The sequence below is a fragment of the Altererythrobacter chaiwopuensis genome (assembly GCF_054957735.1).
The window spans coordinates 1656481-1712971 of record NZ_JBTXJF010000001.1 but is presented as its reverse complement, the minus strand read 5'-3'; the positions used below and the strand labels follow the sequence as shown (position 1 = coordinate 1712971).

General features: G+C 60.3%; 52 protein-coding genes and 1 tRNA gene (2 of these 53 running past the window's edge). 17 read left to right on the top strand and 36 right to left on the bottom strand.

Annotation, left to right across the window (positions count from 1 at the left end; translation table 11 throughout):
* The 11 genes from ACX3VQ_RS08325 to ACX3VQ_RS08275 all read right to left on the bottom strand — a co-directional run.
* Positions 1 to 25: the 5' portion of a hypothetical protein gene (locus ACX3VQ_RS08325; protein ID WP_462570494.1), read on the bottom strand. It extends 419 nt beyond the left edge of the window; 25 of the gene's 444 nt are visible here — the first part of the coding sequence; the start codon lies at positions 23 to 25; its stop codon lies beyond the left edge, outside the window.
* Positions 26 to 127: 102 nt separating this feature from the next.
* Positions 128 to 2281 (bottom strand): FAD-dependent oxidoreductase, encoded by a 2154-nt coding sequence (locus ACX3VQ_RS08320; RefSeq protein ID WP_462580391.1) that lies wholly within the window; start codon positions 2279 to 2281, stop codon positions 128 to 130.
* Positions 2282 to 2337: 56 nt separating this feature from the next.
* Positions 2338 to 2526, bottom strand: coding sequence for a zf-HC2 domain-containing protein (locus tag ACX3VQ_RS08315; RefSeq protein WP_462570497.1), 189 nt, complete (start codon positions 2524 to 2526; stop codon positions 2338 to 2340).
* Positions 2523 to 3134, bottom strand: a complete 612-nt coding sequence (locus ACX3VQ_RS08310; RefSeq protein WP_462580390.1) for a sigma-70 family RNA polymerase sigma factor — start codon at positions 3132 to 3134, stop codon at positions 2523 to 2525. The genes ACX3VQ_RS08315 and ACX3VQ_RS08310 overlap by 4 nt, the downstream gene beginning before the upstream one ends.
* Positions 3135 to 3554: 420 nt before the next feature.
* Complete coding sequence (locus ACX3VQ_RS08305) at positions 3555 to 4178, bottom strand: hypothetical protein (RefSeq protein WP_462580389.1); 624 nt, start codon at positions 4176 to 4178, stop codon at positions 3555 to 3557.
* A 5-nt stretch (positions 4179 to 4183) separates the two neighbouring features.
* Entirely contained in the window at positions 4184 to 4825 is a 642-nt protein-coding gene (locus tag ACX3VQ_RS08300) for a hypothetical protein (RefSeq protein WP_462580388.1), read from the bottom strand.
* Positions 4822 to 8118, bottom strand: a complete 3297-nt coding sequence (locus tag ACX3VQ_RS08295; protein WP_462580387.1) for a type ISP restriction/modification enzyme — start codon at positions 8116 to 8118, stop codon at positions 4822 to 4824. The genes ACX3VQ_RS08300 and ACX3VQ_RS08295 overlap by 4 nt, the downstream gene beginning before the upstream one ends.
* 201 nt (positions 8119 to 8319) lie before the next feature.
* On the bottom strand, positions 8320 to 8892 hold the full coding sequence (locus tag ACX3VQ_RS08290) for a rolling circle replication-associated protein (RefSeq protein WP_462580386.1): 573 nt from the start codon (positions 8890 to 8892) through the stop codon (positions 8320 to 8322).
* 388 nt (positions 8893 to 9280) lie between these two features.
* Positions 9281 to 9463, bottom strand: coding sequence for a helix-turn-helix domain-containing protein (locus ACX3VQ_RS08285; protein WP_462580385.1), 183 nt, complete (start codon positions 9461 to 9463; stop codon positions 9281 to 9283).
* A 184-nt stretch (positions 9464 to 9647) separates the two neighbouring features.
* Positions 9648 to 10886 carry a tyrosine-type recombinase/integrase gene (locus ACX3VQ_RS08280; RefSeq protein ID WP_462580735.1) on the bottom strand — a complete coding sequence of 413 codons (1239 nt, stop codon included), beginning with the start codon at positions 10884 to 10886 and terminating at the stop codon, positions 9648 to 9650.
* A 176-nt stretch (positions 10887 to 11062) separates the two neighbouring features.
* Positions 11063 to 11149, bottom strand: a tRNA-Leu gene (locus ACX3VQ_RS08275).
* A 178-nt stretch (positions 11150 to 11327) separates the two neighbouring features.
* On the opposite strand from ACX3VQ_RS08275, the gene ACX3VQ_RS08270 reads away from it, so the two are divergent.
* Positions 11328 to 12278: a complex I NDUFA9 subunit family protein gene (locus ACX3VQ_RS08270; protein WP_462580384.1), complete on the top strand. Its 951-nt coding sequence runs from the start codon at positions 11328 to 11330 to the stop codon at positions 12276 to 12278.
* A gap of 6 nt (positions 12279 to 12284) precedes the next feature.
* On the opposite strand, the gene ACX3VQ_RS08265 is transcribed toward ACX3VQ_RS08270, so the two are convergent.
* The 3 genes from ACX3VQ_RS08265 to ACX3VQ_RS08255 form a co-directional block, all read right to left on the bottom strand.
* Positions 12285 to 12776, bottom strand: coding sequence for an NfeD family protein (locus ACX3VQ_RS08265; protein ID WP_462580383.1), 492 nt, complete (start codon positions 12774 to 12776; stop codon positions 12285 to 12287).
* Positions 12776 to 13780 (bottom strand): SPFH domain-containing protein, encoded by a 1005-nt coding sequence (locus ACX3VQ_RS08260; RefSeq protein WP_462570501.1) that lies wholly within the window; start codon positions 13778 to 13780, stop codon positions 12776 to 12778. Before ACX3VQ_RS08260 ends, ACX3VQ_RS08265 begins: the two co-directional genes overlap by 1 nt.
* A gap of 135 nt (positions 13781 to 13915) precedes the next feature.
* The gene (locus ACX3VQ_RS08255) at positions 13916 to 14791 is read right to left on the bottom strand and encodes a dienelactone hydrolase family protein (RefSeq protein WP_462580382.1); all 876 of its coding nucleotides are present in this window, start codon (positions 14789 to 14791) and stop codon (positions 13916 to 13918) included.
* A 141-nt stretch (positions 14792 to 14932) separates the two neighbouring features.
* Here ACX3VQ_RS08255 and ACX3VQ_RS08250 point away from each other — a divergent pair, with 141 nt between their 5' ends.
* The gene (locus ACX3VQ_RS08250; protein ID WP_462580381.1) at positions 14933 to 17047 is read left to right on the top strand and encodes a PQQ-dependent dehydrogenase, methanol/ethanol family; all 2115 of its coding nucleotides are present in this window, start codon (positions 14933 to 14935) and stop codon (positions 17045 to 17047) included.
* A 20-nt stretch (positions 17048 to 17067) separates the two neighbouring features.
* On the opposite strand, the gene purU is transcribed toward ACX3VQ_RS08250, so the two are convergent.
* The 6 genes from purU to ACX3VQ_RS08220 all read right to left on the bottom strand — a co-directional run bounded on the left by purU (position 17068) and on the right by ACX3VQ_RS08220 (position 23471).
* Positions 17068 to 17922 carry a formyltetrahydrofolate deformylase gene (gene purU / locus ACX3VQ_RS08245; protein WP_462570504.1) on the bottom strand — a complete coding sequence of 285 codons (855 nt, stop codon included), beginning with the start codon at positions 17920 to 17922 and terminating at the stop codon, positions 17068 to 17070.
* A gap of 1 nt (position 17923) precedes the next feature.
* A complete protein-coding gene (locus ACX3VQ_RS08240) occupies positions 17924 to 18943 on the bottom strand; it encodes an NAD(P)H-dependent flavin oxidoreductase (protein WP_462580380.1) in 1020 nt (339 codons plus the stop codon).
* Between the two features lie 41 nt (positions 18944 to 18984).
* Complete coding sequence (purT, locus tag ACX3VQ_RS08235) at positions 18985 to 20166, bottom strand: formate-dependent phosphoribosylglycinamide formyltransferase (protein ID WP_462580379.1); 1182 nt, start codon at positions 20164 to 20166, stop codon at positions 18985 to 18987.
* Positions 20167 to 20213: 47 nt separating this feature from the next.
* Complete coding sequence (locus ACX3VQ_RS08230) at positions 20214 to 21059, bottom strand: GGDEF domain-containing protein (protein WP_462580377.1); 846 nt, start codon at positions 21057 to 21059, stop codon at positions 20214 to 20216.
* 315 nt (positions 21060 to 21374) lie between these two features.
* Complete coding sequence (locus tag ACX3VQ_RS08225) at positions 21375 to 21992, bottom strand: helix-turn-helix domain-containing protein (protein ID WP_462580734.1); 618 nt, start codon at positions 21990 to 21992, stop codon at positions 21375 to 21377.
* A 198-nt stretch (positions 21993 to 22190) separates the two neighbouring features.
* Positions 22191 to 23471 (bottom strand): aspartate kinase, encoded by a 1281-nt coding sequence (locus tag ACX3VQ_RS08220; RefSeq protein ID WP_462570508.1) that lies wholly within the window; start codon positions 23469 to 23471, stop codon positions 22191 to 22193.
* Positions 23472 to 23524: 53 nt separating this feature from the next.
* Between ACX3VQ_RS08220 and ubiG the strand changes: the two genes are divergently transcribed.
* On the top strand, positions 23525 to 24268 hold the full coding sequence (ubiG, locus tag ACX3VQ_RS08215) for a bifunctional 2-polyprenyl-6-hydroxyphenol methylase/3-demethylubiquinol 3-O-methyltransferase UbiG (protein WP_462580376.1): 744 nt from the start codon (positions 23525 to 23527) through the stop codon (positions 24266 to 24268).
* 111 nt (positions 24269 to 24379) lie between these two features.
* Entirely contained in the window at positions 24380 to 25531 is a 1152-nt protein-coding gene (locus ACX3VQ_RS08210; protein WP_462580375.1) for a serine hydrolase domain-containing protein, read from the top strand.
* A gap of 28 nt (positions 25532 to 25559) precedes the next feature.
* Here the strand turns inward: ACX3VQ_RS08210 and ACX3VQ_RS08205 are convergent, their stop codons facing one another.
* Positions 25560 to 26537, bottom strand: coding sequence for a glycerophosphodiester phosphodiesterase family protein (locus tag ACX3VQ_RS08205; RefSeq protein WP_462580374.1), 978 nt, complete (start codon positions 26535 to 26537; stop codon positions 25560 to 25562).
* Here ACX3VQ_RS08205 and ACX3VQ_RS08200 point away from each other — a divergent pair.
* Positions 26536 to 26832, top strand: coding sequence for a hypothetical protein (locus ACX3VQ_RS08200; protein ID WP_462580373.1), 297 nt, complete (start codon positions 26536 to 26538; stop codon positions 26830 to 26832). The genes ACX3VQ_RS08205 and ACX3VQ_RS08200 overlap by 2 nt on opposite strands.
* On the opposite strand, the gene ACX3VQ_RS08195 is transcribed toward ACX3VQ_RS08200, so the two are convergent.
* The 5 genes from ACX3VQ_RS08195 to ACX3VQ_RS08175 are packed head-to-tail and all read right to left on the bottom strand — an operon-like array spanning position 26829 to position 29061.
* Positions 26829 to 27173 carry an arsenate reductase gene (locus ACX3VQ_RS08195; protein ID WP_462580372.1) on the bottom strand — a complete coding sequence of 115 codons (345 nt, stop codon included), beginning with the start codon at positions 27171 to 27173 and terminating at the stop codon, positions 26829 to 26831. The two genes, ACX3VQ_RS08200 and ACX3VQ_RS08195, sit on opposite strands and share 4 nt — an antisense overlap.
* Positions 27170 to 27487 (bottom strand): antibiotic biosynthesis monooxygenase family protein, encoded by a 318-nt coding sequence (locus ACX3VQ_RS08190; protein ID WP_462580371.1) that lies wholly within the window; start codon positions 27485 to 27487, stop codon positions 27170 to 27172. Before ACX3VQ_RS08190 ends, ACX3VQ_RS08195 begins: the two co-directional genes overlap by 4 nt.
* The gene (gene ruvC, locus ACX3VQ_RS08185) at positions 27487 to 27960 is read right to left on the bottom strand and encodes a crossover junction endodeoxyribonuclease RuvC (protein WP_462580370.1); all 474 of its coding nucleotides are present in this window, start codon (positions 27958 to 27960) and stop codon (positions 27487 to 27489) included. The genes ACX3VQ_RS08190 and ruvC overlap by 1 nt, the downstream gene beginning before the upstream one ends.
* Before the next feature lie 7 nt (positions 27961 to 27967).
* Positions 27968 to 28318 (bottom strand): DUF3147 family protein, encoded by a 351-nt coding sequence (locus tag ACX3VQ_RS08180; protein WP_462570514.1) that lies wholly within the window; start codon positions 28316 to 28318, stop codon positions 27968 to 27970.
* Positions 28318 to 29061, bottom strand: coding sequence for a YebC/PmpR family DNA-binding transcriptional regulator (locus tag ACX3VQ_RS08175; RefSeq protein ID WP_462570515.1), 744 nt, complete (start codon positions 29059 to 29061; stop codon positions 28318 to 28320). The genes ACX3VQ_RS08180 and ACX3VQ_RS08175 overlap by 1 nt, the downstream gene beginning before the upstream one ends.
* 177 nt (positions 29062 to 29238) lie before the next feature.
* Here ACX3VQ_RS08175 and ACX3VQ_RS08170 point away from each other — a divergent pair, with 177 nt between their 5' ends.
* Complete coding sequence (locus ACX3VQ_RS08170) at positions 29239 to 29856, top strand: CPBP family glutamic-type intramembrane protease (protein WP_462580369.1); 618 nt, start codon at positions 29239 to 29241, stop codon at positions 29854 to 29856.
* Here ACX3VQ_RS08170 and ACX3VQ_RS08165 read toward each other — a convergent pair.
* From ACX3VQ_RS08165 to ACX3VQ_RS08150, 4 genes are all read right to left on the bottom strand, one after another.
* Positions 29853 to 30725: an alpha/beta fold hydrolase gene (locus ACX3VQ_RS08165; RefSeq protein ID WP_462580368.1), complete on the bottom strand. Its 873-nt coding sequence runs from the start codon at positions 30723 to 30725 to the stop codon at positions 29853 to 29855. The genes ACX3VQ_RS08170 and ACX3VQ_RS08165 overlap by 4 nt on opposite strands.
* Positions 30726 to 30838: 113 nt before the next feature.
* The gene (locus tag ACX3VQ_RS08160) at positions 30839 to 31186 is read right to left on the bottom strand and encodes a heavy metal-binding domain-containing protein (protein ID WP_462580367.1); all 348 of its coding nucleotides are present in this window, start codon (positions 31184 to 31186) and stop codon (positions 30839 to 30841) included.
* A gap of 13 nt (positions 31187 to 31199) precedes the next feature.
* Positions 31200 to 31436: a DUF2312 domain-containing protein gene (locus ACX3VQ_RS08155; protein WP_203111360.1), complete on the bottom strand. Its 237-nt coding sequence runs from the start codon at positions 31434 to 31436 to the stop codon at positions 31200 to 31202.
* Positions 31437 to 31537: 101 nt separating this feature from the next.
* Complete coding sequence (locus tag ACX3VQ_RS08150) at positions 31538 to 31858, bottom strand: DUF1244 domain-containing protein (protein ID WP_462580366.1); 321 nt, start codon at positions 31856 to 31858, stop codon at positions 31538 to 31540.
* A 48-nt stretch (positions 31859 to 31906) separates the two neighbouring features.
* Here ACX3VQ_RS08150 and pyk point away from each other — a divergent pair, with 48 nt between their 5' ends.
* The gene (gene pyk / locus ACX3VQ_RS08145) at positions 31907 to 33376 is read left to right on the top strand and encodes a pyruvate kinase (protein WP_462580365.1); all 1470 of its coding nucleotides are present in this window, start codon (positions 31907 to 31909) and stop codon (positions 33374 to 33376) included.
* 401 nt (positions 33377 to 33777) lie between these two features.
* On the opposite strand, the gene ACX3VQ_RS08140 is transcribed toward pyk, so the two are convergent.
* From ACX3VQ_RS08140 to rpoB, 4 genes are all read right to left on the bottom strand, one after another.
* A complete protein-coding gene (locus tag ACX3VQ_RS08140) occupies positions 33778 to 34077 on the bottom strand; it encodes a PilZ domain-containing protein (RefSeq protein ID WP_462570520.1) in 300 nt (99 codons plus the stop codon).
* 126 nt (positions 34078 to 34203) lie between these two features.
* The gene (locus ACX3VQ_RS08135) at positions 34204 to 35568 is read right to left on the bottom strand and encodes a glutamate--tRNA ligase (protein WP_462580364.1); all 1365 of its coding nucleotides are present in this window, start codon (positions 35566 to 35568) and stop codon (positions 34204 to 34206) included.
* A gap of 99 nt (positions 35569 to 35667) precedes the next feature.
* A complete protein-coding gene (rpoC, locus tag ACX3VQ_RS08130; RefSeq protein WP_462580363.1) occupies positions 35668 to 39969 on the bottom strand; it encodes a DNA-directed RNA polymerase subunit beta' in 4302 nt (1433 codons plus the stop codon).
* A 64-nt stretch (positions 39970 to 40033) separates the two neighbouring features.
* The gene (rpoB, locus tag ACX3VQ_RS08125) at positions 40034 to 44212 is read right to left on the bottom strand and encodes a DNA-directed RNA polymerase subunit beta (RefSeq protein WP_462580362.1); all 4179 of its coding nucleotides are present in this window, start codon (positions 44210 to 44212) and stop codon (positions 40034 to 40036) included.
* A 400-nt stretch (positions 44213 to 44612) separates the two neighbouring features.
* Here rpoB and ACX3VQ_RS08120 point away from each other — a divergent pair, with 400 nt between their 5' ends.
* The 8 genes from ACX3VQ_RS08120 (at position 44613) to groL (ending at position 50600) form a co-directional block, all read left to right on the top strand.
* Entirely contained in the window at positions 44613 to 44741 is a 129-nt protein-coding gene (locus tag ACX3VQ_RS08120) for a hypothetical protein (RefSeq protein WP_462570524.1), read from the top strand.
* A 28-nt stretch (positions 44742 to 44769) separates the two neighbouring features.
* Complete coding sequence (locus ACX3VQ_RS08115; protein WP_462570525.1) at positions 44770 to 45312, top strand: DUF2975 domain-containing protein; 543 nt, start codon at positions 44770 to 44772, stop codon at positions 45310 to 45312.
* Entirely contained in the window at positions 45312 to 45554 is a 243-nt protein-coding gene (locus ACX3VQ_RS08110; RefSeq protein ID WP_462570526.1) for a helix-turn-helix domain-containing protein, read from the top strand. Before ACX3VQ_RS08115 ends, ACX3VQ_RS08110 begins: the two co-directional genes overlap by 1 nt.
* Before the next feature lie 316 nt (positions 45555 to 45870).
* Positions 45871 to 46386: a 50S ribosomal protein L10 gene (gene rplJ, locus ACX3VQ_RS08105; RefSeq protein WP_462570528.1), complete on the top strand. Its 516-nt coding sequence runs from the start codon at positions 45871 to 45873 to the stop codon at positions 46384 to 46386.
* 80 nt (positions 46387 to 46466) lie between these two features.
* Positions 46467 to 46841 carry a ribosomal protein bL12 gene (rplL, locus tag ACX3VQ_RS08100; protein ID WP_462570529.1) on the top strand — a complete coding sequence of 125 codons (375 nt, stop codon included), beginning with the start codon at positions 46467 to 46469 and terminating at the stop codon, positions 46839 to 46841.
* Positions 46842 to 47053: 212 nt separating this feature from the next.
* Positions 47054 to 48460: an MATE family efflux transporter gene (locus ACX3VQ_RS08095; RefSeq protein WP_462580361.1), complete on the top strand. Its 1407-nt coding sequence runs from the start codon at positions 47054 to 47056 to the stop codon at positions 48458 to 48460.
* A 146-nt stretch (positions 48461 to 48606) separates the two neighbouring features.
* Positions 48607 to 48894, top strand: coding sequence for a co-chaperone GroES (groES, locus tag ACX3VQ_RS08090; protein ID WP_462570531.1), 288 nt, complete (start codon positions 48607 to 48609; stop codon positions 48892 to 48894).
* 53 nt (positions 48895 to 48947) lie between these two features.
* Positions 48948 to 50600: a chaperonin GroEL gene (gene groL / locus ACX3VQ_RS08085; protein WP_462570532.1), complete on the top strand. Its 1653-nt coding sequence runs from the start codon at positions 48948 to 48950 to the stop codon at positions 50598 to 50600.
* Between the two features lie 84 nt (positions 50601 to 50684).
* Here groL and ACX3VQ_RS08080 read toward each other — a convergent pair whose 3' ends face one another.
* Positions 50685 to 52961, bottom strand: coding sequence for a DUF305 domain-containing protein (locus ACX3VQ_RS08080; protein WP_462580360.1), 2277 nt, complete (start codon positions 52959 to 52961; stop codon positions 50685 to 50687).
* Between the two features lie 299 nt (positions 52962 to 53260).
* Between ACX3VQ_RS08080 and ACX3VQ_RS08075 the strand changes: the two genes are divergently transcribed.
* A complete protein-coding gene (locus tag ACX3VQ_RS08075) occupies positions 53261 to 54283 on the top strand; it encodes a serine hydrolase (protein ID WP_462580359.1) in 1023 nt (340 codons plus the stop codon).
* Between the two features lie 25 nt (positions 54284 to 54308).
* Here the strand turns inward: ACX3VQ_RS08075 and ACX3VQ_RS08070 are convergent, their stop codons facing one another.
* A complete protein-coding gene (locus ACX3VQ_RS08070; protein WP_462580358.1) occupies positions 54309 to 54629 on the bottom strand; it encodes a hypothetical protein in 321 nt (106 codons plus the stop codon).
* Between the two features lie 285 nt (positions 54630 to 54914).
* On the opposite strand from ACX3VQ_RS08070, the gene polA reads away from it, so the two are divergent.
* Positions 54915 to 56491, top strand: partial view of a DNA polymerase I gene (gene polA / locus ACX3VQ_RS08065; RefSeq protein ID WP_462580357.1) — the 5' portion only. It continues 1255 nt past the right edge of the window; 1577 of the gene's 2832 nt are visible here — the first part of the coding sequence; it begins with the start codon at positions 54915 to 54917; the stop codon falls past the right edge of the window.

Sequence of the window (56491 nt, the reverse complement as noted above, 5' to 3'; positions counted from 1 at the left end):
GGAACAGTAGGCTATAGGCTTTCATTTCTCTCTCCCCCTCGCCGGTCGCCAAAAAAACAGCGCGCGGCTTATCCATCAATATACATCACATTGCGCCAAAAAGTTACATCGTGCCTTCCCGATATGACTATCTTCGGCGCCAGGAATGATAGCGTGCGACCAGCCTGAGCAAGCCTTCGGGCGCATGTTTCTTCTTCCATTCCCCGGCCGCATATTTGTTGGCTTCCGCCATGGTCGGATAGGTGTGTATCGTGCCCAGTATCTTGTTCAAGCCCAGCCCGTGCTTCATCGCCAGGACATATTCGGCAAGCAGTTCTCCGGCGTGTTCGCCAACGATGGTCACGCCCAAAATCCGGTCCTTGCCCGGCGGGGTCAGCACTTTGACGAATCCCGTAGTGGCGCTTTCAGCGATGGCGCGATCAAGTTCGTGCAGCGGGTAAACCGTCACTTCGTGGTCGATGCCCTTTTCCTGTGCTTCAAGCTCGTTGAGGCCCACGCGCGCGACTTCGGGATCGACAAAGGTAACCCAGGGGATCACCCGGTAATCGGCCTTGAACCGCTTGAATTGGCCGAACAGCGCATTGACGCTGGCAAACCATGCCTGGTGCGAAGCGGTGTGGGTGAACTGATAGGGGCCGGCGACGTCCCCCGCAGCATAGATATTGGGGAAAACGGTGGCGAGGTATTCGTCCGTCACCACGGTCTTCCCGGTCTCGATACCCAGTTCCTCCAGCCCATAGCCTGACAGCCGCGCCTTGCGCCCGATCGCAACGATCAGCGCATCATAGGGCAGAGCCTGCTCACCCTCGTCGTTCCTGGCGATCAGCACGCGCGTGCCGCCATGCGTTTCGGCCCGCAAGGCCTGGTGACCGGTCAGGACCGTCACTCCGGAAGCTTCCAGCGCGGCCTGGGCCAATTCGGAAACCTCGCGGTCCTCGCGGGTCAGCAAGCGATCAGCCATCTCTACCTGGGTCACTTCAGCGCCAAGCCGCGCCAATGCCTGGCTAAGCTCGGAACCGATCGGCCCGCCGCCGAGTAGGACAATGCGCCCAGGTATTTCATCAAGCTGGGCGAATTCTTCCCACAAGGTGTCGCTGGTGAGATAGCCGGATTCGGCAAGGCCGGGCAGGTCCGGCACCAGCGGTTCCGCCCCTGCAGCGATGACGATCGAGCGGGTCGTCAGCCGTTGGCTCGTCCCGTCGTCGCACGCGATCTCGACCGTCCATGGATCGATGATCCGGGCATAACCCTTTACGACATCGACCCCCAGGCCGGTGTAACGTTCGACGCTGTCATGCGGCTCGATCTCGGCGATGACATCGTGGATGCGCTGCATCACCTGCCGGAAGCTGAAGCGCGGTTCGGCGCTTTCCAGTCCGTAACGATTGCCATGCCGCATCTGTTCGGCAACCTTGGCGGACTTGATCAGCGCTTTGGACGGAACGCAGCCGTAGTTGAGGCAGTCTCCGCCCATCTTCCCGGCTTCGACCAGCGTGACCTTCGCCTTGACGGTGGCGGCGATATAGGCCGAGACGAGCCCGGCCGCACCGGCGCCGATCACCACCAGATTGCGGTCGAATTGCCGTGGCTTCTTCCAGGCCGAATAAACCCGGCGGCGCTTGATCAGGCTCATGATCCACTTGCCGAGCCACGGCAGCAGACCCAGCGCGGCGAACGAAGCGAGCAGGCCAGGCGATGCAATGTCGGACAGGTTTTCGATCCCGGCCAGCTGCGTGCCCGCATTGACGTATACGATCGTGCCCAGCAGCATTCCGACCTGGCTCACCCAGAAATATGTCCAGACCTTGATGGGTGTCAAACCCATCAGCAGATTGACCGCGAAAAAGGGAAATACCGGCACCAGTCTGAGCGAGAAGAGGTAGAATGCACCATCGCGCTCCACCCCCTCGTTGATCCGCTTCAATCGTTCTCCGAAGCGCGCCTGCACCGCGTCATGGAACAAGTAGCGCGATGCGAGAAACGCCAGCGTAGCCCCGATCGTCGAAGCGAAGGAGACGAGGATCGTCCCGGTGACTATTCCGAAAATAGCACCGGCGGCCAAGGTCATGATAGCAGCGCCGGGAAATGACATCGCGGTCAGCACGACATAGATCGCAAAAAACGCCGCCAGCACCAGCACAGGATTGGCGCGATAGAAGCCGTCAATTGTCGATTGCTGCGCCTTGAGCGTCTCGATCGTGAGATACTGCCCCAGGTCAAACTGCACCCATGCCGCGATGACGGCTAGGAAAAGGACAATCAGGGCAAGGCGTTTATACATTTGCTTTCCAGTCGATTGGTGTTTGCGACCTGTTTGTCGTTCCTGCTTCGCATATCTTACGGTTTGGAGCGATCAACAGGTTCCGCCAGGCATTTGGCCGCGCGTCTGATCTGCGGCAGCTGGCGCTCGAACTGACGGCATGGCCGACATATCAGCAGGTGCATCCGCAGCCTGATGCGCTCGCCAAGCGTAAGCTTGCGGTCCTGCGCTTGCGAAACCAGCCCGGTCGCATGCTGACAATTCATTTCGACGCGGCTCCTTCTCCAAACCAATGCGTTTCAAGACATGCCCTGAGCGCGAGCCGGGCGCGGTGCAGAATGACATGAACGTTGGAAACCGAAAGTCCCAGTTCAAGGCAGATTTCGGGTGTTTCCAGGTCGATAACCTCACGCATCAGAAACACCCGCCCCTGCTGCGCGGGCAGCCGGTTGAGGCAGGCGTCGAAAACCTCAAAAAACTGGCGCGAATTGAGATCGGCCTCGGGATCTTCCCACTGCGCCGGCCGGGCGGCATCATGCCACATGCCGCGCCGGTCGAACATATCGGGCAGTGGGCCATCCTCAGCCGCCATCGCCATCTGGCTGAAGCTTTCCCGGCGCCGCTGGCGTTTGCGCAGCAAATCGTAGATCTTGTTCTTGAGAATGGCGATGATCCAGGTCTTGAGCGCCGCCTCACCCCTGAAACTCGCCGCGCTGCGAAGCGCGCCGGCAAGAGCTTCCTGCACTACGTCTTCGGCCTCTGAGTCGTCGCCCAACTGCTGCCGGGCAAACGCCAGCATATCCGCGCGAACCCGGAAAAGGAATTCGGGAGACGTGCCTTCTGCCATGCTGGACAGGCCCTGATCTTCAGCCATGTGCTTGATTGGTCCTGATCCTGGTTCGTTCGGCGCTGGCATCAGTCCCCAATCGTGTAACACTCAACAAATCTCCGATCCAGCCAGCCCTCCAGAAGCCATTCGGATCGCGGTTTGCCACTGTCGGTCAAAACGATGATGAGGGCCAGGAGGAACGACACGCCGGAAACAATAGGTTCCGTTGCGGTTCTGGATGTCGTTTCTCACGGTCATGTTCCCTGCTACACATGCAACAGCCAACCGTCAAAAAGCCTTTTTTTTCATGGTTTTCGAGCACTCTCAGTCACTTGAGAGGCCATGGTGCCAGAAGAGGCATCAAATTATGGCACTATCTATTTGTTCTATATAGTCTTTTGATTACTTGGGTTTGAAAGTGCCCCCAAATATGCCCCCAGCAGCACGACTGCAGCCCAGTTTTCCTCAGACTAATCTTCTTTGCAGCAAGCCCACTACCTTCATCATCTCAACAGCGCAAAGGCCGTCGAGATGCCAATATTCATCTTCTAGTTTGGCGTATGTGCTGCGCCACATGCCTTTTGGTCGACGGATCGGTTGCTCCCATCCCTGCGGGCAGCCAAGTTTCCTTTGCAGTCTGAACAGGCGCTCGAATGCAGCGTCTTTTTGCGAGATGCGCTGAGATTGATATTCAAGCTTCCACGCCTGCCGCGATGCAAACCGATCGCCTCCAGGCGGCAGATACAGCTTGCCCACACGCGCCCCGCTATAGGGGCAGATCATCCACCATCGCTTGCCGCCGAACTTGGGGCGCGTAAAAGTGAGATAGATTGATTGGACTACGCGCTCGGCATCATCGCCGCGTCCCCGCGTATATTCGAGAACAAGGCGCTCCTCGCCCGGCTGGTGCATCAGGGCCTTGTATCCGATCGAGCCGCTGGGCTCGCCGTTACAGGACCAATTCAGATTGCCCCATTGCTCACTACCTTCCCTCGCTAATCCCTTGCGCAGCATCCATGCTAGATCGATGCGAAACGAATGCTCCACCAGTGGCCGCCCGCCGGTCCTACCTGAACCGTATCCGCCCATGAATCCTACCTTTGACCATCAGTCGTGATTGCACCAAGCCTTATAAGTGATCGAGCTTCTAGCGCCTCAAACCTATCGTAAAGTTCAGTCGCTAATTTATTCGCTCTTGCTATATTTTCCAGAGTTTCCTTCGAAATTATTCCTGACTGATCTTGAACAGTGAGAAAACTATTAAATCCACCTCCTCCGCGACTTGGATAGGATTTAACAGAGGTAAAATATAGGAACTCCCTTAAGCAATCTTGGACTTTTTTCCATTCTCTTTGAAGCGCTCGATCTACAAACCGGAAACGCACTCCAACATATTCGTCTTGGAGTTCGATTAGTCCATCGAGCCGAGACCATTGAAAAGAACTGCCAAGATCATGGTCTCGCAAGAACGGCAATGCCGGGTTGGCTAGCGCAAATATAGCTCGCCGGAGTTCGACATCATGCGGATGCGGCTCCCTATCCCACGAAAGCCATTCAGCCGAAATCCAAGCGGCAAGCGCGAGAGCAATCCCCAAGGCTTTTTCCAGATCGAACTCAAGCTGTTCTTGAAGAGGGAGAGTTGCAACGATGGTTGCCATCGCAACGAGACCAAGAAAGACTCGTCCGACAACAGACGAAATGGCATCCCTAGATCGACCGATGATATCGAGGATCATTCGTCACCCCCCTCTTCATCCCCAAGGGGCATTGCGATCCCGCGCATGATCCGATCGGTTTCGGCCAGAATCTTGATGATCTTCTGATAGTGCCGGATATCGTCATAGCTCAGGGCGCGGCCCTTGCGGTCTTTCAGCCATTTCTGTGCAGGCTGGTATCCGCCGATGGGGAAGCTCCAGGACACGGCTGGCACGCCATCGAAGTATTGGCCCTCATCGCCCTTGCCGTTGATGTAGACGCGGCCAAGGGCTTGGGCGCTGCCGTCCGGCTGGGGTTCGAAGCGGGGCTTGTCCACCACGCTGTCGCCCTCGCCATGGAAGGCGTAGGGCGCAGGGCCGATGGCGGCATCTTCCATCAGGTGCAGGCGGCGCAGCGCCTCGCCCTGTTCGCTGATGGTGGCGAACACGTCTGGCGAGGGCGGGAAAGGCACGCGCGGGAAATCGATCTTGAGGAATTCGGCGTAGGTTTCGCGGTAGGCGGGGCAGTGGAGCACGCCATATATGTAATCAAACACCTTCACCTCATCGGGCCGCGCATCGCCGGTCGCGGCGCGGAATGCCCCGTTTTCGACCGTGGCGATATCGGGCGCAGGTGCCTTGTCGGTGAAACCAGCCGCCTCACGGATTCTCGCGTAGAGCTTGGGATCGAAATTGACGCGGATCGACTGGTCTAGGTCTTGCTCATCGGGGTAGAGGTAGAGGGGGAAACTGTTCCCTATTTCCGATGTTTTGTTGGAAACATAAGATGATTCAGCCAAGTTCTCATGGACGAAGAAATTTGTGTATTCGCCCGGAGATTTGCGCTGTCTGCTCACTTGTAGAGCCAAACCGCCCTTTAAGAGGTGCTGCATTACCTCGGCGCGAGGGCGACAAATAAACCCGCGCGACGTTCCAGTGTAATACGTCCACCGCGTATCAAATGGGCGGTATGCTATGCGGGCCAATCTCTCTTGATTGAAATTTGCGGTTATGTCTGCCTTGGCAAGCTTTACACTCCAATCCTGCACGTCTTTGCCCAGAGCATATTTCTCTCGCAAGAGCTCGGCATCTAAGGTGGAGAAATCTTGGACACGCTGCCAAAGGCTATTTTTGTCGCTGTCGATAGTGAGAGCATCGCGGGCTGTGACAATGCCCACAGAATTGACCCACATTAGATCGGCAATCCCAAACCCGGCTAGGTAAACGGCTTCGACTGCGTAGTCGCGCGGCACCATCGGATATGTTGGCGCTTTGTGCGGCAGGCCTACGGGCATTAGGCTTTTGGCCGTGCCGTCCCATAGGGCGGTATATTTGCCCTCGCGTGCGCCCCAAAGGTCGCCATGGCGCACCTCGGCAAGAGGCTTGGGTTTCTTGCCATCGCGCTTGTGCTTGACCGCGATAATGATCGCCACGCCCTGCATGATGTCGAACACGTTCTTGTCAGGTGAGCCATCTGGGGCGACCTCTTGCTTTTTCGAATTGCCGTGCAGATCGAGCACGTAAATCCGGTCGAAACTGTTCATCAGGTGCCAGCGCATCCCCCGGAAGGTGGGGTTATCAAGGTATCCGTGGTTCGTGATGAATCCCAGCACGCCCTCGCCGTTCCGGTCAATCATGTGCTGAGCGAAACGGATGAATTTCACATAGTCGTCATTGATCCATTTGGGGTTGCGTTCTTGCAGGCGTTGCCTGCCGCCGGGTTCCTGTTTGTAATCCTCCATCAGGCCCATGATCCATGGCCCCTTGTTCGCGCTCTCGCCCGAATAAGGCGGATTGCCGATGACGCACATGATCGGTGTCTGGCGCTTGATATTGCTCGCCTGCTTGGATTCCTCGGCAATCGCACGTTGCAGGCCCATGAAGGGCAGGGTCTGGTCCACCCGCTCGCCTTCCTCCAGCGAATTGGTAAGATACACCCCCAGCCGGGGCGGCTTGTCCGATGGTGTGTAACCCAGCCCGGTCAGGATCATGTCGAGCTTCATGTGGCACATGGCATAACTTGCCATCAGCAGCTCGAACCCGTGGATGCGCGGGATCAGCTCCGCTTCGACGTAGCCGGACCATTTGCTCGGCGCGATGCCCTTTACCCGTTCCGCCACCAGCTTGACGACCTCGGCCAGAAAAGTGCCAGTTCCGGTTGCGGGATCGAGTATCTGCACCCGGTGCACGTCTCGCTTGATGGTGGCAGGCTTGCCCTTGCTGTCGAGTTGCCCGGTGTCCCAATCGATCGAAACCTTGCTGGTATCGGCCAAGCCATCGGCCAGTCCGAATTCGGTTTTCAGCACCTCATCCACGGCGCGCACGATGAAATTCACCACGGGTTCGGGCGTATACCAGACTCCGCGCGCCTTGCGCTTGGCCGGGTTATATTCGGCCAGGAAATCCTCGTAGAAGTGCAGGAAGGGGTCTTGCCGCTTCGTCACCTTGCCGAAGTGGCGCAGCACTTGTTCCATGTTGGTGGCAAGGAACACCGCGCACAGATCATCGACCACGCGGCGCAGGCGATCATCAAGGTTCGGCCCGGCAATATAGGTAAACAGGGCGCGCAGGAACGGGTTCGACTTTGGCAACAGCTCCAGTGCCTCGGTGCGGCTGAAAGTGTCGAGCGTTTCATCATGCAGGCGCGCGGCAAACAGGCCATACGCGATGGTTTCGGCGTAGATGTCGGCAAATTCGGCCACGGTGATGTCGTGGATCAGATTGGCCTTGAACGCTTCATACTGGCCGATCAAGTCGGTTGCTGGATCGCCCGCATCCATGGCCTTCATATCGGCCACCAACGCGTTGCCCATGATCTCCTTTATCAGCGCCGCCTTGCCAGCCATCAGCTCGGCCAGGCGTTTGGATGAGGTGACGCTAAGCGGGGTGACATGGGCGAATTCGGCCAGCCGCGCTTCAAGGGTAGCAAAGGCGCTTTCGCGCGCAGGCATGGTCGGGATCAGGTCGGCAATGGTGACGAAATCCACCACCTCGCTATCGCGGATGAATTCGAAGTCCAGCCCGTTGGTGTAGATCAGATTGGGCAGGCCCTTGCGGTAGCGGTCCTTCTGGGCCTTGCTGTAATCATTCGTGGCGAATTTCTTGATGTCCTTGCCAATGTCCTTGGCCTCGCACCAGCCGATCGCGACATCGCCGCGCTGGAACACGAAATCAGGTGCTCCAACGTCCACCGTGCGCCGAGGTTCATTGATAACGGTTAGCGTCGGGTCGATCGACTTGAACAACCGCTCCAACGCCGGGCGGAAACTGTGTTCGGTTGTCTGGCCACTGGCGTAGAGCGCTTTGATCTCGGCCAGGTATCCGGCAATATCCATTAGTGCCCCCAAAAGTGTGTTCTCGAACGCTAAAGCAGCAAATGTGAGCCGCCAAATATTTTCCTAAATCAATTGGGAATTATTGATTTCTCGGACCTCAGGAAACAATGCGGCACATTTCCTCGCGCGCGCGCGGGAGAAAACTGGTTTAGCTATCTAGTTGCATTCTTTGGCCGGTGTCCGACCATTTCGTTGCCGAGATCAGACACCCCCTACCCCTTTTCGGCTTTGCCAGCCGCCAGCTCGCTTGCCAACAACGCAGCTGGCTTGCCCCCAGGGTTTATGCCCCCAGCCGATCAAGCCCAGCTGTTCCTCAAGCCCCGCTGGAGCGCATTTCAGCATATAGTGAAGCTTGCCTAGCAACTGGGCGCGGTAAGCTTCCGGATTGATCGTAGCGGACCGCGCCGCATTCAATTTCTGGCAGTCAAGCGATCGTGCGAAGTAGTGGCCACCACAGATCGACTTTACCCATCTGCGCGGCATGATGCGAAACATGTCATCTAAATCGGGCGGGACATGCAAAAGGATGTGCGCGTGCTGTCCCAAGACTTGACCACGTTCCTGCACCCAAACCCATGGCATCGGATAGCCATGCCTCTGCATCCATTCACGCGCCCGTTTGATAAAGTCGCCGGTTGCCTTGGTGGCTGAGCTGCCATCGATTGCAGCTTTTCCCCACGCCAGTGTAACGAACCGATTAAGTGGCTGGCCATTATCCCACGCGTCAAAGCTGCGACCTATGACTACGCGGCATTGCTTCTCGCTGAGTTGCAAGCTCTCTCGTTCTGCGCTGTTGCGCGCCCCACCACGCTTTAACCCGGCTGGAGGCATGGAAAACGGTCCTATATAAAGAGGTGACCATTGATCCGAACCAAGCCATTGCTTTCACTAGAGAAGCTCAAAATGGTTTGGAACATGGAGGAACGATCCGCCGTAAGTTTCAAAGGGACAGTGAGAAACATGTGCAAGAGCCGCACGCTTTCAATCGGGGCGACCAGCACTATGGCCAGCCGCCCTGATCTTTTGGGCCTCACCACATTTTGTGTTGGACGGCCCGGCTATCCTTTGGCAGAAAGACTGCATCCAAAGGGGAGATTCTTCTGGATGCGAGCGTCGATAAGGGTTCCAGCCTTGTCGGCGCTTTTGCTTTTCTACCGCCAGTTCAATCGTTCGCTGAATGCTCACAGAGTGAAGCAAACCACCGTTCCGCGTCTTCGCTGCGAATGCGTGTTGCCCGCCCGATTTTCACGTGCGGGACATCACCAGAGTCACGCAAGCGATACGCGGTTGAACGACTGATATTGTATTCGTGGCAAAAGCCTTTGACGGTAATTAATGCTGCCATATTCAATTTACTCTTATCGCGGCCATAAGGCCCAAGGATCGCAACCAATAGCCAAACGGGTGTTCCCCGGCTGTTCTATTCATCGCTGATTGATCATGGGGCGCTTTAGGGGAATCACGCAAGGGTCAATGCTGGCAAAATTGTCGCAACAGCTTGTGGATAGCGGGGAAGGATCGAAATTACTTTATCCCGCCGCGCCAACCCTCGACCCACCAGCAGAGAAATCCACAACTTCTCCACCAGTCTTCAAGCGATCGAGATAGTCGCTCCACCATTGCGACATTGACACTCGTTCTGGCCAATGCTGCCCTCGATGATAAGCGCCGCGGACTGCATCACTGTCGCCATGCGCCAACGCTCGCTCAATCGCATCAGCACTCCATTTACCGCTTTCATTCAAAAGCGTTGATGCCGTTGATCTTAGACCGTGTGCTGTTACTTCCTCTTTAGTGAAACCCAGCCGTCGGAAAGCCGCATTGACAGTGTTCTCGCTCATAGGTCTCTTCGGAGTATGAAACGCAGGAAATGCGTAGCCAATAGGCCCAGTCAATTGGTGAAGCTCTTTGAAGAGAGAAATGACTTGCTCGGAAAGCGGCACCGAATGAGGTTTCCGCGCTTTCATTTTTCCGGCAGGGATGCGCCAAACTTTTTCGTCAAAGCTGATTTCTTCCCAGTCCGCGTGCCGCAGCATTCCTGGGCGGACAAAAACGTGTGGCGAAATCTGAAGAGCCAACTTTGTGATCGGACTGCCATCAAACGTTTCTATGACTCGCAATAGATCGCCAAGTTTGCCCGCATCCAAAATTGCCGCATAGTGGTTAGTCTTAGGCGCAATAAGCGCGCCTTTAAGCAACGCAGCTGGGTCATCCTTGGCTCGACCAGTAGCGACCGCATAGCGAAACACCCGACTTGCAAATGAACGACACTTTTTAGCCGTTTCGTGATTTCCCTTTTTCTCGAGTTTCTTGAGGCCAGATAGCAAGAGTTGCGGATCAACTTCGCTAATCGCCAACTGCCCCACCGAAGGCCTTAGAAGCGAAAGGAACCAACGCGCCTTTAACAACGTCGACTCGGCTTTCCCTTCACGGTCCATTTTCTCGATGTATTCAAGCGCAACCAGCTCGAAGGTGTTGCCCGAGCTAACTTTTGCGGTGGCCTTCACCTTCTTTCGTTCAAGCGAGGGATCGATCCCGTCCACCAACTTTACCCGCTCTTCGTCGCGCAACTCCCGCGCCTTGGCCAAGCTAACTTCAGGAAAGGCTCCGAACGAAAGACGCTTTTCTTTTCCAGCAATCCGATACTTCCAGCGCCATAGTTTAGAGCCGTTCGGAAAGACCTCAATGTAGAGACCCTTCGAATCGAATGCCTTGAAGGGCTTATCAGCTGGCTTGAGTCCTTTTATTTTCAGAGTTGTAAGCGGCATTTGGGGGCATATCTCCTCTAGCATCAGCGCAATTTGCCCATGATGCCCCCATGTATGCCCCCAAAACGATTGGATTTCAGAGAACACCAGAGGATCGCCCAGCGACAAACGCGGACGATAAATGGCAGAAAGTCGCCACTTTTTCAACCTGTCAGAGAAAATAGGAAAAGAACAAATGGTGCCCAGAAGAGGACTCGAACCTCCACGCCCTTGCGAGCGCCGCCACCTGAAGACGGTGCGTCTACCAATTCCGCCATCTGGGCACACAGTGCGTCCGGTCATCGTAAGCCGGGCCGCAGGTAGGGGCGGGCCAATAGCGATTGCAGGCGTCATCTGTCAACGCAAGAAAGCACAATCTTGCTTAGGAACGCTTGCAGTGCGCTGCGCGTTACGGCAAGGCGCGCTCCATTGTGCATACCGGCTCGGCAGGACGGATAGATCATGGCCAACACCGCCCCCCTGAAGGACAAGCTCGTCACCATATTCGGTGGCAGCGGTTTCCTGGGAAATTATGTGGCGCAGGCGCTGCTAAGTTGCGGCGCAAGGCTGCGCATTGCAAGCCGCCATCCCGAAAGAGCTTTTGCGCTGAAGCCGCTGGCCAATCTTGGCCAGGTGCAGTTCCAGCGCTGCGACATCACCGATGGACGCAGCCTTGAAGCCGCGCTTGCCGGTAGCGAGGCGGTGGTCAATCTGGTCGGTGCCTTTGACGGCGACCTGCGCCAGCTTATGGGCAAGGCGCCCGGCCGGATGGCGAAATTGGCCAAATCCGCCGGGGTGAAGGCATTCGTACACGTCAGCGCCATCGGCGCCGATGCGGATTCCCCGATCGCCTATGCCAGTGCAAAGGCTTTGGGTGAGCGCGAAGTGGCGGAAGGGTTCCCCAACGCGACGATCATCCGCCCTTCGGTGATTTTCGGCAAGGACGATAATTTCGTGAACATGTTCGCGGGGCTGATCCAGTGGATGCCGGTGCTGCCGGTTTTCGGCCCCGATGCGGTGTTCCAGCCGGTTTATGTCGATGATGTGGCCAAAGCGATCGCAGCGGCTATCGGCGATCCTGGCAAGCATGGCGGCAAGACATATGAATTGGGGGGCCCTGAGAAGCTGACCATGCTCGAAATCAATCGCAGGATTGCCGCCGCGCAGGGGCGCAAGCGCCATTTTATCCCCATGCCGGATGCTGCATCGGCAGGTTTCGCCGCCATGCCGCTGACGCCCCTGAGCCGCGCGCAATGGGGTTTGCTGAAGCAGGGGAACAGTGTTTCGGGCCAATATCCCGGATTTGCGGCGCTGGGAATCCAGCCGCGCCCGCTAGGGCTGTTTCTCGACAAGTGGATGCTGCGCTATCGCAGGCATGGCCGGTTCAGCACGGGGCAAGCCGCCGCGGGCTGAAGCGGTTCAGCTGTCGTCTGCTTCCGGCGCCGTGCCGGTTTCGGTGCCCAGCAGGTTTGCCCGCTCCACCTGCAGAATCGCCCCGTCGCTGCCGATGATACGCACCCTTGTGCCAATCCCCATGTCCGGCCCCCGCGCGATCCATTCGCTATCGCCATATTTGATGCGGCCGGATCCGCCATCGAGCGCCTGGGTGACGATCGCGGTCTCCCCCACCAGGCGCGAGCCGCGCCGGTTGAGCAGGGGATCCGAACTTTCGATCGGCGAATCGCGCAGCATTCGCCGCGCGCTGAAAGCCGCGATCAGCGACAGGAATACAAAGATGACAATCTGCGAAGGAAAGCCGAGACCAAGGCCCAGAGTGAGCACACCGGTGATGACCGCAGCAACTGCGAGCCAGATCAGGTAAACCCCCGGAACCAGCATTTCCAGTGCGGCAAGGATCAGCCCAATGGCAATCCAAATCCAATGCGCATCAAAGCCTTCGAGGCCGTCCATCAACTATCCCCTGTGCGAGGCACGCTGGTACGCGGCTTTCCCGGTGTAAGTTGCGTGCCTGAGCGAGAGCCCATCGCGGTTGTGACGTCGCCTTCGGCTGGCTGGATTGCACTGCGCACCAGCTCGCCGATCCCGCCCAGCGATCCAATCAACTGGGTCGCCTCTACCGGGAACAGAATGGTCTTGGCGTTGGGGCTTTCAGCGAATTTGGCCACCGCCTTGGTGTATTCCTGTGCGATGAAATAGTTGATTGCCTGATTGCCCGAAGCGGCAATTGCATCCGATACCATCTGCGTTGCGCGCGCTTCCGCCTCGGCCGCGCGCTCGCGTGCTTCGGCATCGCGGAACTGCGCTTCGCGCTTGCCTTCAGCCTCGAGGATGGCAGATTGTTTGCGCCCCTCGGCGCGCAGGATAGAGCTGGTCTTGTCACCTTCAGCCTCGAGAATTTCCGCGCGCTTCAGCCGCTCTGCCTTCATCTGCCGCGCCATGGCTTCGGAGATATCGTGCGGCGGGCGGATATCCTTGATCTCGACGCGGGTGATCTTCACGCCCCAGGGCGAAGTTGCATGATCGACCACGGCCAGCAGCCGGGCGTTGATCTCATCCCGCTTCGACAGCGTCTCGTCCAGATCCATGCTGCCCATGACTGTGCGCAGATTGGTGGTCGTGAGCGCCATGATCGCCTGATAGAGGCTGGAAACTTCATAGGCTGCCTTGCCCGCATCAAGTACCTGGAAGAACACCACCGCGTCCACGCCGACCATGGCGTTGTCGGCGGTGATGATTTCCTGCCCCGGAATGTCGAGCACCTGCTCCATCATGTTTACCTTCTGCCCGACGCGGTCGACGAAAGGGATGATGATGTGCAAGCCCGGTTCGGCAGGCATGGTGAATTTTCCGAGCCGTTCGATCGTGTAGACATAGCCCTGCCTCACGACCCGCACCGCCATCAGCAAGAACACGATCAGCAAGAACACAAGCGCGGCGAGGGCAATATATTCCATCAATGCTACTCCAGAAACCGGGGTCGAGTGGCAGAGTAACGTCCATCCACTCGCGGGCCAAGCAAAAGCGGATCAATAACAGTGACCGTTCCGCTTATTTGCATGCTTGCACGCGGTGAGCGACCGATCCCGGCGTCACAGTGCCTTACCGTAAAGCGCCAGCAGATCGGTCCAGGCCTTTTCCGCCGCTGCCTGGGCATAAACCGGGCTGTCAGGCACGGTCCAGCCATGGTCGCTATCGAACACCTCGACCTGCGCAGGACGACCGGCAGCCTTGAACGCCTCGGCCAGCACGGTCTTTTCCTCCGGCGCCTTGGCATCGTCGTTCTGCCCGATGGCGACGAGATAGCTCGCCTGCGTCTGGCCGATCAGCGCGTGCGGGCTCAGCGGATCGCCCTCGCGAACCAGCCCGCCGCCGTGGAAACTTGCCGCCGCGCGGACCCGCGATGGCACCGCCGCCGCGGTCCAGAAGGTGAAGGGCCCGCCCATGCAATAACCCTGTGTGCCCACGCCGCGCGCGATATCGACCGCTGCCTGCGTGTCAAGCCAGCCGATTGCCGCAACGGCATCGCGCATGATCGCCTCTGCGTCCAGATGCCCGCGCATCTCGCGCGCCCTGGGCCAACCGTCATTGCCGGCGAAATCGGCGAAGTCCTTCCATATCTCGCCCTTGGCGTCGCGGTAATAGGGATTGGCGACGAGGACCGCATAGCCTGCGCCCGCCAGCCGCCGCGCCATAATACGCTTGGCCTCGCGAATGCCGGCGATATCAGGCCACAGCAGCACGGCGGGATGCGCTCCCGATGCGGGGTGGACGAAGAAGCCGTCCATCGTCCCGTCGGGCGTACCGAAGGAGACCGTGCTTTCGGTGAGCAGCGCCGAATTACCGTTGTCGGCCAACCCATCGCCAGGGTTGCAGGCGGCCAGCACCGCGATCCCGCCCAGCGTGCCGAACTGGCGGCGGCTAAGCCCTTCCTTCGCCCAGCGGGTTATCATTGCTTCATCACACATCGTCTGCTCCTTCGATTGGCCTGATCCTGCCCTGACTAGCTTATTTGCACAATGGACAGTTGCGCAACTTCGCGGCAGTCTGCTTCGCGGACGAGAACGGAAGGTGGACCAAGCGCCAGTTCTTTGGGGAGAGATAGCGCAATGAAAGCGAACGGTTTTATCATAGCGGCCTTGAGCGCTGCCAGCCTGCTGCTCGCCGGATGCAGCGATAGCGGCCGGATCGGTTCGGAAGAGCTGCTCAATGCCGAGGCCGATAGCGCCAACTGGATCACCTATGGGCGCACATATTCCGAGCAGCGCTTTTCCCCGCTCGACCAGATCAATACCGGCAATGTCGACCAGCTTGGCCTGGCCTGGTTCGCTGATATGGACACCGCGCGGGGGCAGGAAGCCACCCCGCTTGTGATTGATGGCAAGCTCTACCTCACCACCGCCTGGAGCAAGGTGAAAGCCTTCGATGGCGCGAGCGGCAAGCTGTTATGGGAATATGACCCGCAAGTTCCCGGTGAAACTGCGGCCAAGGCCTGCTGTGACGTGGTCAATCGCGGGCTCGCGACCTGGGGCGACAGGCTGTTCCTCGGCACGCTTGACGGCCGGTTGATCGCGCTGGAACGCGGCAGCGGCAAGGTGATCTGGGAAAAGCAGACCACCGATCCAGAAAAATCCTACACCATCACCGGTGCACCGCGTGTGATCGACGGCAAGGTGCTGATCGGCAATGGTGGGGCCGAATTCGGTGTGCGCGGCTATATCGCTGCCTATGACGCAAAGGACGGCGATGAACTGTGGCGCTTCTATACCGTGCCCGACGAGCCGAGTGACGACGATCCCGAATATCTCAAAGCTGCGGCCGAAACCTGGAGCGGCGAGTGGTGGAAGCTGGGCGGCGGCGGCACTGTATGGGATGCGATGGCCTACGATCCCGATCTCGACCTGCTCTATATCGGCGTAGGCAACGGATCACCCTGGAACCGCGCATATCGCAGCCCCGGCGAAGACGGCACCGGCGATGGTGACAATCTCTACCTATCCTCGATCGTCGCGATCCGCCCGGATAGCGGCGAATATGTGTGGCATTACCAGACCACGCCGGGCGAGACTTGGGACTATACCGCCACCCAGCACATCATGCTGGCCGATCTGGAAATCGACGGAAAACCGCGCAAGGTGCTGATGCAGGCGCCGAAGAACGGGTTTTTCTACGTCATCGACCGCGAAACCGGCAAGTTCATCAGCGGACAGCCCTATATCCCGCAAAGCTGGGCCCTGGGAATAGACGAGAACGGCAGGCCAATCGAGAACCCCGAAGCCCGGACGGAGAAAACCGGAAAGCCCGCCTTGGTCATGCCGGGGCCGCTGGGCGGGCATAACTGGCACCCCATGGCCTATCACCCGGGCGAAGGCCTGGTCTACATCCCGGCGTTCGAAGCAGCCTCTATCTACGCCCCCCTCAAGGGCTGGAAGCCTGATCCCAAGCGCGGCTTCAATGTCGGTTATGACCTTGGCGCTGGCGATCTCCCGCCCGACCCGCAAATCCGCAAACAGGTATATGGCACTGTGCGGGGCAAGCTGCTGGCATGGGATCCGGTGGCCCAGAAGGCACGCTGGGAAGTGGAGCATGCCGGTCCGTGGAACGGCGGTGTGCTGGCAACCGGTGGCGGCCTGGTATTCCAGGGCAATTCCTCCAGCGAATTCAATGCCTATAATGCGGCAAACGGCACGAAACTGTGGAGCTTTCCCGCACAAACAGGCGTAGTTGCCCCGCCCGTCACCTATACTATCGCTGGCGAACAATTTGTGGCGGTTCTGGCAGGCTGGGGCGGCGCTTATGCCATCACCGCCGATGGCGGGCTGATCGATGACGCCAAGCCGGTCCAGAACATCAGCCGACTGCTGGTTTTCAAACTCGGTGCCGCTGGCAAGCTGCCGCCCCAGCCGGAGCTGGCCAAACTGCCGCTCGATCCACCCCCGAGCCGGGCCAACGCTGAAACCATTGCGCTCGGCAAGCAGAAATACGCCCGCTATTGCGCGGTGTGCCATGCTCCTGCAGCGGTGGGATCAACCGTCCTGCCTGATCTGCGGCGATCGGGCACGCTGCAAAGCCGCGACACATTCCTTCAGGTCGTGCGCGGGGGCATGTTGCAGGACCGGGGCATGGTGAGCTTTGCCGAAAGCCTGACTGAAACGGAAGCAGACGCGATCCGCGCCTATATCATCGCCCGTGCAAACGAGGACAAGGCAGCGGGGCTTGACTGAGGGCAGCGCGCTGCCCGGCATCAGCCCCTGAATACCACGGTGCGTGTGCCATTGAGCAGGACGCGTTCCTCAAGGTGCAGCCGCACCGCTTCGGCCAGCACGCGCCGTTCGATATCGCGCCCCTTGCGCACCAGTTCCCCGGGCGTGTCGGCGTGGGTTATCGGCTCGACATCCTGGTGGATGATCGGGCCTTCATCAAGGTCATGCGTGACGTAATGCGCGGTGGCGCCGATCATCTTCACCCCGCGGGCATGCGCCTGGTGATAGGGCTTGGCGCCCTTGAAACCCGGCAGGAAGCTGTGGTGGATATTGATGCAGCGGCCCGAGAAGAACGCCGCCTGCTCGTCTGACAGGATCTGCATGTAACGGGCCAGCACCACCAGCTCGGCATCGCATTCTTCGGCGATGGCGCGAACCTGCGCCTCCTGCTCAGGCTTGGTTTCGCGCGCGACCGGCAAGTGGTGGAACGGCACGCCGCCAATATCGGTGTGGTGGATCGCTGTGCGCGGGTGGTTTGACACGATCGCCACCGGCTCCATCGGCAGTTCCCCGATACGCCAGCGATAGAGCAGATCGGCCAGGCAATGGTCGAACTTGCTGACCATGATCATCACCCGGCGTGGCCGATCGCGCAGCGAAAGTTTCCATTGCATCTCGAACTCGCCCGCCAGCGGGGCGATGCCTGCGCGGATTTCCTCGCGCGGTACGGCGCCCGGATCGAATTCGACGCGCATGAAGAAGCGGTCGCTCTCGCAATCGTTGAACTGCTGCGCTTCGAGCACATTGCCGCCGCGCTCGAACAGCAACGAGCTCACCCGGGCGGTGATGCCGGGCCGGTCAGGGCACGACAGGGTCAGGACAAGCGGCCCAGCCATGTCAGCGCCGCGTCAACGCCTCTTCGCTTTCAGCCATCAGGGTCTGGATGATATCTGCGACCGGCTCTTCTGCCTTGACCATGCCGACCGACTGGCCTGCCATCAGGCTGCCGCCTTCGACATCACCGTCAATCACTGCGCGGCGCAGCGCCCCTGCCCAGAAATGTTCGATCTGGAGCTGCGCTTCGCCCATGTCGACTTCTGCCCGGTCGAGCCTGCCCGCCACTTCGAACTGCTTGGCAGTGAATTCCTCCGTACCCTTGTTCCTGAGCGCGCGGACCGGGATTACCGGCAGCCGCGGATCGACCTGCACGCTGGCGATCGCATCGCGCGCGCTGGCGCGGAAAAAAGCCTTCTTGAAATCGGGGTGGGCAATGCTTTCCGTGGCGCAGGCAAAGCGCGTGCCGAGCTGCACGCCCGCCGCGCCCATCTCGAGATAGCCGGCGATCGCCTGGCCCTTGCCGATCCCGCCGGCAACAAAGATCAGATGCTCGTCCGCCAGCTCAGGCAGCATCTCCTGCGCCAGCACGCTGGTCGATACCGGGCCGATATGGCCACCGGCCTCCATCCCTTCGATCACCAGTGCATCAACGCCGGAACGCAGCAGCTTCTTCGCCAGCGCCAGCGTGGGGGCGAAGCAGATGACCTTCGCATCGGTTCCGCTTTCGCCCTTGATTGCTTCGACGCTGCCCTTGGGCGGGATGCCGCCAGCGAGCACCACATGCCCGACGCCGTGCCGCTTGCAGACATCGATCAGCTCGAACAGCTGCGGGTGCATCGTGATCAGGTTCACGCCAAACGGCCTGGATGTCAGCTTCTTCGTCTCGGCGATTTCGGTGTCGAGCAGTTCGGGCGTCATCGCGCCGCACGCGATCACGCCGAAGCCGCCGGCATTGCTGATGGCCGAAACGAGGTTCCGCTCGGATACCCAGCTCATCGCGCCGCACAGAATCGCATAATCGCAGCCGAGGAAATCGGTGCCGCGCTGCATCAGGCGGCTGGTCTTGGGATAATTGCTCATGCGCCGCCGATTAGGGCCGAAGCCCGCGCGCGGCAAGCATGTCAGTCATTATAGAGGATTCTCACCTTGCCAGCCGCTTCGGCAGCGATGCGCCGCGCCGTGTCTGTATTGTCAGCCACGGCCAGGGCCACGCCCATGCGGCGATAGGGCCGCGTGGTCGGCTTGCCGAACAGGCGCAGGTCAACCGTGCCGCCCGTCACGCCCAGCGCATCTTCCACTCCGCTAAAGGCAAAATCCGCGCTCTCGCGATCCGCCAGGATGACCGCCGAAGCCGATGGCCGCGCGCGGATTTCGGCGGGAACCGGCAGGCCCATGATCGCCCGGGCATGCAGGTCGAACTCGGTCAGGTTCTGCGAAATCAGCGTCACCATCCCGGTGTCATGCGGTCGCGGCGAGAGTTCCGAGAAGATCACTTCCTCACCCCTGACAAAGAATTCGACGCCGAACAGGCCCCAGCCAAGGCCAGCGCCAGCGAGATTCTCGACCACTTTGCGCGCCATATCCTGCGCCTTGTCGATGGCCGCCTCGCTCATCGGGGTGGGTTGCCAGCTTTCCTGGTAGTCGCCGCGTTCCTGCCGGTGGCCGATCGGCGGGCAGAAGGTTACCCCGCCCGCATGCCGCACCGTAAGCAAGGTGATTTCATAGTCGAAATCGATGAACTGCTCGACGATCACCCGGCTGCGATCGCCGCGCATATTGGCCACTGCATAATCCCACGCCGCTTCGAGCCCGGCCGCACTGTCGACCTTGCTCTGGCCCTTGCCCGATGAGGACATGACCGGCTTGATGACGCAGGGAAAGCCGGTGCGCTGCGCCGCGGCCCGCACTTCCTCCAAATTTTCGGCATAGCGATACACAGAGGTCGCCAGGCCCAGCTCCTGCGCGGCCACATCGCGAATGCGGTCACGGTTCATGGTCAGCTGCGTCGCCCGGGCAGAAGGAACGATGTTGAAGCCTTCCGCTTCTAGTTCGCCCAGCACCTCTGTGCGGATTGCCTCGATCTCCGGCACGATCAGGTCAGGCCGGTGTTTCTCCGCTACGGCGCGCAAGGCTGCACCATCGAGCATGGAGAACACTTCGCTTGCATCGGCCACCTGCATGGCAGGCGCATGGGCATAGGCATCGCAGGCGATGACATAGGCACCCAGCCGCTTGGCCGAGATGGTGAACTCGCGGCCCAGTTCGCCAGAGCCGAGCAGCAGGATTTTCTTGGTGAATGACATGGCACGGCTCTAGCCGCAGAACCTGGCCAAGCCAACGGTTGGGTTGGTTAGGTGCCGGTTAGCTGGGATCCCTTGCCGGAGTGGTCGTGGCGGATTTCAGCCCTGCGCCCGCCCATGGCCCGGGCCACCACCAGCGCACGCTCTGCATGCGCCATGACCGTATCGAGCGATCCCGCAAAGCTCGCAACTCCGGCAGAGGCCGTCAGCCGCATATCGCCGCCTTTCACTTCACCGGAAAGGCTTGCAAAAGTCGCCAGTGCATCCTGCGTCAGCGCCAGTGCATCAGGTGCCGCGCAATCAGGCATCAATACCGCAAAGCGATCTCCATCGAGCCGGGCCAGAATGCGATCTTCAGGCAGGACATTGGCCAGAAAGCTGCCAAACGCCCACAGAACATCATCCGCAATCGCGTGGCCGAAGCGCAGCTTGAATGCGGCAAATCGATCAATCTCGAAGAGCGCGACGGCCCCGTTCGAACCGCGAGCCAGCAGCTGTGCGAGCATCGCCTGGAATGCGCGAGCATTGGCAAGGCCGGTGGCAGCATCGGTCATGGCAGCCGCCGCCAGCTCGCCTTCCAGAGAACGGCGGCCTTCAACCGATCGCAAAAGACCCAGCGCGCCGACAATTCTGCCCTGCTCATCAGGGGCAGGGCGCAGGCTGAGCGCGTACCAGGCCTTTTCCGGCGAGCCGCTGGCCAGCGGAAATTCGAGCCGGTTGGCTGGCGTGCAACCGGCCAGCGATTCCTCGTGATAGGCGCGCACCGCTTCGGCGTGCCCGGGCGTGGTAAGATCCGCCAGATGAGGCTTGAACAGCATCTCAGACAGGCGCAGCCCCAAGGCCTCAATTCCGCGCGAAGCGTCCTCGATAAATCCTTCCACATCGGTTTTGATCAAGATGCTGCCGGCTGTTTCTGCCAGCATGTCCTGCAATATTTCCCCGTATCTTCCGGAGAAGGATTCCTTCATTGCCGAATGCCCCCGGCTTGCGCGACCAAACCCATCAACCCGCCGTCAGGCCCTGTGTATAACTTAACTAACCGGTTTACGAATTTATTGACCAGATTACCTGTTTTTCAAGTAATTCATCTGACAAACGTTAATCCTGTTAAGTTAACCTGACTAAAAAACGAATCAATTTATATTTCCGTTTACCATAATACGTCCGGAGGTGAAGAAATCTGTTCGCATTAAAGGACAATGCACTGGCAATCAGATTTCGATCAGGATGCGAACCATGCTGGCGTCCAGGCCCAGCGCCCTGGCTATCTGGTCACGGCTGGCATGCAGCAATTGGGAAACACCCACAGGATGATGCGCCGAAATCAGCTCTTCTGCATTCAGCCCCAGCACTTCCGCGATCGCGGGAATGCGGTCATCCACGGGGCGAGCCTTGCCCTTTTCCCACGCCCAAACGGTGGGTTTGCTGACGCCCAGCTGGTCGGCGACCTGGGCCAGGGTTAGCCCCCGGGCCTTGCGGGTCTGCTCCAGCTTCTTGCCCAGTCCGGCGCCGAGCAAGGCGGGGTCCACAGGCGCAGCGGGCATTGGGGGAAGCGGCGCCCCCGCCCTGAGCTCGACCGCGCTGAGCGCGGCGGTGCCGATGGCGCGATTGAACTGGCATCCGAACAGGCGGCCGCTTGACCACACGACGCGAGCAACCACCGCTCCCTCATGGGGGAGATCGACTTCAATTTCCGCACCAGAGCCGAGTTCAAGCTCAGTCTCGATCAGCATGCCGGTTGCCGAGACGTTGTGCACGGTGACATTGGCCCGTTCGCTCGTTGCAGTGCCGCCGCTTGTCTTAAGGTATAGATAGCGTCGGTCATGCAGCCGCGAATCAGGCCCGGCCGTGTCTTGAAACAGTTGCGCCTCGATCGGGATGGTTTGCTCTCCTTGCTAGACCCCAAGAGGTCGTCCGAGAGCATTAAGATTCGGTTATCGGCCACGCTCGGCGCGACGCCATGTGCTACCTTCGCGGCGGGTTGGCCAGCCAGGCGCAGGGGATCAGCCGCTTAACCGGGGCTGCCACTAAGCAGCCTCATCCTTGGCATCGAGGCCATAGGCAGTGTGGAGCACGCGCACGGCCAGTTCGGTCTCGTCCTCGTCGATCAGCACCGAAACCTTGATCTCGGAGGTCGAGATCGCCTGGATATTGATCCCGCGATCACTGAGTGCGCGGAACATGGTGCTGGCAACACCGGCATGGCTTTTCATCCCTACGCCCACCACGCTTACCTTGGCGATCTTGTTGTCGGTAATGATACGGTTGAACCCGATTTCCTCGCGCTTGTCCTCCAGCAGCGCCTGTGCGCGGGCAAGGTCGGCTTGAGGTACAGTGAAGGTCACGTCAGTCTCGCCTTTGTCGCGGCCGACATTCTGGATGATCATGTCGACATTGATCGAGGCAGCAGCCAGCGGCTCGAAAATATGCGCCACAGCGCCCGGCTTGTCAGGTACGCGGGTAAGAATCACCTTCGCTTCATTCTTGTCATGCGCGATACCGGTCACGAGTTGGCGTTCCATGTTGCCGTCCTCCACTAGCTGGCTCATTTCATCATCCGACACGATCAATGTGCCGGGCAGGTCGTCTGCGGGGACCGCGTCATCGCCCAGGAAGCTAGAGAGCACCTGCACGCGGACGCCCGCTTTCATCGCCAGGCCGACCGAGCGGGTCTGAAGCACCTTTGCCCCGACCGAGGCCAGCTCGAGCATTTCCTCATAGGTCACGGCCTTGAGCTTGCGCGCCTTGGCCACGATCCGCGGATCGGTGGTGTAGACCCCGTCGACATCGGTGTAGATATCGCAGCGATCGGCATGCACTGCCGCAGCAACCGCCACAGCAGAAGTGTCAGACCCTCCGCGCCCAAGCGTGGTGATCCTGCCGTCATCGCCGAGCCCCTGGAAGCCAGGGATGACGGCAATTTCGCCTGCCTCCATCGAAGCGATCAGTGCATCCGCCTCGATCGATTCTATCCGCGCCTTGGCATGCGCTTCGATGGTGCGCACGGGCAATTGCCAGCCGAGCCAGCTGCGCGCCCTGCACCCCATCGATTGCAGGGTCAGCGCCAGCAATCCGCTGGTCACCTGCTCGCCGCTGGCAACCACCACGTCATATTCCGCCGGATCATAGATCGCGTTGGCTTCGCGGCAGAAATTGACCAGCCGATCGGTTTCACCCGCCATGGCCGAAACAACCACTGCCACCTGGTGCCCGGCGGCCTGCTGTTTGCGCACGATATTCGCCACGCGACGAATGCGCTCGGTCCCCGCCATCGAGGTGCCGCCGAATTTCATCACGATGCGTGCCAAGGCTTTTGCGCTCCAAGCTGGTTCGAATCTGTGCGCGCTGTTAGGGACGCACAATGACAAAGGCAAATGTCACAAATGTAACCATCCGCCCAGAGGAAGCAGCGCATTTTTCATCGCTGGCGCGCGAATGGTGGAATGCCAAGGGCCCGATGGCTTCGCTGCACCAGGTCAATCCGGTGCGCCTCGCTTTCCTGCGCGAAGCGATCGACCGGCACTGGAGCGGCGATATCCGCGCGCCCCGGCCGCTCGCCGGCAAGAGCGCGCTCGACGTGGGCTGCGGCGCCGGGCTGGTGTGCGAGCCGCTGGCCCGGCACGGCGCGCAGGTGACCGGCGTCGATGCCTCAGCCGAGAATATCGGCGTCGCTAGCGCGCATGCCGCAGGTGCCGGGCTCGACATCCGCTATATGGCGGGCGAGCTCGCCAGCCTCGATCTCGGTACCTTCGATCTCGTCACCTCGTTCGAGGTGCTGGAGCATGTGGCTGACAAAGGCGCTTTCCTTGCAGCCGTTGGTGCAAGCCTCAAGCCTGACGGCCTGCTGGTCATGTCCACTCCCAACCGCACGGCGGCGAGCCGCCTGCTGCTGGTCGAGGCGGCAGAGCGCATCGGCTATGTCCCGCGCGGCACGCATGACTGGAACGACTTCGTGACGCCAGAGGAACTCGCTGACCTGCTGGCCGAGGCTGGCCTGGCCATAGGGGAAGTGCGCGGAATTGCGTGGCGCCCGGGCAAGGGCCTCCACCTGTCCGATGACGTGTCACTAAATTTTATCTTCAGCGCAAGGCCGGCGAATTTGTAACCTTAGTACCCTGATCTGCGTAAATCGAGTAATACGATGCTGAAGATTTTTATCCGAATTTTGGCCGTCAGCGCACTTGTGCCCGCCTCATATCTGGCGTGGCATTGGGCAATGGCAGTTGATCTTCCCGATACGCCCAAGCCCAAAACCGTTGTCAGTCACGGATTTCAGGAGCCAGCAAAAATTGCCAGCGCTTGGCTTGCCAAGCATCGCACCGACATCAACGTGCCGGCAATTTCAGCGGCAGTGGCAGTGAACGGAAAGCTCGTCTGGGCAGAGGCACAAGGATGGGCCGATATTGATCGCAGGCTTGCAGCAACACCGCATACGACTTTCAGGATCGGCAGCACGTCTAAGGCATTCACCGTTAGCGTGACCGGGAGGCTGCTGGAGAAAGATATCATCGAATTGGATCAGCCAATTTCGGCTTACATGCCAGGCCTTCCATCCCATTGGCAGGATCTTACCTTACGCCAGCTGCATTCACACACGGCCGGCCTTCCCGGCTATGAGGAAAACAATGACTGGATCGGCGCGCTCGACTCGTTCCTGCTCTGGTCGCACTATGACAATGTTGCCGACGCGCTCGACCAGTTCGATGGTAGTGATATGCTGTTCACGCCGGGGGAAGATTTCCACTATTCATCGTTTGACGTTGCTCTGGCTTCAGCCGTCCTTCAATCCGCTGCGGACAAGCCATTTCTAAAATTGCTGGATGCCGAAGTCGCCGCACCGCTAGGCCTGTCGAACACGGGCGCTGATCACCTGCCCGACGATCCGCCTGGCCGGGCCACGTTCTATGATCGCCAAGGGGATCAATTTTATCCCTGGAGAGAGGTCGATTTGAGCGGCAAGCTTGCCGGTGGCGGTCTTGCCAGCACTCCTGCCGATATGGCGCGGCTGGGCGCAGCCTATCTTGGCGGTTCCTTTCTCAAGCCCGCAACAGTCGCAATGCTGTGGGAGCCGCAACCCCTGACCAATGGCGATATCAACGAGCAATCCTATGCGCTAGGCTGGCGCAGTACGAAGCATTCGGCAGACGAGCTTGGACTTGACCCCTCAAAATTCGGCGACGAGGTGTGGATTGTTCATCACGGGGGAGTGAGCAAGGGTTCGATGGCGTGGCTGGTTGTCTACCCCGATTTCGACATCGTCATTGCAATGGCCATCAATGCCCGGGCTGACAATTTCCAGGATTTTGCAGCACCTGCTTCCCGACTGGCAGAGATCTTCCTGCCCCAAGGCCAGCCACAAGATCGTTGATTGCCGCGCCCACAACTGGCTAGCCCGATCAGCGCTCTGCCAATCCTTGCCCGTTCCGCGCGCTGACTGCACCGCCGGGATCGTCGGCAAACACGCCCGAAACCCCTGCCCGGCCAAGCAGGCCAAGCAATGCAGCCTGGTCGCCTCTGCCCGCATCACCGCCGCTGCCACGCAGGCTGGCAGGCAGGAAGGCATTTTCGGGGCGGAGCGTCCAGGCGTGGAGTGCGAGCCCTGCCGCCTTCGCATCGGCGGGTAGCGAAGTGGGGGTGCCATCGGGCCCGAGAATCATGGCGATATGCGCCGCAACCACATCGGCATATCGGGCGATCTCCGCCAGCCCGGTCGGCGTGATCATTTCCGCATAGCGCATCGCGGGCTCATCGGCCGGGCCATCCTCGGGCTTCACCAGCTGCACCAGCTTGAAATCGCTGCGCTGGCCAAGCCGCCGCAATGTCCCTACCTCGAAGCTCTGGATGAATACCGGATCCGCCGCTGTAATGCCGAGATTGCGCAGTTCCTTGAGCAGCAGATCGACCATGTCGATCCCCGCCTCCTGCAGCAGGAAGTTGGGATGCTTGAGCTCGGGATAGAGGCCGATCCTGCTTCCTTTGTCCGCCTCTTTCGCCCGTACCAGTTTCACGATCTCTTCCAGCGTCGGCACCTGATACAGCCCGTTGAAGCGCGCATTGGCCGGGCGAAAGGCGGGAATCCGCTCTTTGGCGCGCAGGGTGCGTAGCTCTGCAAGAGTGAAATCTTCCACAAACCAGCCTGCAATGCGCTGGCCATCTACAGTCTTTTCACGGCGGCGATCCTCGAACTCTTCCCGGCTGGCAACATCGGTAGTGTCCGATAGCTCGTTCTCGTGGCGTGAAACCAGCACCAGGTCACTGGTCACGACCAGATCGGGCTCGATATAGTCAGCCCCCTGATCGATCGCGCGTTCATAGGCGGCCAGCGTGTGCTCTGGCCGTTCTGCACTTGCGCCGCGATGGGCAATAATCAACATGTCATCACCCATTGCATTGGCCGCCGCCGGGAATGTGGCTGCCAGGCTCACTGCGGTTAACAGGCCGATAAAGCCACAATTTAACCTCACCTTAGCAATGATCCCTGTATTTTTGCGGGCTATGTTCAAGAAACTGCTCCTTGCGACCTTGATCGTGGTCATCGGCATGTGGGGTGCCGGCTATGATGTTGCGGGAATCAAGGATGATATCTGGAACGCCGCCAACAAGCAGGCGGGCGCCATGACCGGTCGCGCGCACATGGAAGGCAGCGACTGGGGCGACAGCGCCACTTAAAACGCCGCGTTCCATTCACTTTCCTTGAAGCCTACCAGAATGCCACCTGCGTGCTCGATCACCGGGCGTTTGATCATGCCTGGATATTGCGCGAGCAATGTGACGGCCTTGGCGGCGTCGATATCGGCCTTTTCTTCATCTGACAGCTTGCGAAAGGTCGTGCCGCGGCGATTGAGCACGACATCCACGCCCTTGGCCTCGATCCACTCCGCCAATTTGGCCGGATCGGCACCTTCCTTCTTGTAGTCATGAAATGCGTAGGCGATGCCTTTTGCATCAAGCCAGCTGCGGGCCTTCTTCACCGTGTCGCAATTGGGAATTCCGTAAAAATGGATCGTCACTTGGTGGTGTCCCTTGCTTCGAAATGGTGGATACGCGGATTGTCGCAGCCGAACAGCGTGTAGCTGGCGTAATATTCATTGCGGCCATTATCCTGTGCCGCGCGGTGTTCTGCCACCTTGCCCCAGGCGCGGGCGGCCGCCTCGCTTTCCCATTCGGACAGCGCGATAACCTCGCCGTCCTCGGCAGTGAAGCTCTTGAAGCCGAGAAAGCCGGGTTGCACCGAGGCAAGCGCGAGCATGGCGTCAGCCTCGGCATCATATTTGGCCTGAACCAGATCGGCACGTTTGCGATTGCGAAACACCACCAGATACATCAACCGGTTCCCCTGAGATGGGCATCAGCGATCGCCACTGCCAGTGCATCGGCGGCGTCGGCCCCGGCAATTTTCGCCCCCGGCAAAAGTATCTTGAGCATGGCCTGGACTTGCGCCTTCTCGGCCCCGCCGGTGCCGACAACGGCCTTCTTGACCAATCGCGCGGCATGCTCGCTGACGTGAAGGCTGGCCGCGCCGCAGGCAGCCAGCACTGCGCCGCGCGCCTGCGCCAGCTTGAGGGTCGATTGCGGGTTCTTGTTGGCGAAGACTTCTTCCGCCGCAGCCCGGTCGGGCGAATGGGCAGCGATCACCGCGGCGATCGCGCCATGCAGGTGATCGAGCCGCTGCGCCATCGGCGCCTTGGAATCCGTCTTGACCTCGCCGTTGGCGATATGGATGAGGCGCGATCCCTCGACCCGGATGACGCCCCAACCGGTGCAGCTGAGCGAGGGGTCGAGGCCGAGGATCAGCATATCGGAATCATATCCGGATGCCGATGCGCGGACCGAATTGCACCATGATGAAATAGAGCGCCACGGTCAGCGCGCAGCCTGCCGCGAGCGTGATCCAGAAGCTGAAACCCTGGCGCAGCATCAATGGCATCAGAAGAAACATCGGGAGGCTGGGCAGGACGAACCAGAAGGTTGCCTCGGCATGGGTGGCCATGTTTTCGGCATCCGGGCGCGCATGCCAAAGGAAGATCATGCCCAGGATCGAGACCAGGGGTAGTGAGGCGATCAGCGCCGCCATCGCGGGCAGCCGCCGGCCCACTTCGGCAATCGCCGCGATCATCGCACCGGCAAGCAGCGCCTTCGCGACGAAGCTCCACATCAGCCGATCTTCTCCATGATCTCGTCGCTGATCTCGTAATTGCCCCACACAGTCTGGACGTCATCATCGTCATCCAGCGCATCAACCAGCTTCAGCAATGTCGCCGCGCCCGATTCGTCCATCTCGACGGTGATATTCGGCTTCCACGCCAGCTTGACGTTTTCCGCTTCGCCAAGCACGGCTTCGAGCGCGCTGGCAACAGCGTGAAGGTCGTCGGCAGCGGTCCAGATGGTGTGGCCATCTTCGCTGCTTTCAACGTCGACTGCACCCGCTTCGATCGCGGCTTCCAGCAGTTTTTCCTCATCGCCTGCACTGGCCGGATATTCGATCAGGCCAAGCCGCTCGAAGCCGTGTTGAACCGAACCTTCAGTGCCCAGATTGCCGCCGTTCTTGGAAAAGCAGGTGCGCACATTGGTGGCCGTGCGGTTGCGGTTGTCGGTCAGTGCCTCGACAATGATCGCGCTGCCTCCCGGGCCATAGCCTTCATAGCGCACTTCCTCGTAATTATCTCCGTCATTGGCAGATGCCTTGTCGATTGCACGCTGGATATTGTCCTTCGGCATCGATTGCGCCTTGGCCGCATTGATCGCAAGGCGCAGGCGCGGATTCATGTCCGGATCGGGCATGCCCATTTTCGCCGCGACTGTGATTTCGCGCGAAAGCTTGGAGAAGAGGTTTGAGCGCTTCTTGTCCTGCGCGCCCTTGCGATGCATGATGTTCTTGAATTTGGAATGGCCTGCCATGGGATGTCGTTTCGCAAATCTCGATTGGTGGGAACAGGGGGTCGCATTAGCCGCATGACGCGTAAAATCACAAGCCTTCCCGCGCATATCCATGCGCAAGCGGAATGGGCGAGCTATTTGGCCTTCGTTAAACTCCCGGCACTTCCCGAACAAACCGCTCCATTCGGATTCGGGAGTTTGAAAGCGGTTCTCCGCATGCTGGTGCTTGATCTGGGTATCATGCTGGTGCTGGTTTCTGTCGCCTTGCTGGCCCTGATGGTTGGCGTAGACCTGCCCCAAACGGCGTTGTCCGGCTTCGAGATCGATCTGCGACTGGCCCTTATGGTGGTTATCGCCGCGCCTCTTGCCGAAGAAATCCTGTTTCGTGGCTGGCTGTCGGGGCGGCCCGGCCATCTGCTGGCATTTCTGGTTATGCTAAGCGGGGGAACAGCAGTCACTCTCACCTTTGCTGCCCGTGACCAGGGACAATATCTGGCTGTGCTGGTGGCCACCGCATTGCTTGCCTTCCTGGCAATCCTGTTGCTACGGAACCGGCCTGCACTTGGCTGGTTCCGCGCCATCTTCCCGATCATCTTCTGGCTCAGCACTTTCGCCTTCGCTTCGATCCACCTGCTGAATTATGAAGAGGGCAGCCTCGCTATCCTGCTGCCACTCGTACTGCCGCAATTCGTGCTGGGCACGATCCTGGCCTATTTGCGGGTCCATTACGGGCTGTGGAGCTGCGTGTTGCTCCATGCCGCGCACAACGGGCTGATCCTGGGTGTTGTGGCGCTGGCGAGCGCTTTTGGCGGCTAGCCCGAGACGGGCATGCTCCGCTCAAGAAAGGCGATGACCGCAGCATTGAAGGCATCGTTCCTGTCGCCTGCTACCATATGGCCCGCGTCGCCCACATCCACGCTTTCGGCATGCGGCACCTTGGCGCGGAAAGCTGCGATGCTGGCATCAGACACCATATCGGACAGCTTGCCGCGCACGACCAGCACCGGCACATCCGGCCGTTCGCCCAGCCTCATGGTTGAACGCTTCAGGGGATCGTGGAACTTGCTCGGATCTTCAACTCCGAACATTACCGGATCCCAGTGCCAATAGAGCCGGCCATTGCCGCGCAGGCGCAGGTTCTTCATCAAACCGCTCGGATCTTCTGGCCGCGGACGCTCAGGGTAATAGGCTGCCACCGCGTCTGCCGCCTCATCCAGCGAGGCAAAGCCTGCGTGGTGCGCATTCATGAAGCCGACGATGCGCTCTACCCCTGCCGGTTCCATGTCGGTGACGATGTCGACCAGCACCAGCGCAGCGGGCGAAGCACCTTCACCGATCGCATGAATGGAGGTGAGCCCGCCCATCGATGCGCCAACCAACGCGTATGGCCCGTCATGCCCGTCGACAATGGCATGAATATCCTTGATCCGGTCATGGATCGAATAGGCCTGTGTCGGTGACCACTCGCTTTCGCCATGGCCACGGGCATCCAGATTGACCACACGGTAGCCCGCGGAAACGAGCGCGCGCATGGCGCCTGCCCAGCTGTGCCGGGTCTGCCCGCCGCCATGCATCAGCAAAACAAGCGGCGCAACATCCGGCCCACCGACATCGCCGGTTAGCACTAGCCCATCCAAAGCGGTGAAGCGCGCGGGGCGAAATTCGAACGGGTCCTGATCGGCCATGAAAGCCCCTTGCAAAGGTCAACAGATGGCCGCGCGTAAAACCCGCCGCCCGGTATCACAATTACCCAATTGCACAGCAAGCCGGTGCCCCGCCGCCATACGGTTTCAGACGGCTAGATTCTGACCGCTGTTCCACTGGCCGAAACCATCAGCATCGAGCCGGTATCGCCGATCACTTCATAATCGAGATCGACGCCGACCACGGCATTGCCGTCGCGCGCGCCGCATTCGGCCTGCAGTTCCTGGATCGCCTGTTCGCGCGCCTCGGCCAGGATGCGCTCATAGCTACCCGAACGGCCGCCCACGATGTCGCGGATATTGGCGAAAAGATCGCGGAAGATATTGGCACCGACGATTACCTCGCCGGTGACGATGCCGAGATACTGCTGGATTGGCTGCCCTTCGATCGTGGGTGTGGTGGTGACGATAATCCCGCGTGCGTCTTTCCAGGGTCCTGCCATTGTCCTTCTCTCCTTAACCGAGGCCGAGCGCGGCCTTGTACGTGTCGAGCACCATTTCCATTTCGGCCCGATCATCGGGCTTCATCTTCCGCAGGCGCACGATCTGGCGCATGATCTTGGCGTCATAACCTACCGCCTTGGCTTCGGCATAGACATCACGAATATCGTCGGCGATGCCCTTCTTTTCTTCCTCGAGGCGTTCAATGCGTTCAATCAAAAGGCGCAGGCGGTCATCGGTGGCTTCAGCCATCTGGTTCTGTCTCCATTGGAATGAGAATCGGTCGGACCAGCGATAGCCAGCGACCGGGGCGGCGTGAACCCGCCCCTGGATCAATCCACCTTATTTTTCGCTTACTGGTTCTTTTTCAGGCTTGCTTCCATCGCAGCAAGCTGTTCGGCGGTCGCGGGGCTTTGCCTCGTCGCCTTCCACTCGTCTTGTCGCATGCCATGAACCAACTCTCGCGCCGCAGCCTTGTCGCCTGCATATCCCGCATCACGGATCCAGTCTGCCAGGCAATTGCGGCAAAAACCCGCCAGCCCCATCAGTTCGATGTTCTGCGCATCGTGGCGATGGCGCAGATGCCGGACCAGCCGACGGAAGGCAGCGGCGGCCACCGCATCGTCCAGCTGATCAAGAGCATCGCCAGAAGTAACGGGCGCATTCGTATCCATGGTTACTATTCCTTGTCTTGCAATATAGCTGTGCCATAGCAGTTTGCCATGTCCAAGCCCTCACTCAACCGGCTCGATCCGCGTAACCGCAAGGTCAAGATTCTCGCCACTATCGGCCCAGCCAGTCGTTCGCCCGAGATGCTGCGCCGCCTGCTCAAGGCCGGAGCCGACGCCTTTCGCGTCAATATGAGCCACGGCGAGCACAAGGTGCACGGCGAGGCGATCCGGGCGATCCGCGCGCTGGAAAAGGAATTCAGCCGCCCGATCGCGATCCTGGCTGACCTGCAGGGGCCCAAGCTGCGCGTGGGCACGTTCAAGGAGGGGCAAGCGGTGATCCGCCATTCGGGCCACTTCACGCTCGACCGCAATCCCGAGCCGGGCGATGAAACACGGGTCTGCCTGCCCCATCCCGAACTGTTCGGAATTCTGGAAAAGGGCCAGCGGCTGCTGATCAATGACGGCAAGATCCGGCTGAAGGTGATCAAGGCGAGCGCAGACGAGATCCTTTGTTCGGCCGAAGTCGGCGGCGTAATATCCGACCGCAAGGGCGTGAATGTGCCCGATGCCGAAGTGCCGATCCCGGCGCTGACAGAAAAGGACCGCCGCGATCTTGCTTTCGCTATCGAGCAAGGCGTTGACTGGGTGGGCCTGAGCTTCGTGCAACGCCCCGAAGATCTGGCCGAAGCGCGCAAGCTGATCGGCGGCAAGGCCGCGCTCTGCGCCAAGATCGAAAAACCGATGGCGGTTCGGCGGCTGACCGAGATCATCGAACAATCGGACGGCATCATGGTGGCGCGCGGTGATCTGGGCGTCGAGCTGGAGCCCTATGAGGTTCCGCCGCTCCAGAAACGCATCGTCAACGCCGCGCGCACGGCAGGCAAGCCGGTGATCGTCGCGACGCAGATGCTCGAATCTATGATCGAAAGCCCCACGCCAACGCGCGCCGAAGTGTCCGATGTTGCCAACGCGGTCTATGACGGCGCCGATGCGGTGATGCTCTCGGCCGAAACGGCAGCGGGCGAATGGCCGGAAGAGGCAGTGTCGATCATGGACAAGATCGCGGTGCAGGTCGAGCGCGACGAAGGTTACAAGGCGCGAGTCCGGTTCCTTGCGACACCCCCCGATGCAACTACATCTGACGCGCTGGCACACGCCTGCATGACCATCGCTGACACCGTTGCAATCAGCGCAATCAATGTTTTCACATCCTCCGGCTCGACCGCCCGGCGTGTGGCGCGCGAGCGGCCCGGCGTACCGATGCTGGTGCTCACCCCTTCACAGCGCACCGCCCGGCGCATGGCGCTCTTGTGGGGCGCGCACGCGGTGATGACCAAGGATATCGGCAGCTTCGAAGAGATGATTGCGAAGGGCAAGCGGATGGCCCTGCGCCATGGGTTTGGCACGGCCGGCAGCAAGCTGATCGCGCTGGCGGGTGTGCCGTTCGGGACGCCGGGGAGCACGAACCTGCTGCATGTCGTGACCCTGGCGGGTGACGAGCTGGAGAAGCATGGGGGGTAGAGCCCGGGCCGCCTTCGCCGAGCCGGAACAAACTTTAAGCATGGGCGTTGAGTGCCGAGTGGGTTTGCTCACTCAAAGTTTGGAAAGGAATCGTCTAGTGCGGGGTATCCTGGGACTCGTTGTAACCATCGTGGTGATCGTACTGGTGCTCAGATTTATGGGCGTGCTTTAGCCCTTTTCACCCCGGATAGACCGCTTCTGTTCGTCGGCGGCATATTCGTCGCCCATTGCGGACGCTCGCAGACTGGGTAATCTCTGTAGCATGAATAAGTTATTTGCCGCGGGCCTTGCCGAGGCTGAGAGTGAGGGTGCCGTAAAAAGAGTCACTCATAGCCGACCCGCCGTCCATGCCGGTGAGCGCCTGGCGCAGCGGCAAGAACAACGGTTTGACCTTGCAAGCGTCAAGCCGCCAGCTGATTAAGATGTTCCAACGTCGGCCCGTAAAGCGGTTCTTCGAACACGATCCCGGCGCGCTGATCCTCGATCCACACAACTTCGGCGGGCTGGTAGCCAAGGCCGGGTAGTTTGACTGCAACCAGTTCGCCAGGGCGGATCGACCATGAACGCGCATCGACCATGCAGCCCCCCACACTGATATCCAGCACCGGCAACTGAAGCTTCAAGCCCGAGCGATAGCGCACTTCGGCATTGTAACGCGCCGCAAAGCGTTCGTTCTGTCTGCGCTCTGTCTGCAAATCCATGCCTGTTCCCCAACGTGCTTGCCCCAGAGTAACGCGGCAGGCTTGCCAGTCCCGTTACGAGCATGGCAGATTTCTGGTGGAGGAAACTGGTTAATTCGCGGTTACGCAGTTTGCCGCAGGGTTCAATCAGCTGTGGGCGGCCCTTTCCAGCCGCGCCCGCGCCTCTGCCTCGCCGATCAAAGGCAGTAGCTCGGCCATATCCGGCCCGTGGTCCATGCCCGTAAGTGCCTGGCGCAGCGGCAGGAACAGCGGCTTTCCCTTGCGGCCAGTCTTGTCCTTCAACGCGGCTGTGAGTGTGTGCCAGGGGTCATCGCTCCATTCGAGCGTTTGCGCCGCCTCAGCCAGATAGGCGCGGTCTTCAGCGCCGAATTCGATCCGGTCGATCGGCCCAGTAACCAGCCGCCACCATTCGCCAGCCTCGGCCACTGTCGCCAAATTGGGACGGATCGCGTGCCAACCTGCCTCATCCATCCCGGCGGGCAGACGGTCCTTTACCTCGATGAAACCGAGCTGGTGGATGATCGCCTTGTTGATCCGCTCAAGTTCGGCATCGTCAAATCGGGCCGGGGCGCGCCCGAAAGTCGCCAGGTCGAAGCTTTCGATCAGCGCCGCCCGGTCGGCAATCGGCTCCACGGCAAGCGAAGTTCCCAGCCGCGCAAGCAGTGCAATCAGCGCTTCAGGCTCAATGCCTTTCTCGCGGAACGCATCGCAGCCAAGCGATCCGAGGCGCTTTGACAATTTGCCTTCCTTGCCCATCAACAGCGCCTCATGCGCGAATGCGGGGTGCGGACTTGCTGCATCGGATGCTGCAGCAAAACCTGCAGCATGAAGTGCGGTAAACATCTGAACTTGAACAGCAGTGTTGGAAACATGGTCTTCGCCGCGCAGCACGTGCGTGATGCCCATTTCGATATCGTCGACCGCGCTTGGAAGCATATAGAGCCAAGATCCGTCGGCCCTTCTAATCACAGGATCGGAGAGTGTGGACGGATCGAATTTCTGCGGCCCACGAATTCCATCTTCCCATGCGATCGGCTCTTCATGGTCGAGCAGGAAGCGCCAGTGCGGAAGAATGCCCTCGGCTTCTTTCTCCGCTCGCTCCACATCGGTCAATTTGAGCGCGCCGCGATCGTAAATCGGCGGCAGGCCCCGCCCCAGAAGAACCTTGCGCCTGAGCTCCAGCTCCTGCGCGGTCTCATAGGCTGGATAGACCCGTCCGGCAGCCTTCAACGCTTCGAAGGCTGCCTCGTAATGTGCCAGCCGCAGCGACTGGCGTTCCTCACCGTCAGGTTCCAGCCCCAGCCAGGCGAGGTCAGCCCTGATTGCCTCGACATATTCCTCGCGCGATCTTTCGGCATCGGTATCGTCGATCCGCAGCAGGAAGCGCCCGCCGCTCTGCTTCGCCAGCATCCAGTTATGGAGCGCGGTGCGGATATTGCCGACGTGAAGGCGGCCCGTGGGCGAAGGGGCAAAACGCGTGGTGGTTGTCATGGCATTGGCCGTTAGCGCCAGTTGGCACAAAAGCGAAGCCCCGCCAGAGCACAAACTCCGGCGGGGCCAAGGTTGTTCAGCCCGGTATGGGCGCGGCGATTATTCGCTCGATTCGGCGGCGGCGGACGAAGCACCCATCGCCGCCTTCATCGCTTCTTCCGAAGGGATGGCGTCGGCTGCGGGCTCTGGCTCAGCCTGGGGCGCGGGCGCACTGGCTGCAGCCAGTGCATCCTGTTGCTTCTTCCACTGAGCGCGGAGCGCCGCATCGCGGCTTGAAGCGATAACGCGCATGCGGTTCATGCCCGCGCCCGTCCCTGCGGGGATCAGACGGCCTACGATCACGTTTTCCTTCAGACCGATCAGCGAGTCCTTCTTCCCTTCGACCGCCGCCTGCGTCAGCACGCGGGTGGTCTCCTGGAACGAAGCGGCCGAAATGAAGCTGCGCGTCTGTAGCGATGCCTTAGTAATGCCGAGCAGGATCGGCTTGCCCTGGGCCGGTGCCTTGCCCTTGCCCAGCTTGGCATTCGCTTCGAACATTTCTTCAAGGTCGACCTGTTCGCCCGGCAGCAGCACGGTATCGCCGCCATCGGTGATCTCAACCTTCTGCAGCATCTGGCGAACGATCACCTCGATGTGCTTGTCGTTGATCTTCACGCCCTGCAACCGGTAGACTTCCTGAATCTCGTCGACGAGATATTCAGCCAGCGCTTCCACGCCGAGCACTTCCAGGATGTCGTGCGGATTGGGCGAGCCGGAAATCAGCGTATCGCCCTTCTTCACGAAGTCGCCTTCCTGAACGTCGATCACCTTGGTCTTCGGAATCAGATACTCGACCCGATCCCCCTCTTCCGGAACAATCGCGATCTTGCGCTTGGCCTTGTATTCGCGGACAAATTCGATCTTGCCAGAGATCTTGGCAATCACCGAAACATCCTTTGGCATACGCGCTTCGAACAGCTCGGCAACGCGCGGCAGACCGCCGGTGATGTCGCGCGTCTTGGCGGCCTCGCGAGAAGCACGGGCAAGGATGTCGCCAGCCGCAACCGTCTGGCCATCCTGAACCGAAAGCGTAGCGCCTGGGGCCAGCATATAGCGCGCGGCCTCGGTTTCCTCGCCCTTCTTGCCACCTTCTTCGCCAAGCAAGGTCAGGCGGGGACGCAGGTCCTCCTTCCGCTTGCGACCGGTGGCGCGGTTTTCGGTGACGACCCGCTGGGCGATGCCAGTCGCTTCGTCAGTGCGTTCTTCCAGGGTCGTGCCTTCAACCAGATCCTGATAGCGCACCACACCTGACTGTTCGGTGATGATCGGCAGAGTGAACGGATCCCATTCAGCCAGGCGGTCACCTTCCTTAACATTTGCGCCATCCTGATGCATCAACACGGTTCCGTAAGGCACCTTGTGGATTTCACGCTCGCGGCCTTCCTTGTCGATCACCGCGATCTCGCCATTGCGGGCGAGCGAGAGGATACGCCCCTTTTTGTCCGTGATCGTCGGCATGTCGCGATACTCGACCCTGCCGTCCGAAATGGCTTCAAGATGCGAAGTCTCGTTGATCTGCGCAGCACCGCCGATATGGAACGTCCGCATGGTCAGCTGAGTGCCCGGCTCGCCGATCGACTGCGCCGCGATCACGCCAACGGCTTCGCCGATGTTCACCGGTGTGCCGCGGGCAAGGTCGCGGCCATAGCAGGTCGCGCAAACGCCCTGGCCCGCTTCGCAGATCAGCGGGCTGCGGATCTTGGCCGACTGCACTTCGGCATCCTCGATCGCCTTGACCATGGGTTCGTCCAGCAGTGTACCCGCCTTGACGACCACTTCGCCGGTCTTGGCGTTGACGAGATCCTCGGCCACGGTACGGCCCAGGATGCGCTCGCCGAGCGAAGCGATGACCGAGCCGCCCTGCACGATTGCGCGCATTTCCAGCGCGTTCTCGGTCTTGCAGTCCTCTTCCACGATCACGCAGTCCTGCGATACGTCCACAAGGCGGCGGGTCAGGTAACCCGAATTCGCCGTCTTGAGCGCGGTATCGGCCAGGCCCTTGCGGGCGCCGTGGGTAGAGTTGAAGTATTCAAGGACGGTCAGGCCTTCCTTGAAGTTCGAGATGATCGGGGTTTCGATGATCTCGCCCGAAGGCTTGGCCATCAACCCGCGCATACCTGCAAGCTGCTTCATCTGCGCTGGCGAACCACGCGCACCGGAGTGGCTCATCATGTAGATCGAGTTGATCTGGGCTTCCTTGCCGTCGTCACCGATCGGCTGCGCCTTGATCTTCTCCATCATCGCATCGGCCACCTGATCGCCGCAACGGCTCCAGGCGTCGATCACCTTGTTGTATTTTTCCTGCTGGGTGATCAGGCCGTCCTGATATTGCTGCTCGTAATCGGTGACCAGCGCCTTGGTCTGATCGACCAGCGCCACCTTTTCGTGCGGGATGATCATGTCATCCTTGCCGAAGGAAATACCGGCGCGGAATGCATAGCGGAAACCCAGCACCATGATCGCGTCAGCGAACAGCACCGTGTCCTTCTGGCCGGTGTGGCGATAGACCTCGTCGATCACGTCGCCGATGTCCTTCTTGGTGAGAAGGCGGTTGACGATGTCGAAGGGAACCTTGTGGTTCTTGGGCAGGCATTCGCCGATCAGCATCCGGCCAGGCGTGGTGACAAAGCGCTTCATCTCCACCTTGCCGTCTTCATTGGCCTGCGGAACGCGGGCGATGATCCGCGTGTGCAGCGTAACAGACTTCACTTCCAGCGCCTGGTGCACTTCGGCCATGTCGGAGTAACGCGGCAGCTTCTCGATCCGGGTGCCGTCCTTCTCCTCGATATATTCGGGCGTCTTCTCCTGCCGTTCCATCGACAGGTAATAGAGGCCCAGCACCATGTCCTGCGAAGGCACGATGATCGGCTTGCCGTTGGCGGGCGAGAGGATGTTGTTGGTGCTCATCATCAGCACGCGCGCTTCCAGCTGCGCCTCAAGGCTCAGCGGGACGTGCACGGCCATCTGGTCACCGTCAAAGTCCGCGTTGAAGGCGGCGCAGACCAGCGGGTGCAGCTGGATTGCCTTGCCCTCGATCAGTACCGGCTCGAACGCCTGGATGCCAAGGCGGTGAAGCGTGGGCGCGCGGTTGAGCAGCACAGGATGTTCGCGGATCACCTCGTCGAGGATGTCCCAGACTTCCTTGCGTTCCTTCTCGACCCACTTCTTGGCCTGCTTCAGCGTCATCGACAGGCCCTTGGCATCGAGCCGGGCGTAGATGAACGGCTTGAACAGTTCGAGCGCCATCTTCTTGGGCAGGCCGCACTGGTGCAGCTTGAGTTCGGGGCCGGTCACGATCACCGAACGGCCCGAATAATCGACACGCTTGCCCAGAAGGTTCTGGCGGAAGCGGCCCTGCTTGCCCTTGAGCATGTCAGACAGTGACTTGAGCGGGCGCTTGTTGGCGCCGGTGATCACGCGGCCGCGGCGGCCGTTGTCAAACAGCGCATCGACGGCTTCCTGCAGCATGCGCTTTTCGTTGCGCACGATGATGTCGGGCGCGCGCAGCTCGATCAGGCGCTTCAAGCGGTTGTTGCGGTTGATCACGCGGCGATAGAGATCGTTGAGATCGGAGGTCGCGAAGCGCCCACCGTCCAGCGGCACCAGCGGGCGCAGCTCGGGCGGAATGACCGGAATTACTTCCAGGATCATCCATTCGGGGCGGTTGCCCGATTCGATGAAGCTTTCGACGACCTTCAGCCGCTTGATGATCTTCTTGGGCTTTAGCGCGGACTTGGTGGTGGCGAGATCTTCCAGCAGATCTTCGCGCTCTTTTTCAAGATCGAGATCCATCAGCATGATCTTGACCGCTTCCGCGCCGATCCCGGCGCTGAAGGCGTCTTCGCCATATTCGTCCTGATATTCGAGCAGCTCGTCTTCGGTCAGCAGCTGGAATTTTTCGAGCGGAGTCAGGCCCGGCTCGATCACGACATAATGCTCGAAATAGAGCACGCGTTCGAGCTGCTTGAGCTGCATGTCGAGCAGCAGGCCGATGCGCGAAGGCAGCGACTTGAGGAACCAGATATGCGCAACCGGCGCCGCCAGTTCGATGTGGCCCATGCGTTCGCGGCGGACCTTGGTCACGGTCACTTCGACGCCGCATTTTTCGCACACAACGCCCTTGTACTTCATGCGCTTGTACTTGCCGCACAGGCACTCGTAATCCTTCACCGGGCCGAAGATGCGCGCGCAGAACAGTCCGTCACGCTCGGGCTTGAACGTGCGGTAGTTGATGGTTTCCGGCTTCTTGATCTCGCCGAACGACCAGCTGCGGATGCGCTCGGGAGAGGCAATGCCGATCTGGATCTGGTCGAAGGTTTCCGGCTTGGCCAGGTGGTTGGTGAATTTGGTCAGTTCGTTCATTTTTCAAATCCCATACGGGTGAAATCTCGGGGCGGTTTGCGGTCGGACCTTGCGGCCCGACGCGTTATTCCGCCGCCTCCGGCCATTCGTTCTCGCCGTCCTCATCTTCGCCAAGCGATTTGAGTTCGACATTGAGACCCAGGCTGCGCATTTCCTTGACGAGCACGTTGAAGCTTTCCGGAATGCCGGCCTCGAAGGTGTCATCGCCCTTGACGATCGCTTCGTAGACCTTGGTCCGGCCGACCACGTCATCAGACTTTACCGTCAGCATTTCCTGCAAGGTGTAGGCCGCGCCGTATGCCTGCAGCGCCCAGACTTCCATTTCGCCGAAGCGCTGGCCACCGAATTGCGCCTTGCCGCCCAGCGGCTGCTGGGTGACGAGCGAATAGGGGCCGATCGAGCGGGCATGGATCTTGTCGTCGACCAGGTGGTGGAGTTTGAGCATGTACATGCAGCCCACAGTCACCTTGCGGTCGAATGCATCGCCGGTACGGCCATCGAACAGCGTGACCTGGCCGGATGTCGGCAGGTTGGCCTTTTCAAGCATGGCCGAAACGTCAGCTTCGCGGGCGCCGTCGAACACCGGCGTACCCATGGGGACGCCAGTGACCAGATTACCAGCCAGTTCGAAGATCTCCTCGTCGCTGCGTCTGCGCACCTCGTCGGCATAAACATCGCCGTAAATCTCGACGAGCTTTTCGCGCACCACTTCGGGCGGGCGCCCTGCACTGGCATCGGGATTGGCCGCACGCCATTCCTCCAGCGCTGCGGCCACCTGCTGGCCAAGGCCGCGCGCGGCCATGCCCAGATGCGTTTCGAAGATCTGCCCAACGTTCATGCGCGAAGGCACGCCAAGCGGATTGAGCACCATGTCAACCGGGGTGCCGTCTTCCATGAACGGCATGTCCTCGATCGGCAGCACACGGCTGATGATGCCCTTGTTACCATGACGCCCAGCCATCTTGTCGCCGGTCTGCAGCTTGCGCTTGATGGCCACGAACACCTTGACCATCTTGAGCACGCCCGGAGCCAGTTCGTCGCCGCGCTCGAGTTTTTCCTTACGGTCCTCGAACTTGTCTTCGATGCCTTTTACGGCCTCGTCATACTGGCTCTTGACCGCTTCAATCTGCGCCTGGCGATTGTCGTCAGCCACTGCAAACTTGAACCATTCGAAGCGTTCGATCGAATCGAGCAGTTCTTCGTCAATCACCGTACCCTTCTTCACGCCCTTGGGCGCTGCCGAGGCGGTCTGGCCGATCAGCATGTCGCGCAGGCGATTGTAGGTTGCACGGTTGAGGATAGCGCGTTCGTCCTGGCTGTCCTTGCGCAGGCGCTCGATTTCCTCGTGCTGGATCGCGCGCGTACGGTCGTCGATCTCGATACCGTGGCGGTTGAAGATCCGCACGTCGACGATCGTGCCCGAGGTGCCAGGCGGCAGACGGAGCGAAGTGTCGCGCACGTCGCTGGCCTTTTCGCCGAAGATCGCGCGCAGCAGCTTTTCTTCGGGTGTCATCGGGCTTTCACCCTTGGGCGTGATCTTGCCGACCAGGATATCGCCCGGATGCACTTCAGCACCGATATAGACGATGCCCGCCTCATCGAGGTTGCGCAGCGCCTCCTCGCCGACATTGGGAATGTCGCGGGTGATATCTTCCGGACCCAGCTTGGTATCCCGGGCCATCACTTCGAATTCCTCGATATGGATCGAGGTGAACACGTCATCCTTGACGATGCGCTCGGAGATCAGGATCGAGTCTTCATAATTGTAGCCGTTCCACGGCATGAAGGCGACGAGGCTGTTCTTGCCCAGCGCCAATTCGCCCAGATCGGTCGAAGGCCCGTCTGCAATGATGTCGCCAACTTCAAGCACGTCACCCACCTTCACCAGCGGACGCTGGTTGATGCAGGTTGACTGGTTGGAGCGCTGGAACTTCTGCAGCGAGTAAATGTCGACGCCCGACTGGCCGGGTTCGACATCGCCGATCGCACGGATCACGATGCGGGTGGCGTCGACCTGGTCAACGATACCGCCGCGCGTGGCGGTGATCGCCGCGCCCGAATCGCGCGCCACGGTTTCTTCCATGCCGGTGCCGACAAATGGTGCCTCGGCACGAACCAGCGGCACCGCCTGGCGCTGCATGTTCGAGCCCATCAGGGCGCGGTTGGCGTCATCGTTTTCCAGGAAGGGGATCAGCGATGCGGCGACCGATACCAACTGCTTGGGCGAAACGTCCATCAGCGTGATCTGTTCGCGCGGCGCCATGAAGTAATCGCCGTTCTGGCGCGCAGAAACGAACTCTTCGGTGAAGCTGCCATCTTCGTTCAGTTCAGCCGAAGCCTGGGCCACAGTGTGGCGCTGCTCTTCCATTGCCGAAAGGTAGATCACCTCGCTGGTGACCTTGCCATCGGCAATCTTGCGATACGGGGTTTCGATAAACCCGTACTTGTTGACGCGGCTGAAGCTTGCGAGCGAATTGATCAGGCCGATATTCGGGCCTTCCGGCGTTTCGATCGGGCAGATGCGGCCATAATGCGTCGGATGAACGTCGCGCACTTCGAAACCGGCGCGTTCGCGGGTGAGGCCGCCCGGGCCAAGCGCCGAAACACGGCGCTTGTGGGTGACTTCCGAAAGCGGGTTGGTCTGGTCCATGAACTGCGAAAGCTGGCTGGAACCGAAGAACTCGCGCACTGCGGCAACGGCCGGTTTGGCGTTGATGAGATCGTTCGGCATGACGGTGCTGACGTCGACCGAGCTCATGCGTTCCTTGACCGCGCGTTCCATGCGCAGCAGGCCGACACGGTACTGGTTTTCCAGCAATTCGCCAACCGAGCGGACGCGGCGGTTGCCAAGGTTGTCGATGTCATCGACTTCGCCCTTGCCGTCCTTGAGGCCAACCAGTTCCTTGACCACCGCCAGGATGTCTTCCTTGCGCAGCGTGGTGACGGTGTCTTCGGCATCGAGGCCAAGGCGCATGTTGAGCTTCACGCGGCCAACTGCCGAAAGATCATAGCGCTCAGCGTCGAAGAACAGGCCCTCGAACAGCGCCTCTGCAGTTTCCTTCGTCGGCGGTTCGCCCGGACGCATCACCTTGTAGATTGCCTCAAGGCCTTCATCGCGGTTTTCGGCCTTGTCCGCCTTCAGCGTGTTGCGGATCCACGGGCCGGTGTTGATTTCATCGATGTCGAGCAGGTCGATCTGGTCGATCCCGGCAGCATCAAAGGCTTCGATGTGTTCAAGCGTAAGCTCGTCGCCGGCTTCAATATAGATGCGGCCGGTCTTCTCATCGATCAGGTCGTTTGCAGCATAATGGCTGACGATTTCCTCAGTCGGGAGCAGCAGCTCCTTGAGGCCATCCTTTTCGGCCTTGTTCGCTGCGCGCGGGCTGATCTTCTGGCCGGCGGGGAACATTTCCTCGCCGGTCTTCGCGTCAACCAGCGCAAAAGCCGGCTTCTGCCCGCGCCACTGTTCGGCAACAAACGGAATGGTCCAGCCTTCGCCGGTCTTGCCCGATGCCCGCTTCCAGGTGATCGTGGCATAGAAGTGATGCAGGATCGCTTCGCTGTCCAGGCCCAGCGCATAAAGCAACGCTGTTACCGGCAGCTTGCGCTTGCGGTCGATACGGACGTTGACGATATCCTTGGCGTCGAATTCGAAATCAAGCCACGAACCGCGATAGGGGATCACCCGGGCGGCGAACAGCAGCTTGCCCGATGAATGGGTCTTGCCGCGATCGTGATCAAACAGCACGCCCGGCGAACGGTGCATCTGGCTTACGATCACGCGTTCCGTGCCGTTGATGATGAAGGTGCCGTTGTCGGTCATGAGCGGCATATCGCCCATGTAGACATCCTGCTCCTTGATATCGAGCACGCTGCGGGTTTCGGTTTCCTGGTCGACTTCGAACACGATCAGTCGCAGCGTCACCTTCATCGGGGCGGCATAGGTAATGCCGCGCTGACGGCACTCGGTGGTGTCGTATTTGGGCTCTTCCAGCACGTAGTGGACGAAATCGAGCTCGGCGGTGCCAGCGAAATCACGGATCGGGAAAACGCTGCGCAGCGTTTTCTCAAGGCCGGAAACGTAATCGATTTCCTTGTTCGAACGCAGGAACTGTTCATAGCTCTCGCGCTGAACCTCGATCAGGTTCGGCATCTGAACAACTTCGTGGATGTCGCCGAAAATCTTGCGGATACGCTTCTTCGCAGTACCCGAAACCTTGGGGGTCTTCGCCTTGCTCGCCATGGAGAGGATCGCCTCTTTAATTGTTGCGCCGAACGCTGTTGCGCCAGCTGCCGTGAACTCGATCGGTCACGCGTAGGGGATTCCTGATCCGGGACGCGAAAAGGCCGCAGCGATTGACGCGCCTTCTCTGGCGCGCTGCTGCAGCACTATGACCGCCCGCGAATATGGAACCCGCCGCTTCCATCCTTGAGACCAATCCCCGCGCATGAATCGGTCTTGCTCGAAGCGTGCGGTTGGCGGGCATATAGGAAAGGTCGCCAGCACTGTCAAACACTGCGACTGCCCCAGCGGCACTTTCCGCTTCTCGATCAGGCACATATCGTTTTTCGATATTATCGATTGACAATAAGAGCGAATCGCCTTATTGATTATCGATATTGGATATCAAGGAGATCGATAAATGACCCGTTTTGCCACTCAAACCTTCGCTGCCATCGCCGCCGTGCTGATCGTGGCCGCCAGCATGATCCAGCTCGTGACCGTCCCCCCGGCAGAGACTGTCACGCTCGTCGCCCCGATCCTCGCCTGATCCGGTCAGCAACACAAAGGAACGGACAATGGACACAATCAAACGCGACCCTCTCCTGCTGGCGGCCCAGATTCTGCTGTGGTTCTTCATCGGCGTGCTGGGCCTTGCTCTGGTCGCGGTAGCGATCGGAACCCCCGCCGCAGCCATATTCCAGGACCGCATCATAACCGAGGCGGCTGCCAAGGGCATCACCGCCGGGCCGGAGCTGGTGGGCGCCGTGCTCGTCATCCTCGTGGCCGTGGCAGCCTTCCTTGCGCTGGCGATCTATTTCCTCGTCCTGCTGCTGCGCATCGTGGGCAGCGTGAAGGACGGCGATCCGTTTGTTGCGATCAATGCCGAACGGCTGTCACGGATGGGCTGGATCGCGCTGGCTGGCCAGGTCGCGATGATCCCGGTCGGTGCGCTGCTGATGTGGATCGCGGAGATCACCAAGGACATCGAGAACGTCCATGTCGACAGCGACTTCGGCCTCAATCTCGAAGGCATACTGCTGGTGCTGATCCTGTTCATCCTCGCCCGCGTGTTCCGGCAAGGCGCTGCGATGCGCGAAGACCTGGAAGGAACCGTGTGATGGCAGCTGAAACCGCACCCGAAACCGTGGAAGGAACCCGTATCGTGGTCAAGCTTGATGACATACTGCACGACCGGCGCATGACGTTGACCGAGTTGGCAGAACGGGTGAACCTCACCCTCGCCAATCTCTCGATCCTCAAGACCGGCAAGGCGAGAGCGATACGCTTCTCCACACTGGAGGCGATCTGCCGCGAGCTGCATTGCCAGCCGGGCGACCTGCTCGCTTACCACAGCGATTGACCCGGCCACAGCGACTGACCCGGTTTCGCTTGACAGCCGCCCCAAATGCCTTAGAGGCCCGCCACCGAACGGCGGGCTTCTTTTTGCGCGCAGTTCATCCGTCCGAGACAGTTGGTGACCGGAATTTGCCGGTCTTAATTTCCAGCCTAGACGGGGACAGAGTTTTCCGGCCTGCGCCAATGGCGCAGCGTCTCGCGCTTCGGCGCACCTCCTTCCCCATCGCAACGGACTCGCCCATGTTGCTTTTGCGACATGGACAAACGTAGCCGGTCGCGCGGGGAGCCATCCCTGCGCGGTCAAATTGAAGGAGTATGGCATGGATCGTTCGCAAAAAGCCGATGCGGTCGCTGAGCTTAACTCGGTCTTCAACGAGGTCGGCGTGGTGGTTGTCACCCGCAACCTCGGCCTGTCGGTGGCCCAGTCCACCGATCTGCGCGCGAAGATGCGGGAAGCAGGTGCGTCCTACAAGGTTGCGAAGAACCGTCTCGCCAAGCTCGCCCTGAAGGACACCGATTACGCCGGGCTCGAGGAATTCCTCAACGGCCCGACCGCGCTGGCCTGGTCAACTGACCCGGTCGCAGCCGCCAAGGCTGCTGTCGAATTCGCCAAGTCGAACGACAAGCTGGAAATCGTCGGTGGTTCGATGGGTGCGCAGGTGCTCGACGAAGCAGGGGTCAAGGCGCTTGCCTCGATGCCGAGCCTCGACGAACTGCGCGGCAAGCTCGTGGGTCTCATCAACGCCCCGGCGACCAAAATCGCCCAGGTCGTCAATGCCCCGGCTGCCAAGCTGGCCCGTGTCTTTGGTGCTTACGGCGCCAAGGAAGCAGCATAAGGTTCATCGCACACAGCGATTTTTCACGGGGCCAAAGGGAATAGCCCGGCGCCCCAGCCGATTTTTTGGAGTAATACATCATGGCCGATATTGCCAAACTTGTTGAAGAACTGTCGAAGCTGACCGTCCTTGAGGCGGCTGAACTTGCCAAGGCGCTGGAAGAAGAGTGGGGCGTTAGCGCCGCTGCTGCCGTTGCCGTGGCTGGCCCCGCCGCTGGCGGCGATGCACCGGCTGCTGAAGAGCAGACCGAATTCAACGTCATCCTGACCGGTGACGGTGGCAAGAAGATCCAGGTGATCAAGGAAGTTCGCGCCATCACCGGCCTGGGCCTGACTGAAGCCAAGACCCTGGTCGAAAGCGCCCCTGCTGCGGTCAAGGAAGGCGTCAACAAGGCCGAAGCCGAAGAGATCAAGGCCAAGATCGAAGCAGCTGGCGGCACCGTCGAGCTCAAGTAAGCTTCACAAGTTTTGCGGATGTCTTGAAGCATTCGCAGATGGGAGGGCGGTGCCGCAAGGTGCCGCCCTTTTCGCATGTCCGCGCAGAATGTGTGGCGCAGATGCCGCATGATGCGCACCTTGCCGCAATTTGGCTCACAAGACACTTTCCCCTCCTGAAACCCGCGCCTATCCGGTCCGGCTGTCTGCGCGAATCGGGCAGCGCGCGAACCATGAGCGACGCACATGCCCTGAAGCCCCTGCCGCTGAGCAGCGAAGGCTGGCGCGACGAAATCGGCGCCACGTTCCGGCTGGCCTGGCCGCTGGCGCTCGCCAATCTGCTGCAGATGCTGGTGCATGCGGTCGACGTCATCTTCGTCGCGCGGCTGGGCGAAGTGGAACTCGCCGCATCATCGCTCGGCATCGCGCTGTTCGGCCTGCTGATGTGGGCTTTCTCCGGCCTTACCGGGATCGTCGCCGCACTGATCGCAGAGGAACTGGGCCGCCGCCGCCACGCGGTTCGCGAGGTGCGCCGCTCGGTCCGCATGGCGCTGTGGCTGGCGCTCGCCTCGGGCCTGGTCGGCATGGCGCTGTGCTGGCACGGCGAGAAATTGCTGCTGGCCAGCGGGCAGGACGCGCATCTTGCGGCGCGGGCAGGCGATTTCCTGCGCATCATCATGTGGGCGATGGTGCCGATGATCTTCGCCAGCGTGCTGCGCAATTTCGTTTCCGCGCTTGGGCGCCCGGTCTTCGCCACCGCCATCACCGGGCTAGCGCTGGGCGCAAACATATTGGCCAATTACGCTTTCGTGTTCGGCAATCTGGGCGCACCGGCGCTGGGGCTGGAAGGTTCGGCCCTGGCCAGCGTGATCACCTCGCTGTTCGTGCTGGCGAGCTATCTTGTCGCGATCCGGGCGGACCGCCGCATGCGGCGCTATCGTATACTTGGCAACTGGTGGCGGCCGGAATGGGATCGGCTGCGCGATCTGATCGTGCTGGGCTCGCCCGTGATGGTGATCATCATCGCCGAGGCGGGGCTGTTCAGCGGCGCTGCCTTGCTGATGGGGCGGATCGGCGCATCCGAACTGGCCGGACATACGGTGGCACTACAGGTGGCAGCACTTGCATTCCAGGTGCCTTTCGGGGTGGGACAGGCAGTGACAATCCGGGTCGGCTATCACTTTGGTGCGGGCGATCGGGATGCAATCGGGCGCGCCGGCTGGGTCGGCATGGCAATGGGTTCGGGCTTCATGTGTTTCACCGCTGCGCTGATGGTTTTCGCGCCTGAACTGCTGCTGCGCATCTATGTTGACCCGGCGCTGCCAATGAATGCCGCCATGGTTGGCTTCGCCGTGCAATATATGGTGGTCGCCGCAGCATTCCAGCTGTTCGACGGCATACAGGCGGTTGCTGCGGGCGCATTGAGGGGGCTTCAGGATACCCGCATGCCCATGCTGATTGCGATCTTCAGCTATTGGGTGCCGGGCTATGGCGTGGCGATCTGGCTGGGCTTCTACACCGGTCTGCAGGGAACCGGCGTGTGGATCGGGCTGGCGACCGGCCTGGTTTTCGCCGCAGCGCTGCTCACCTGGCGCTGGCTGCTGCGCGAAAGGTTGGGCCTGACTTCAAGGCTGAGCTGAAGGCCCGCGCATAATCCGCGATCCCGAGAAAAATTCCATTGCCTCCTGTTGACTCGGGGTCGGCGCATCCCCAAATGCGGCGCGCTGGCACTCTCGAGGTGAGAGTGCCAATGCTGATATTCACTCAAGCAAGAAAGGTCATACCGATGGCATTTCGTCCGCTGCACGACCGCGTACTGGTCCGTCGCATCGAAGCCGAGGAAAAAACCTCCGGCGGCATTATCATCCCCGACAGCGCCAAGGAAAAGCCGAGCGAAGGCGAAATCGTCGCCGTCGGCGAAGGCACCCGTGACGACGATGGCGATCGCATCCCGCTCGACGTCAAGCCCGGAGACCGCATCCTGTTCGGAAAATGGTCGGGCACCGAGGTCAAGCTCGATGGTGAAGAGCTGCTGATCATGAAGGAAAGCGACATCATGGGGATCATTTCCTGATCCTTTGACCGCTTCAAATCCTCTCTAACACATCAATTCCAGGAGAAACAACAATGGCTGCCAAGGACGTAAAGTTCTCGCGTGACGCACGCGAACGCATCCTGAAGGGCGTTGATACGCTCGCAAACGCCGTGAAGGTCACGCTCGGCCCCAAGGGTCGCAACGTCGTGATCGACAAGAGCTTCGGCGCTCCGCGCATCACCAAGGACGGCGTTACCGTCGCCAAGGAAATCGAGCTCAAGGACAAGTTCGAAAACATGGGTGCGCAGATGCTGCGCGAAGTGGCTTCGAAGACCAATGACCTTGCCGGTGACGGCACCACCACCGCCACGGTGCTGGGCCAGGCCATCGTGCGCGAGGGCATGAAATCGGTTGCCGCGGGCATGAACCCGATGGACCTCAAGCGCGGCATCGACCTTGCGGTCGACAAGATCGTTGAGAACCTCAAGGGCCGTTCGAAGGAAGTATCCGGCTCGAACGAAATCGCGCAGGTTGGCATCATTTCGGCCAATGGCGACCGCGAAGTTGGCGAGAAGATCGCCGAAGCGATGGAAAAGGTCGGCAAGGAAGGCGTGATCACCGTCGAGGAAGCCAAGGGCCTCGAGTTTGAACTCGATGTTGTGGAAGGCATGCAGTTCGACCGTGGCTATCTGAGCCCCTACTTCATCACCAACCCGGAAAAGATGACGGTCGAGCTCGACAACCCCTATATCCTGATCCACGAAAAGAAGCTCTCGAACCTGCAGCCGATGCTGCCGGTGCTGGAAGCCGTGGTTCAGGCGGGGCGTCCGCTGCTGATCATCGCCGAAGACATCGAAGGCGAAGCGCTGGCCACTCTGGTGGTCAACAAGCTGCGCGGCGGCCTCAAGGTTGCAGCGGTCAAGGCTCCCGGCTTCGGCGATCGCCGCAAGGCGATGCTGCAGGATATCTCGATCCTGACCAAGGGCGAAATGATCAGCGAAGACCTCGGCATCAAGCTCGAAAGCGTAACCCTGGGCATGCTGGGCGAAGCCAAGCGGATCACCATCGACAAGGACAACACCACCATCGTCGATGGTGCGGGCGATGCTGGCGAGATCAAGGCACGGGTCGAGCAGATCCGCGCGCAGATCGAAACCACCTCCAGCGATTACGACAAGGAAAAGCTGCAGGAACGCCTGGCCAAGCTGGCTGGCGGCGTTGCCGTAATCAAGGTTGGCGGCGCTTCGGAAGTTGAAGTGAAGGAACGCAAGGACCGCGTCGATGACGCTCTCCATGCGACCCGCGCTGCGGTGGAAGAAGGCATTGTTCCTGGCGGCGGTACTGCGCTGCTCTATGCCACCAAGGCGCTGGAAGGCGTCAAGGGCGCAAACGATGACCAGACCCGCGGTATCGACATCGTACGTCAGGCAATCCTGGCTCCGATCCGCCAGATCGCTGAAAACGCCGGCCATGACGGCGCAGTGGTGTCAGGCAATCTGCTGCGCGAGAATGACGAAACCCAGGGTTTCAACGCGGCAACTGACACCTATGAAAACCTGGTGGCAGCCGGGGTGATCGATCCGACCAAGGTCGTTCGCATCGCTCTGCAGGATGCAGCTTCGGTTGCCGGCCTGCTGATCACCACGGAAGCGGCGATCGCGGAGTTCCCCGAAGATAAATCCGCCGGTGGCGGCGGCATGCCCGATATGGGCGGCATGGGCGGCATGGGCGGAATGGGCTTCTAAACCGCCGCGCCATAAAACGGCAAAAAGAGAGGCCCGGCTGGAGCGATCCGGCCGGGCCTTTCCTTTTGTTGGCAGTGGTCCGGTTCAGCCGCCCTTGCGGCTTGCCACTGCTGCTGCGGCAAGCTCCTCAGGCCAGGTTACCTGGGTTTGCGTCTGCGGGTTGAACTCATCGCCGGGATGTATCGCGCCTTCAGCTGCGGTGATTTCCTCCCTCGTCAGGAATTCGCTCGGTTCCAGCGCGAACACATCAAGCCCGCGCGTGATCTCGGTCGCGTAGATCCGGCCCTTGTACCAATAGGCTGACCAATAGCCCCCCACGACCATCTGCTCCTTGTCGACCGGCCCACGGTCGAAATAGGCGATCTCCTTGATGTTGGCCGGATCAGTGAAATCGATCACCGAGATGCCGCCCTGATACCAGGCCTGGACGAAGATATCGCGCCCCGGGACGGGGATGATCGAGCCGTTATGCGCAACGCAGTTTTCCTTGTCGGTCTGCGGCGCGGGCAGCTTGTAGGTGCCGCGATAGACCAGCTTGCCATCTTCGATGCCGTAAAAGGCATTGGCGCCCCAGCTTAACGGATCGCCCGCCTGGCAACGCGGACGGCCACCGCCGCCCCACTCATCGGTGAACAGGACCGTGGTGCCGTCATTGTTGAAGGTGGCCGAATGCCAGTAGGCGAAGCCCTTGTCGGTCACATCGTCGATCCGCTTGGGAGCCAGCGGGTCGGAAATGTCGAGAATGATGCCATTGCCCGAACACGCACCTGCGGCCAGCTTCATTGCGGGAAAAACCGTGATGTCGTGGCACTGGTTGGTGACGCTGGTCTCCTGCGTGCCTTCGCCGTGATCGCCGCCGCGCCACAGGCCGGCGATCTTGCCATCGCGGGCGAAAACGCGCGGGCTGTCGACAATCCGTGCGGCAGCTGGGTTGGCAACGGGAATTTCGATTACATCGATGCTGAACAGCGCGGTTTCATCGCCAGCCGTGTTGTAACACCCTTCGAGTTCTTCAGCGTCGCGAACAGAGGAAGTCCCGGAATTATAGACCACGATCCGCTTGCTGTCGCTGCTGACCACCGAGTGCGTGTGACTGCCGCGGCAGGTCTGCACCTGGCCCACCTGGTACGGGCGGGTAATGTCCGAAATATCGAAGATGCGCAGCCCGCGGAAACGCTTGCCATCGACCCGGCCTTCAGTGCCCTTGAGCCCGCAATCGACCCGGCCACGCTGTTCCTCGACGCTCATCACCAGCAGTTTGCCGACGATCGAGACGTCACCCTGCCCGCCCGGACAGACGATCGAGCTCACCAATTGCGGCACCCCGTCCTGGCCCAGGCGATAGGCATTGAAACCGTGGTAATTGCCCGTCACCAGCAGGTCGCCGGCAAAGGCCATGTCGGTATTGGCGAAATCGAGCAGCGAGCCGCGCTCACCGAATTGCGGCTTGTCCTCTTCCGCCTCGGGATCGCGCGGATCGGCAGGCGGGGTGCCTTCGGCTGCCTGCGCCTTGGCAGGCATCACGTGGCCGGCATGCGGATCGGCTGCATCGGTTTTCGCTTCGTCCTTCTTCGGCTTGAGCGGCTGCAGCCCTGCCGGATTGGCCGGGTCGAAGAAGCCGACCGGCTTTGGCAGTGCAACAACATGGCGAAGATTGCTGATCGCCTCACCCGCATCGTGGAAGCCCGCTGCCAGCGTGGCGCGCGGATCGGTTGAAAGACCGGCCAGTAACCCGTTCATCCGGTCGATCTCGGTAGTCTGGTCATTGACCACATCATTGGTGAACTGGAACATCACCGGATCATAGGCAGTGCCGGGGGCCTCCAGCAGGTCATCGACCATGTCGAGTGCGCCGCGATGGTGCACGATCATCAACTGCAGAAACAGCCGGTCGAAACCGGTACCGCTGGATGCAGCCAGCTCCGCCATCTGCGCCGGGCTCGCCATCCCCATCATCTTGTGCTGGGAGTGGTCCATACCGGCCATTTCCAGCGGTTCGCCCCGCGCCTCGAGCCACTCGCGCATGAATTTCATCTCATCGGCCTGGCTGGCGTTGATCCGTCCCGCCAGCGCGACGATGTCCGGGTTGTTGGTGCGCCTTTCAACCAGCTGCGCCATGTCGACTGCCTGCTGGTGGTGGACGATCATGCCCTGCATGAACAACACATCGCCCGGCGCAAAGCTGGTGTTCGCCAACCTGATCGCTTGTGCCGCGTCGATAACCTTGGCCGCCTCGCCCGGTGCGCCGGGCAATACAATCGGCACCTCCTGCGCGATCGCAGCAGTGGAAGTTCCGGCAAGCAGCCCGGCAGCCAGAAGCGCGACCCCGCGCCGCCGAACGAAGGAGGTAGTTGAAATCATGTCCTGTCCCATCACGTCAAAAGATGGCGTGCAGTCCTGCCAAGTCGGGATTCAAGGTCAAGCGCAAATCTCCGCTATGCTGCAAAACCGCTATAATGATCGACGAACGACCCGAACGGGCGAGCCTGCCTGACCCAATCACTTGAAAAAGCGAGCGCCGAAGCCTGATCCATCCGCCGCTGCACCAATTCCGACGTATGACGGGAACTATTCATCGCAGCTTGCAGGATTTGGGGTTGAACTGGGGATTCGCGGGGCGTTAATCCCCCCCTAACCACATTCGGGTTAGGGGCATGTGCATGATCAAGCCATTCGCAACGATATTGACGGGAGTGCTGGCGGGGATCGGCCTGGCGGCGGCGCCGGCCTCTGCGCAGAGCAGCGACCTCGAAGCGCAATTCGACCGGACCTTCGGGACCGAGCTGCGCGCACCGCAAACCTTCGATGCGATTTACGAGACTTCTTTCGAGCGGCGCATTGCGCAGCTGGCGGATGGAAGCAAGGGTAGGATCGGAGTTGCCGCGCTTGACCTCGCCACTGGCGAAGAGATTGGCGTGCTGGACAATCAATTGTTCCCTATGGCGTCAACCAGCAAGATTGCTGTGGCGGCAACCTTCCTGGAAATGGTCGAGCAGGGGAAATACTCCCTGACCAGCGAATTTCCGCTGATGATGCCGCTCAGGTCTGCCAGATTTTCCTCTCCTGTCGCACCGGTGCGCGCAGGGGAGTATATGCCCGCCCACCAACTTATCGAAATCATGATCAGCCGCTCAAGCAATCCGGCCACCGATGCCTTGCTGGCGGTGGTTGGCGGTCCGGCCAAGGTCAATGACTGGGTGAGACGTCAGGGCATCAAGGACTTCAGCATCAACCGCGACATCGCGACCCTGGTGCGCGACGATGGCGAGTTTGATCCGGCCTCACATATCGACAAGCGCGATGCAGCTACGCCGCGTGCCATGCTGGAGCTGCTCAAGGGGCTTTATCAGGGCAAGTTTCTTTCGGCAGAGAGCCGTGCCGTGCTGCTCGATGCAATGTCCAAGACCCGCACCGGCAAACGCCGCATCCCCGCACTGATGCCAATGGGTGTGACGGTGAGCCATAAAACCGGATCGCTCAACAATACCTCCAGCGATATCGGCATTATCGAAGGACCGAATGGCCGCGCCATTGCGGTTGCGATCTATGTCACCGGACAGGGCTCACGGCTGGCGCGCGAAGAACGCATAGCGGCCATTGCCCGCGAGCTCTATGATGGTTTCGCTTCGCGTGCAGGCAAGCGTGGGCCCGTCTGGACGAACGCCGAACACACCGGCGGCTAGGATCAGGGGGCGGCAGGCCACCAAATCACAACAGTCTGCCCGCCCTCACGTAGGCAAACGAAAAGGGCGGCACCTTCCGGTACCGCCCTTCCGCAAATCGAAAAATCGATTCTGCCGATAAATTACTCGGCAACTTCTTCCGCTTCAGCAGCAGCTTCTTCAGCAGCGCCTTCAACGGCGTCAGTTGCTTCAGCAGCAGCGTCAGCAGCCGAATCAGCAGCTTCAGCGGCCGCATCAGCAGCGGCGTCAGCATTTGCTTCGGCGTCAGCAGCCATGGCGTCAGCGGCTTCGTCAGATTCGACGGAGGTTTCCGAGCAAGCAGCGAGGCCCAGAGCCGAAACTGCAACAGCGGCAGCAAGAACGATTTTACGCATAAGTTCAATTCCTTGATCAGCGAGTGATTCTGCGCGGCAAATTAACATTGGCCGCGCACAAAGCGGGCCGCTGGGCTCGCTTCAAGCGCGCTAAATAATGGCGACTTTGTGGCAGTGCAAGTGAATTCGATTGTATCTGCCATTTTTCGGCCTCATTTCAACCCGCCCCCTAACCGCCTTATCCGGCGCTAACAGACATGCGCACATCGCTTGCAAAGCGGCTTACCAGCGCCGCTGCGCACTGCTAGCAAGCTCACATGGCCGAACATAAGCACCTCTATCTCGTCGACGGGTCTTCATATATTTTCCGGGCCTATCACCGGCTCCCGCCGCTAACCGACCCGGAAGGCACACCTGTGGGCGCGGTTTACGGCTATACCACCATGCTGTGGAAGCTCGCCGAGGATCTGGACAAGGCCGAAGGGCCCACGCACCTGGCGGTAATCCTTGACAAGGATTCAAAGAGTTTCCGCAACGAGATTTACCCTGAATACAAGGCGAACAGGCCGCCTGCCCCCGAAGATCTGGTGCCGCAATTTCCGCTGATTCGCGACGCAACCCGCGCTTTCAGCCTGCCCTGCATCGAGGAATCGGGGCTTGAGGCTGACGATCTGATCGCATCCTATGCCCGCGCTGCACAGGCGCGCGGGTGGGACGTTACCATCGTTTCTTCCGACAAGGACTTGATGCAGTTGATCGGCGAGAAAGATGGTGCGCGGATCGACATGCTCGATACGATGAAGAGCCAGCGCATCTACATCGAAGAGGTGGAAGAAAAGTTCGGCGTGAGGCCCGAGCTGGTCGGCGATGTGCTCGCGCTGATGGGCGACAGCGTCGACAATATCCCTGGCATCTTCGGGATCGGGCCAAAGACCGCGAGCAAATTGATCGCCGAACATGGCTCGCTGACGGCGGCACTGGATTCAGCAAGCGAAATGAAGGCGTCCAAGCTCAAGGAACGGCTGATCGAACACCGCGCCAATGCCGAGCTCAGCCGGGTGCTGGTCGAACTCAAGCAGGATTGCGAGCTGCCGGAACCACTGGAAGACTTCGAACTCGACGGTGTTCCGCCCGAACCACTCGCCGCTTTCCTTGAAAAACATGGCTTCACCTCGCTGCTTAGGCGGCTCGGCAATGGCGCGGGCAGCCCTTCGCGCGCGACCGATCTCAACCCGCCCAAGCAGGAAACCGGTGGCGATGCCGGCAGCATCGCAGGCAATCGCCAGCCGCTGCCTGAAATGCCAGCCATTGATCGCAGCCTGTATGAAACCGTTCAAAGCATGGAGCGGCTGCAGGCCTGGATCGAACGCGCCACTGCTGCGCGGCTGGTGGCGGTGGACACCGAAACCAGCAGCCTTGATGCCATGCGGGCCGATCTGGTGGGCGTCAGCCTGGCACTGGGACCCAATGACGCCTGCTACATCCCGCTTGCACACGGCGGCAGCGATATGTTTGCCGAAAAACCGGACCAGGTGGATCGCGATGCCGCGATCACCGCACTCAGGCCGCTGCTGGAAGACGAGGCCGTGCTGAAGATCGGGCAGAACATCAAATACGATATCAATGTGCTCGCCCGCTACGGCATCCAGGTCAGCCCGGTGGATGACACCATGGTCCTGAGCTTTGCACTCGATGCAGGCCGATCCGAGAACGGGATGGGCGGCCACGGGATGGACGAACTTTCACAGCGCCATCTGGGCCACACTCCGATCGCCTTCAAGGATGTGTGCGGCGCCGGGAAGAAGCAGATCCCGTTTGGCGAAGTGCCGCTGGACAAGGCAACCGAATATGCCGCCGAGGATGCGGACGTGACCTGGCGGCTGCACCAGTTGCT

Bases quoted from the DNA above. Each gene is read 5' to 3' on its own strand.
- ACX3VQ_RS08255 (WP_462580382.1), bottom strand. From the start codon at position 14,791: ATGTGTGATGAAGCAATGATAACCCGCTGGGCGAAGGAAGGGCTTAGC.
- ACX3VQ_RS08250 (WP_462580381.1), top strand. From the start codon at position 14,933: ATGAAAGCGAACGGTTTTATCATAGCGGCCTTGAGCGCTGCCAGCCTG.
- ACX3VQ_RS08205 (WP_462580374.1), bottom strand. From the start codon at position 26,537: ATGTTGATTATTGCCCATCGCGGCGCAAGTGCAGAACGGCCAGAGCAC.
- ACX3VQ_RS08315 (WP_462570497.1), bottom strand. From the start codon at position 2,526: ATGAATTGTCAGCATGCGACCGGGCTGGTTTCGCAAGCGCAGGACCGC.
- ruvC (WP_462580370.1), bottom strand. From the start codon at position 27,960: ATGCTGATCCTCGGCCTCGACCCCTCGCTCAGCTGCACCGGTTGGGGC.
- ACX3VQ_RS08200 (WP_462580373.1), top strand. From the start codon at position 26,536: ATGTCATCACCCATTGCATTGGCCGCCGCCGGGAATGTGGCTGCCAGG.
- ACX3VQ_RS08300 (WP_462580388.1), bottom strand. From the start codon at position 4,825: ATGATCCTCGATATCATCGGTCGATCTAGGGATGCCATTTCGTCTGTT.
- ACX3VQ_RS08095 (WP_462580361.1), top strand. From the start codon at position 47,054: ATGAGCGACGCACATGCCCTGAAGCCCCTGCCGCTGAGCAGCGAAGGC.
- purU (WP_462570504.1), bottom strand. From the start codon at position 17,922: ATGGCTGGGCCGCTTGTCCTGACCCTGTCGTGCCCTGACCGGCCCGGC.
- ACX3VQ_RS08265 (WP_462580383.1), bottom strand. From the start codon at position 12,776: ATGGACGGCCTCGAAGGCTTTGATGCGCATTGGATTTGGATTGCCATT.
- ubiG (WP_462580376.1), top strand. From the start codon at position 23,525: ATGACAAAGGCAAATGTCACAAATGTAACCATCCGCCCAGAGGAAGCA.
- ACX3VQ_RS08175 (WP_462570515.1), bottom strand. From the start codon at position 29,061: ATGGCAGGCCATTCCAAATTCAAGAACATCATGCATCGCAAGGGCGCG.
- groES (WP_462570531.1), top strand. From the start codon at position 48,607: ATGGCATTTCGTCCGCTGCACGACCGCGTACTGGTCCGTCGCATCGAA.
- rpoC (WP_462580363.1), bottom strand. From the start codon at position 39,969: ATGAACGAACTGACCAAATTCACCAACCACCTGGCCAAGCCGGAAACC.
- rpoB (WP_462580362.1), bottom strand. From the start codon at position 44,212: ATGGCGAGCAAGGCGAAGACCCCCAAGGTTTCGGGTACTGCGAAGAAG.
- ACX3VQ_RS08285 (WP_462580385.1), bottom strand. From the start codon at position 9,463: ATGGCAGCATTAATTACCGTCAAAGGCTTTTGCCACGAATACAATATC.
- ACX3VQ_RS08120 (WP_462570524.1), top strand. From the start codon at position 44,613: ATGACCCGTTTTGCCACTCAAACCTTCGCTGCCATCGCCGCCGTGCTG.
- ACX3VQ_RS08165 (WP_462580368.1), bottom strand. From the start codon at position 30,725: ATGGCCGATCAGGACCCGTTCGAATTTCGCCCCGCGCGCTTCACCGCT.
- ACX3VQ_RS08240 (WP_462580380.1), bottom strand. From the start codon at position 18,943: ATGAGCAATTATCCCAAGACCAGCCGCCTGATGCAGCGCGGCACCGAT.
- ACX3VQ_RS08310 (WP_462580390.1), bottom strand. From the start codon at position 3,134: ATGGCTGAAGATCAGGGCCTGTCCAGCATGGCAGAAGGCACGTCTCCC.
- purT (WP_462580379.1), bottom strand. From the start codon at position 20,166: ATGTCATTCACCAAGAAAATCCTGCTGCTCGGCTCTGGCGAACTGGGC.
- ACX3VQ_RS08210 (WP_462580375.1), top strand. From the start codon at position 24,380: ATGGCAGTTGATCTTCCCGATACGCCCAAGCCCAAAACCGTTGTCAGT.
- ACX3VQ_RS08115 (WP_462570525.1), top strand. From the start codon at position 44,770: ATGGACACAATCAAACGCGACCCTCTCCTGCTGGCGGCCCAGATTCTG.
- ACX3VQ_RS08295 (WP_462580387.1), bottom strand. From the start codon at position 8,118: ATGGATATTGCCGGATACCTGGCCGAGATCAAAGCGCTCTACGCCAGT.
- ACX3VQ_RS08180 (WP_462570514.1), bottom strand. From the start codon at position 28,318: ATGTGGAGCTTCGTCGCGAAGGCGCTGCTTGCCGGTGCGATGATCGCG.
- rplL (WP_462570529.1), top strand. From the start codon at position 46,467: ATGGCCGATATTGCCAAACTTGTTGAAGAACTGTCGAAGCTGACCGTC.
- groL (WP_462570532.1), top strand. From the start codon at position 48,948: ATGGCTGCCAAGGACGTAAAGTTCTCGCGTGACGCACGCGAACGCATC.
- ACX3VQ_RS08160 (WP_462580367.1), bottom strand. From the start codon at position 31,186: ATGGCAGGACCCTGGAAAGACGCACGCGGGATTATCGTCACCACCACA.
- ACX3VQ_RS08190 (WP_462580371.1), bottom strand. From the start codon at position 27,487: ATGTATCTGGTGGTGTTTCGCAATCGCAAACGTGCCGATCTGGTTCAG.
- ACX3VQ_RS08280 (WP_462580735.1), bottom strand. From the start codon at position 10,886: ATGCCGCTTACAACTCTGAAAATAAAAGGACTCAAGCCAGCTGATAAG.
- rplJ (WP_462570528.1), top strand. From the start codon at position 45,871: ATGGATCGTTCGCAAAAAGCCGATGCGGTCGCTGAGCTTAACTCGGTC.
- ACX3VQ_RS08320 (WP_462580391.1), bottom strand. From the start codon at position 2,281: ATGTATAAACGCCTTGCCCTGATTGTCCTTTTCCTAGCCGTCATCGCG.
- ACX3VQ_RS08260 (WP_462570501.1), bottom strand. From the start codon at position 13,780: ATGGAATATATTGCCCTCGCCGCGCTTGTGTTCTTGCTGATCGTGTTC.
- ACX3VQ_RS08075 (WP_462580359.1), top strand. From the start codon at position 53,261: ATGATCAAGCCATTCGCAACGATATTGACGGGAGTGCTGGCGGGGATC.
- ACX3VQ_RS08110 (WP_462570526.1), top strand. From the start codon at position 45,312: ATGGCAGCTGAAACCGCACCCGAAACCGTGGAAGGAACCCGTATCGTG.
- ACX3VQ_RS08270 (WP_462580384.1), top strand. From the start codon at position 11,328: ATGGCCAACACCGCCCCCCTGAAGGACAAGCTCGTCACCATATTCGGT.
- ACX3VQ_RS08140 (WP_462570520.1), bottom strand. From the start codon at position 34,077: ATGGATTTGCAGACAGAGCGCAGACAGAACGAACGCTTTGCGGCGCGT.
- ACX3VQ_RS08305 (WP_462580389.1), bottom strand. From the start codon at position 4,178: ATGGGCGGATACGGTTCAGGTAGGACCGGCGGGCGGCCACTGGTGGAG.
- pyk (WP_462580365.1), top strand. From the start codon at position 31,907: ATGTCCAAGCCCTCACTCAACCGGCTCGATCCGCGTAACCGCAAGGTC.
- ACX3VQ_RS08080 (WP_462580360.1), bottom strand. From the start codon at position 52,961: ATGATTTCAACTACCTCCTTCGTTCGGCGGCGCGGGGTCGCGCTTCTG.
- ACX3VQ_RS08135 (WP_462580364.1), bottom strand. From the start codon at position 35,568: ATGACAACCACCACGCGTTTTGCCCCTTCGCCCACGGGCCGCCTTCAC.
- ACX3VQ_RS08155 (WP_203111360.1), bottom strand. From the start codon at position 31,436: ATGGCTGAAGCCACCGATGACCGCCTGCGCCTTTTGATTGAACGCATT.
- ACX3VQ_RS08150 (WP_462580366.1), bottom strand. From the start codon at position 31,858: ATGGATACGAATGCGCCCGTTACTTCTGGCGATGCTCTTGATCAGCTG.